Genomic DNA, 57,671 nt, shown 5'->3' with positions numbered 1-57,671 from the left:
CATGCCTCATGGCTCCTTCACCCTGAAGAATCCTATTGGTGCTGGAGCGATCAGATACTCTCCGGTATTGCTCACGGTAGTAAATATTATCCGCGCGGAGTTACCGCTATTTTGTGGCTGTATGAAGGCAAGGGCAACCGTCTGACTCTCCCTGAGCATATGAGTCAGGATCAGGAACAGCATGTCTGAGGATCATCTTCACCTGCCCAAAAGGAGGCTCCAATATGAGCAAGCTTATGGATATGCCAAAAGAGAGCGGCTATGCGGCTTGGCTGCATTACCGCCGCAATAGTAAGGTAGAAAAGCTGCCCGCTTGGTGCAGGGTCATCGTGGTCCCTGGGACAGATGAAGTGCTTCAATCGGCTGCGAGTGAGCTTCAGCACGGATTGACCTCTATGTTTGGACAGCAGCCGAAGATCAGCGCCGTTCCTGTGAATACGCCATTCATTGCGCTGGGTACGTTCCCAGAGCATCCTTTGGTCGCAGAACGATTCAGCGCAAAAGAACAGGCAGAAGTGAGCGCAGAAGGCTACCGAATTCGCGGGATAGAGATGCCAGATCCGGCATATTCAGCTTCGCACGGTAACGATGATATCAAGGGACAGTACGTTACAATCGCGGGGCAGACCTCCAAAGGCGTATTGTACGGAGTCTTTCATCTGCTGCGCTACCTGCAGGGAGGACTAGACGGGAAGTTGAAGCCCACCACCGAATCAGTGCACGTCCCCATTCTAGACCAATTATCCAACCCTGCTAATTCCATCCGCATGATCAATCACTGGGATAACATGGATGGTAGTATTGAACGCGGGTATGCGGGTGGCTCTATTTTCTATGATAATAATGCCTTTACTACAAATATGGAGCGCCTGCGAGACTATGCCCGTCTACTCGCTTCTGTAGGCATTCAAGCACTATCCATTAACAACGTGAATGTCCATCAGGTAGAGACCGAGCTGATTACAGATAAATTCCTACCGGATGTGGCTAAAGTAGCTGCGGTATTTCGCGCCTATGGCATACAGATCTACTTGAGCATTAACTATGCCAGTCCTATTCAGCTCGGTGGGTTAACCACCGCCGATCCCCTGGAACCAGCTGTAGCTGAATGGTGGCAGACCAAAGCCCAGGAAGTTTACGCCGCCGTTCCTGATCTGGGTGGTTTTGTGGTCAAAGCCGATTCCGAAAATCGGCCTGGACCGTTCAGCTACGGGCGCCATCACGCCGATGGAGCCAATATGCTGGCAGATGCGTTGCAGCCCTATGGCGGACGTGTGATTTGGCGCTGCTTTGTCTACAACTGCAAGCAGGACTGGCGCGATCGCAAGACGGATCGGGCCTGCGCAGCCTTTGACCATTTTAAACCGCTGGATGGATTATTTCGGGAAAATGTCATTTTACAGATCAAAAATGGTCCCATGGATTTTCAGGTGCGGGAGCCTGTCTCCCCCCTGTTCGGTGCGCTGGAATCCACTCAGATACTGCTGGAATTTCAAATTGCGCAAGAGTACACCGGGCAACAGAAACATCTATGTTACCTTGTTCCCCAATGGAAGGAAGTATTGGATTTTGACACCTACGCCCAAGGAAAAGGCTCCACCATCAAGCGTATCGTGAGTGGCGCTCTGCATTCTCCCAAGCATACCAACTATGGAATAGCCGCTGTATCCAATATTGGTGCAGACACCAATTGGACCGGACATTTGCTCGCCCAATCCAATCTTTATGGCTATGGTCGGCTGGCATGGGACCCGGATCTGTCCGCAGACGAAATCGCTGATGAGTGGGTTCGGCTGACGTTTGGCAGACAAGGGAATAGCGACGGCGGCACAGATTTAATTTCTACCCTTAAGCAGATGCTGCTCGATTCATGGAATGTCTACGAATCCTACACCGCCCCTCTCGGGGTCGGCTGGATGGTCAGTCCCGATCACCACTATGGGCCGGATGTAGACGGGTACGAATATTCCATGTGGGGCACCTACCATTTTGCTGATTGCAGGGGGATCGGGGTAGATCGCACGACCGCAACCGGAACGGGCTATGCAGGACAATATTTTTCTCCCAATACTGATATCTACGAATCTACGGACACCTGCCCGGATGAGCTGCTCTTATTCTTTCACCATGTTCCTTATACACACTTGCTCCACTCCGGCCAAACTGTCATACAGCACATTTATGATACCCATTTTGAAGGTGCAGAACGTGCGGCCCATCTCCGAGACACATGGGTTAGTCTACGAGGGCAACTGAATGCTGCCATGTATGAACAGGTGCTGGAGCGGCTGGAGCATCAGGCAGAGCATGCCAAAGAATGGCGGGATCGGATCAATACGTATTTCTACCGTAAAAGCGGCATTTCCGACCAGAAGGATCGCCCTATTTATTAAGTAAGCAACTATTAAACAAGCTGCCTCGGCAATACTTTCATACAGACTGGAACAAGGCTTTTATACGCTTAGGTTCACTTTCTCCTATACTGGCATTGGCTCGCACATCACTAAAAGGCATGCGTCTTACTCAGACCTATGCCTTATTTTTTTGTCTGAATACTTTTAAGCACACGGTTGCTTACGTAAAATGTCATATTTGTCCACCCTGAGTGTGCAATAAATTCTTCTTTTTATGCAACCGCTTGCTTTATACTATTTTTGTAGACGTTTACAAAATGTTGTCGAATTAGACTATGCTTTGGGGAGGATGATCGGTTTGACCTTGTATCGAAGTCTATGGAAAAAAGGGTGCCTGATGCTATTAAGCATTGTGCTATCTCTGACCGCCTTTATTGGCTCACCCTCCAATACGGCAAGCGCAGCGGTTGCTGATGATTTTCAGGCTTCTGTCATGGGGCCGCTGGCGAAAATTAATGACTGGGGTGCCTTCAAAAAGCAACTGCAAACGCTGAAAAGTAACGGTGTGTATGCTATTACCACCGACGTCTGGTGGGGCCATGTGGAGAGCGCAGGAGATAACCAGTTCGATTGGAGCTACTACAAGACCTATGCAGATGCCGTAAAAGAAGTGGGATTGAAGTGGGTTCCTATTATCTCTACGCATAAGTGTGGGGGAAATGTGGGGGATGATTGCAACATCCCGCTACCAAGCTGGCTGTCTAGCAAGGGCAGTGCAGATGAAATGCAGTTCAAGGACGAAAGCGGTTTTGCCAATAACGAAGCCCTCTCTCCATTATGGAGCGGGACTGGTAAACAATATGACGAGCTGTATTCCTCATTTGCTCAAACCTTTGCTAGCTACAAAAGCATCATTCCCAAAATTTATTTAAGCGGTGGGCCCTCTGGAGAATTGCGATATCCTTCATACTATCCGGCAGCGGGATGGAGTTATCCTGCACGGGGCAAATTCCAAGCCTACACTGAAACAGCCAAAAATGCGTTCCGCACGGCCATGAATGAAAAGTATGGATCAATGGACAAGATTAATGCAGCCTGGGGTACCAAGCTGAGCAGCCTTGGCCAAATCAATCCACCGACCGACGGGGACGGATTTTACACGAACGGCGGGTATACTTCCACGTATGGGAAGGATTTTCTGTCGTGGTACCAAAGCGTGCTTGAGAAGCATCTGGGCGTCATCGGAGCTGCTGCACACAAAAACTTCGATTCCGTGTTCGGTGTCCGTATCGGAGCCAAGATTTCCGGTCTGCACTGGCAGATGAACAATCCTGCCATGCCTCACAGCACAGAGCAAGCAGGTGGATATTATGATTACAACCGTCTCATCGAGAAGTTCAAAGATGCGGATCTGGATTTGACCTTTACTGCTCTGGAGATGAACGACAGTGGTACAGCACCAAATTATTCCTTGCCGTCCACATTAGTAGATACTGTCTCCTCGATCGCTAATGCCAAGGGTGTTCGCCTAAATGGTGAAAATGCACTCCCAACAGGCGGTAGCGGCTTTCAAAAAATCGAAGAAAAAATCACAAAGTTCGGTTATCACGGCTTTACACTTTTACGCCTCAACAATCTCGTCAACAACGACGGCTCACCAACCGGTGAGATGAGTGGATTCAAACAGTATATCGTAAACAAGGCCAAGCCCGGCGATAACGGTGGCGGTACAGGCAACAAGGTAACGGTATACTACAAAAAAGGCTTCAACTCACCTTACATTCACTACCGTCCGGCTGGCGGAAGCTGGACTGCTGCGCCTGGTGTGAAAATGCAGGATGCCGAGATTAGCGGCTATGCCAAAATTACCGTCGATATCGGGTCTGCCTCCCAATTGGAAGCCGCTTTTAATGACGGCAATAACAGCTGGGACAGCAACAACACCAAAAACTACTCCTTCAGCACGGGCACTTCTACTTACACGCCCGGTAACAGCGGCAATGCGGGAACGATCACATCAGGCGCTCCATCGGGCACGGTTCCCGGGGATGGCGGCGGTACAACTAATAAGGTAACGGTATACTACAAAAAAGGCTTTAACTCGCCTTACATTCACTACCGCCCGGCTGGCGGAAACTGGACTGCCGTACCCGGTGTGAAAATGCAGGATGCCGAGATTAGCGGCTATGCTAAAATTACCGTCGATATCGGGTCTGCCTCCCAACTGGAAGCCGCTTTTAATGACGGCAATAACAGCTGGGACAGCAATAACACGAAGAACTACCTTTTCAGCACGGGAACTTCTACCTACACGCCCGGCTCTAACGGAGCCGCAGGAACTATCCGAACGGGGGCACCTTCGGGGAGCATCCTCAGCGTAGGGACTTCCACCTACACAACCAACCTCAACGAAGTTGCAGGACCTATCCAAACAGTGGAACTTTCGGGTGCATCCTTAAACGTAGGCACTTCTACGTACGTACCCAACTCTAACGGAGTTGAAGTAACTATTCAAACGGAGGCGCCATCGGGCGCCTTCACTCCTTTAGATCTGGGTACCCTCTCCAAGCCCACTCCCCTCAACACAGACTGGAGCAAACAGAGCATTTATTTTATCATGACAGACCGATTTAGCAACGGAGATCCATCCAACGATAATTACGGTGGTTTCAATTCCAACAACAGCGATCAGCGCAAGTGGCATGGTGGCGATTTTCAAGGTATTATTAACCAACTCGACTACATTAAAAATATGGGGTTTACCGCCATCTGGATTACTCCGGTAACGATGCAAAAGAGCGAATACGCTTACCACGGCTATCATACGTATGATTTTTATGCGGTAGACGGGCATCTTGGTACCATGGACAAGTTCAAAGAGCTGGTTGGTAAGGCACACGACAAAAATATCGCTGTGATGCTGGACGTAGTTCCCAATCACACTGGCGATTTTCAACCTGGGAACGGCATCGCCAAGGCTCCTTTTGACAAAGCGGACTGGTATCATCACAATGGCGACATCACAGGAGCAGACTACAACTCAAACAATCAGTGGAAAATCGAAAACGGTGACGTTGCCGGATTGGACGACCTGAATCAGGACAACCCAGATACAGCGAATGAACTCAAAAACTGGATCAAATGGCTGCTGGACGAGTCGGGGGTCGACGGACTGCGGGTGGACACTGTGAAGCATGTACCCAAAGGGTTTTTGAAGGATTTTGACCAGGCCGCCAATACCTTCACTCTCGGTGAAATTTACAGTGGCGATCCTGCTTATGTGGGTGATTACACCCGGTATCTCGATGCCGCACTGGATTTTCCGATGTATTATACAATCAAGGATGTGTTTGGACACGATCAATCTATGAGGAAAATCAAGGAACGCTACTCAGATGATCGTCACTATCGCGATGCCCAGACCAACGGCGTATTTATCGACAATCATGATGTAAAACGTTTCCTGAATGACGCCTCTGGCAAGCCGGGTGCTAACTATGACAAATGGCCTCAGCTCAAGGCCGCCTTGGGCTTTACTTTGACCTCACGCGGGATTCCTATCATCTATCAAGGCACCGAGCAAGGCTTTAGTGGCGGAGATGATCCTGCCAACCGGGAAAACGTTGTGTTTAACGCCAATCATGATCTGTATCAGTACATCGCTAAGCTGAACCGTGTGCGCAACAGCCACCCTGCCCTGCAAAACGGGAGCCAAAAGGAAAAGTGGGTAGACGACTCCTTTTACAGCTTCCAGCGCTCTAAAAATGGAGACGAGGCCATCGTACTTATCAACAACTCCTGGAGCAGTCAAACCCGCACGATTGGCAACTTCGACAATCTGTCCAACGGCACTCGCCTGACCAACCAATTAAGCAACGACTCCATTCAGATTAACAACGGTTCGATCACCGTGACCCTCGCTCCAAAGGAAGTTAAAGTTTTCACCAAATGAGTTGCATCGATTATTCAATTGTGCTAAAATAAATGATAGAAGGATATACTAAAAAAGAGCAAGGATGCTGGTAACATCCCTACTCTTGGCAACAGCCGCTTTGAAGAGCGGTCGGCTGAACAGGGCTAGCTCTATTAGAAATAGACCGTTTTCCCTTGTCCAGGGCGGTCTATTTCTTTTTGTTTTGGTTCAACGCAATAACAATCGTAACGATTAATCCGATCAACGCTACTAATAGCGTGCCGAACATCATCATTAATGTCAGAGCATCCTTAACCTCCACAGGCATCACCTCCCTTCCGGGAGACTTAGCCGACCGCCCACCTAAGCCATTCTGTTGTTACTGGAATTATAGCACGCAAATCCGTCCTTTAGCGACAACATTTTACAGCTTCATTCAACCAACCTTATGCGGACTACCATCCTTGTTTTTCTGCTTGCACATTCTACTTTTTCTCTATATGAGTATAACTTCTCAACGCCAAAAAAAGACCCAGCACAAAAATGAAGCAAATACTGATGACCCCTCCAGGAACATACGTGAATGTTCTGCCCATTTGTCCATGGGGAGAAAACAATAACGGCACTGTCCATGGATAAAAGGTATTCCCCGGTGTATTAACCAAAACAAAATTTAAGCACATAACCGTACACATCCCAATAATGGCGGGTACAAATTTTTTCCAACGAATAGCGAAGAACGTGATGATCGGGATGAGCATAGCGTGCATAAGAATCATTTTAGCAAATACCCCAAGCTGATACATAACGATTTCAAAGGTTAGCGGTCTGATTGTAATAAACGTACCCAATACTGTAGATAGCACAAATGCCATCAGTAGGCTAACAGCGACGTACATATAAATAACGAGTAGTTTGCTGAAGTAAATACGAGTCCGGCGAATCGGGTTTGTAAACAGTGCAATATGGGTCTTCTCCTGATACTCTCTTGCATAGATATAGCAGGTCAAAATATAGTAGCTCATATAACCGGTCAGAAAATTAATAAGAATAACAACACTCATAAAGTAGTCATTCCAACCATCACGATCTATGGAATACTTGGAACTACCCGCGTAACTATAAAATTCTAAAACAATGGTTAATACTAAAATCATTACACTCAACCAAAGAATTTTAGTTCCTTTCAGCTTCAAGCACTCTGCTTTAAACAGGTCAAGCATAGTAACCCTCCTCTCAAAAACTCTCCATTTAGTCTTTTCTTTGATATGTCCATATGGATAAAGACAATCCAAGAAGAAAGATCACGGATAAGCTGAGCCATGCTATTGAAACATTGGTAGGTATAGTCGCATTTCTTTCATTAGGAGATAAGAGATAGGGTACAATCCAAGGGTACCATTCACTTTTATATATAAAATTCAAAAATATTGCAGTACAAACTACGAGTACAACCACCATGATGCTCTTCCAGCGTATAGCAAAAAAAGAGGCGATTGGGATTAACATCGCATGCATCACACACATTTTAGCAAACACTTGGATTTGGTATACCCAGATAGCCATCGTTAAAGGTCGCTCTGTAATGGACATGCCTAATAAGGTAGACAAAAACAGAACGAGAAATAAGGATACAATAATAAATCCATAAATAATGATCAATTTACTAAAATAAAATTTAACCCTGGTGACAGGCGTGGTAAACATAAATAGATGCGTGTTTTCCTGATACTCTCTTGCAAAAATATGACCGGTTAATATGTAGTAACTGATAAATCCGGCTGCAACATTGACGAAGAGAACTATGCCCTCGAAATAGTAAGTCCAACCCCGTTTATCAATTGAATATCTGTAAAAAATAGCGCTCGTCGCAAATTCCAACAGCACAACAGCCAGCAATATAATATAACTCAACAAGAAGGCTTTAGAGCCTTTAAGTTTGATAAGTTCTGCTCTAATCACGTCGCCCATCCTCTCCTGAAATGAGAGTCAGAAAGTACTCCTCTAGCGTCTGTTTTGAGGTGTGTATCTCATAGACTGAAAACTGATGATCTATTAATTGTTTATTTAACTTGGCTGTATTTTCGATCGGACTATGAATTCTTAGTTCTTGTGGGGATATCACATTAGATTGAAGCTGCTGTCCCATGTGCTCTTGCAGAAACGTTTGTACTGCTTTTGCATCGTGTACTTTTATGTCTGTGTATTGTTCAAATTCTTCCTCCAACTGACTCAAACGATCTTCTGTTAACAGCTTTCCATTATGTATAATCCCGATGTGTGTAGCTAACTGCTGAATTTCGCTCAAGATATGACTGGAAATAAGAATGGTTTTCCCATTCTCCTCACACAACCGCTTCAATAGCTGACGAATTTCCTTAATTCCAGATGGGTCCAGTCCGTTCGTCGGCTCATCCAATATGAGCAACTCAGGGTCATGAACAAGCGCCCTCGCAATCCCTAATCTTTGCTTCATTCCTAGGGAAAAATCCTTAAACTTTTTTTTCCCGGTATGCTCTAATCCTACCGTGGTTAGGGTACGTTCTATCCTTCCGTTGTCCTGTACCCCCATGTACATACAGCAAATTCTTAGATTGTCGCGTGCGCTCAAATTTTCGTATAAACCAGGCGTTTCGATAATTGTACCTATTTTCGAGAAAATAGAAGGATAGTTTTTCTCCAGCCGCTCGCCAAATAAAAAAACCTCCCCACTTGTAGGCTCAATTAGCCTCATTAGCATGCGGATAGTGGTTGTCTTACCAGCTCCATTTTCACCGAGGAAACCGTAGATACTGCCACGCTCCACATGTAAGGATATGTCGTCTACGGCTACAGACCCCCCAAACTGTTTGCGGAGCTTTTTCGTTTCGATAATATAATCCACTTTCAAACCTCCTAATCACTAAATAATACAAGTATACAAAATATAACCACTACTACGTGTAAGATTGCTTACACTGTACCATCTGTCCATAAAACAAAACAGGCACCTGACGAAGCGTACACTTCGTTGCAGGTGCCTTGTTTATATATAAACAACGTGGGGATTACTTAGGCCTCAGTAGCCACGTTGATATTGTTCAGGTATGGAAGGCTTCTCGCCGCGCAGCGTCACTGCTGCATGAATCGCCCAATATGGATCGCGCAGCAATCCGCGTCCCACAGCGACCAGATCGGCATCCTCGTTGCCGATAACGGACTGCGCCAAGGCTAGATCATCCAGTGCACCGACAGCGATCACCGGGATGTTCAGTGCTTCGCGGATTTGGCGTGCGAACGGCACTTGATAGCCCGGATAGTTGCCCGGCTTTCTGACGCCAGCAGGGCCTTCCCCGCCCGAGCTAACATGGATCACGTCTACGCCTGCCGCCTGATATGCACGGCTCAGCTCAATGGCATGATCCACATCGTACCCACCATCTACGTATTCCACTGCGCTGATGCGTAAGATTAACGGCATACCCGCAGGCATTTGCTTGCGTACAGCCTGAATAACCTCAACACCGAAACGGGATAGCTCCTGACCATACACGTCATCTCGCTTGTTCGTAACTGGCGAATGGAATTGGTGAATCAAGTAACCATGTGCCCCGTGAAGTTCAATCGTATCCACGCCCGCTTGAACTGCACGCCGGGTAGCGTCTGCGAATTTCTGCACCATGCCACGGACTTCCTCCGTCGTAAGCGCGCGTGGCTGTTTATAATTCGCATCCGGGTATGCAATGGCCGAAGGAGCAACTGGCTCAGCTGCATCCTCAGCTTTACGGCCCGCGTGAGCAATCTGGATGCCTACCTTGGACCCGTGCGCATGAATGCCATCAACCAGCTTCTTATAAGCTGGGACATGCTCGTCTGACCAAAGACCCAGATCATAATCTGTAATCCGTCCATCTGGTTCCACGTCTGTCATTTCTATAATAATCAGGCCCGTACCTCCAATAGCCCGACTCAGGTAATGAACATGATGCCAATCATTCGGAATCCCGTCCTTGGCTGTCACCGAGTATTGGCACATCGGGGGCATCACCACACGATTCTTTAATTCCAAATCTTTCAGTGTATACGGTGTAAACAACGAATTCGTCAAAACGTTCATCTCCTTTTTACCTTTACCACATCAATGAAAATGCGTTCCAAATTACACGGTCTATTATAAACATGATCGGCATAGTCCAAACGGAATAAAGAGATTCCCTCAAACGGGGGATCTCTCACATTTGCAACTTGCAGTCATTATGTATGTCGTACGTTGTAGATATATTGCACACAACCTATTATCCACAACTCAATAACTTTTTGCAAGTAAATATTTAATTATTATTAAATATTTTTTTATCCACGCCCTCTTCGCCTCCTAGCTATAACACAAAAAGACGCCCTTACGGACGCCTCTGCAGAACTAATCTTATTGTGCTGAACCTAATTGCACCCATGCCTTCTCAATCTCTGCAACCGCCTGATCCTTGTTCATGTTGCCGCTGATATATGCCTGCATCAGCTCGCCAAATTTTTGGTGGAACGTATCCAGCGAGTAGTTAACAGACAGATCACCGGACTTCGACGTTTTCAAAATGCTTTCCATTTCCTTAGGCATTTCCAGATCAGGAAGCGGTGCATCCTTAATTGGAGGAATCACCTTCGCTACCTGGGAGAACCAGTTCTTGCCGTATTCCGAAGTGTACAGCCAGTTGAAAAATTCAATCGTTTCCTTCGATACTTCGGAATCCTTGTTGATACGCAGCGCCTGATCTGCACCGGTAATGATGACCGATTGATCAGCTTTGTCACTCACCGGATATCCCATGATGCCAATTTTAAGATCAGGATTAATTTTCTTGATTGCTTCCTCATCCCACGCACCTTTACCCGTCATAAACGCAGCTTTTCCGGATGCAAAATCACTTACTTCCGCATTGCTGTCCCGTTCCAGTGGCTTATCTGTGCCATGTTTCACCGTCAAATCAATGAAGTTAAAGAAGTTGTTGTACAGCACTGGGTAGTCCTTGATTTTTGCTTTGCCTGCGATAAAATCGCTAACGAGTTGCTTCGGTTCCACGCCCGCATCCTGCGCAGCAGCATCTACATAGTGTTGGAAGATATGCTTCCATACCCACCACTCTTTATATGCATTGGCAAATGGAGTAATGCCCTTCGCCTCTAGCTTGGTGACCGCATCCTGCATTTCTGCAATCGTCTTCGGCGGGGAGGTTACCCCAGCCTTGGTAAGCAAATCCTTATTGTAAATCAGCGTAAACAGGTTCCCCTTCACCGGGAATCCCAGCACTTTACCGTCACTGGAACTCATATTCGCTCGAACCGCATCCGTCATGGCTGCTGCCAGTGGCTCATTGGTCAGATCGGCGCTATAATCCGCATACGTGTCGATGTCGCCTCCAGCCGTCGTTTGGAATACATCCGGTGTACTACCTGAGGCTATTTTCGACTTCAGAATCGTGTTGTAGTCTGCCTGCATGATCTCCAGATTGATCTTCACGTTAGGTTTGACCTTCTTATACTCCTCAATATACGCGTTAAAAGCATCGGTATACTCTGGTGAAGCTGTGAACATGTTTATTGTAACCGTTTTCAAATCTTCTTTGCCGCCAGCACTTTCTTTCGACGCATCCGTGCCGCCGCTGCTTCCACATCCGCTCAACAAACCGACCGTCAAAAGCAAACTGCCGGATAACGCCATCATCTTCTTTAACATGGATACTCCCCCATTTGTTTGTGATCAACGTCCATGCGCTCATTCTAAAAAATATACTCCAATTTAAAAAGGCAGATTAGTGAAGCGTTAAGGGTAAAAAAGTGGTTTATTGCAGGCTCACCCGATACTCAGACGGTGACACCTGATAATAATTACGAAAAGCCTTACTGAAATAATTTTTATCTTTGTAGCCAAGCATATCCGAGATTTCCTGTATTTTCAGGCTAGAATCACCCAGCAGCTCCTTCGCCTTGTCCATTCTAACCTTCTGCACATATTCGTGAATACCGTAACCAAACTGCTGCTTGAACAGCTTCATCAGGTATTCCCGACTCAAAAAATAGGTTTCGGCAAAAAACGAAATTTTGATATCCTCAAAATAATAACGGTCGATGTGCCTTTTGATGTCCGTTATGTCAAAGGGCTGGTTCCCCGCTTGAGCATGTTGGACCCCAGCAATGTAAAGCTCCAGCATCCGATTCAATCTCTGACCGTAGTGGACAAAGCTCGTAAAATCAGCAGACAAATCGCTTTCCCCCACTTGCTCCAGATCTTCCAAAGCTCCATCTTGATTCAACGCTGACGTAGACGCACCCAACTCAATCGCAGCTTCTCTCAGTAAAAAATGGAACTCCTTCATCATTCGATCCGCATCCTGTAAACGGAAAATAGGGCCTGATGCCAATTGTTTCAGCAGATCGTCCAGCAGTACCTTTGCCCGGTTCGCCTGACCTGTCTGAGCATCCTTTTGGATCGACAACAGTCGCTCCGTCCATGACATTTCCTCTAACGTACCCATTTGCCGTGGCACTGTATGAAGAATGGATTCCCCTTCCAGCTTTAACACATCCGTGCTGTGAATGAGCGTCTTGGCATCCATATAAGCAGACGCTAGCTCCAATACATCTGTGCAGAGCTTACCCAATCCGGCAACTACCACCATGCTGAACAGCCCATGCAGGTTGGCCACCGCCTTCTGTGTCACTTGTGCCAATAGTAAGGCCATATGTTCTTCTTGTCCTGGGGCCAGGGTACAGATCGAAACGACCTCACGCTCCCGTCGCGGATGGGAGAAGCTAAAACAACTCAACCGTTCATCTGACGTCTGAGCTAACACATTGGTCACGGCAAAATCCATCAGATCGGCATCGCCATGAAAACGCGTCCTGCGAATCTCATCCCTGTTCAGCAGCCGCAGCACGATCACCCCAAAGCGATTCCCCTTCTGATCCGCTCCGATCAATGGGAGCAACGCCGTATTGGCCTGCCTTTTAAAGCTACCGTCCAAAATGGACAAATATAGCTTCTCTTTCAGCTTCGGCAGTGACATATTCAGCGTAATGTTCTGGCTAATGAACTTGTTTTTGCTTTGCTCTCGGCTTTCCAGAATGTCCACTGCTTTGCGCAGTGCCTGGTTCAGATCCTGACGATTGATAGGTTTGAGCAGATAGTCCACCACCCGGGATTGTATCGCCTGCCGTGTAAATTCAAAGTCGTTGTAGCCGCTAATGACAATCGTCAGCAGATGGGGATATGCCTTTTCGATCGCACGAAGAAATTCGATACCGTTCAGCTCAGGCATTTTCATATCGACCATCACCACATCTATATGGTGCTGACCCAACAGCTCCAGTCCCAACCTTCCATTCGTCGCCTCATAAATATGTTCGATGCCCAGACGGTCCCAGTCCCCGATAATACGAATGGCTTCGCGCAACGGCTCTTCATCGTCAATAATCAATACGTTATACATGACTACTTCCTCCCCGGGGAATTTGCATTCTCATTTCCGTTCCCGTTTCATCCGTAAGTATGAATAATCCTGCCTGATCTCCGTACAAAAGCTTCAGCCGTGTGTTCAGATTTTTCAAACCAATATGCTCGCTCTCCCGTTCTTCCCATTTTTCATGGAATGAATCCAGCACCATTCTCAGCTTGTCCTCTGAAATTCCAGGTCCGTTGTCCCTGACTGCAATTGTGGCATTTGTAGAACTCGATTCGGCTGAAATGACGATCAGAATATCGCTTGATACTTTTTCCAACGCATGCTTGATAGCGTTTTCCACCAACGTCTGCACAGATAATCTCGGGATCGGCAACTCCATCAGCGTTTCCTCCCATACCACTTCGACCCGCAGTCTCGCCCCGAACCTTGCTTTTTGCAGTCCTATATACCGTTCAATGTGCTTGAGCTCTTCGCGGGCAACTACGATATCCTTGCCGTTGATGGAATACCGCAACGTTTGGGCCAATGCATCCACCATATCCGCCATGTCGAACATCTCCCGCTTTAATGCCTGTGTGGATATGGCTTGCAGGGCATTGTACAGAAAATGAGGATTAATTTCAGCCTCCAACGCCTTGAGTATGGCATTCTTTTCGACCAGCTTCATGCGATAGCGCTCATTAATAAGTTCTTCGGTTCTTTGGACCATTTCGTTAAAATGCAGCGACAAATATGCAATCTCGTCATGTCCCTTCACAGGAGCTGTTGCTCCAAAATCTCCGGTGCTAAACCGCTTCATCTGGGTGGACAGCTTATGTAAAGGTCGGGTAATGGCGTTCGAGGTCAGTGTCACTAATATAATAGACACACCTAAAAATAAAGCCCCGATGGCATAGCTCCAATTCCGTGTTGTCGTAGCTGCTTCATAAATCTGGCGGTATGGGATGGGCTTGATGAGCTGCCACCCATCTTTTTCACCAGCATCATAGACGACCAAATACTCCTGATTGCCACTGCTATCTGACCACGTTACTCGCCCGCTTCCTCCCTTGCCGATCTGTGCCAACACTCCGGAATCACGCATCCGCTCATATAGCGGAAAGCTATTCACATAAAAGGGAACCCCTTTAGGGCTCATTAGCATCAATTGGTCCCCTTTGCCCAGTGGGATGTTCTGCATGATTTCATCCACGGCGCTCGTATTGTAATAAAAGGACAGCACCGCCTGCGGGTGACGGGATGCAATCGACCTCAGCACTCGATGGTATGCCATAAAGCTGGCTTGTGGCGCCACATAGCCCATATCAGAACGGGACCCTACAAAGGATTGAAATGATTCGTTCGTGGTACTAGCCATCGCCTCTTTATACCAAGGAAGCTTGGGAATATCCGTGTTTATTCCTTTGCGCACCGTAATGTTGTACGTCTCCCTGGTAACCACATAGTATTGATGTCGGTCCGCCACGTACAGATAGATCGCTTCCAGATCATTACGTGAATAAAACATGCTGCGCAAGTAATCTTCAATGACCATTCGCGAAGCATAGTCCCGGTTCTCATTGGCAATCGCGTTCATGATATCGTTATAACGTAGCTGTGGAAGAGCCAACTGCTGCATTCCCTCCAAGTAATCCTCCAAATTCTGATTGACCAGCAGCAGATTATTGGTCGTGCTGGCGATGCTATGGTTAACCGACTCCTTTTCAATCATCTGATAGGAAATAATTGTAAGTGAGCCCACCACCAGAATAATCACCGAGGTAAAAAGAAGAATGAGTTTGTTCACTAATTTTTGCGTGATCCTCCTCCACATGGAGCGAAGAATCGTTCCTACGCGCTCTGACATCATGATAACCGCCCCTTTTGAAAGCGTACACATTTTTACCCTCAACTGTTTTCTTAAATCCATTGGTCCGGCCCTAGGGGCTATCCTATACTTTCATTATATCTTAAACAGCTTGGAGCGAAAGAGCGGAAAATGTTGAGAAAAAGAGGTGCGTTATGCTGAAAAAAAGGGGAACCTGGGGCGACAAGGGTAGTAAACTGGAATTCGGTTTATTCACACTGCCCGTAATCTTGTGCATTACGATTGCATTTTATATTCCGTTTTTGATGACGATACGCTATTCCCTGACCAAGTGGAACGGCATATCCAAACATCCGAAATTTGTAGGTTTGGATAACTTCAAGCAAATCCTGCTTGGGGACGCCAATTTTGCACATGCAGCCTGGTTTACCGTCAAGTATGCCATCCTGTACATTGTATTGGTGAATGTGCTGGCCATTTTGCTGGCGCTCGTTCTCGATATGAAGCTGAAAAGCTCGGCTTGGCTGCGGGCGGCCTTCTTTATCCCGTATATCCTCAGTCTCGTGATTGTCGGCTTTATATGGAAATTCATCTTCATGCAAGGCTTTGAGTCACTGGGACACAGTACAGGCTGGGGTATCTTCCAGCTGAGCTGGCTGGGTGAGGAAGGGCTCGCGTTTGTTTCCATTTTGGCGGTATCAATCTGGCAATCCATTGGCTTTTACATGGTCATTTATATTGCAGGCTTACAATCTGTGCCAGAGGATCTAAAAGAAGCTGCCATTGTTGATGGCGCGGGGCCGATTCGGAGATTTTTCAGTATTATTCTACCGATGCTCGCACCTTCCATTACGATCTCAGTCTTCATGGCACTGACCAACTCGATCAAAGTGTTTGACGTCATTTTATCTCTGACCGGCGGTGGACCGGGAGGTACGACATACAGCATTGCGTATGATATTTACCGGGACACATTCCAGAACAATCTGTATGGCTACGGAACAGCCAAAGCATTGATTTTATTCGTTGCAGTCCTGATCATTACGATTATTCAATTGTCTATTTTCAAACGCAGGGAGGTTGAAGCCTGATGCAACGCAGCCGTACGGGACGTATTTTGCTAGAAGCGGGCATGATTGTATTATCACTGTTATTTTTGTACCCGCTGTTTCTCGCCATTAACAATTCGTTCAAAAGCTTCGCTGAGGTCATGACCGACGTCATTGCGCTGCCCAAGCAGCTTTCGCTGGATAATTACGTATATGTATGGAAATTCATCGACTATCCACGCCTATTTCTCAATAACACCATTATTACCGTCGTCGGCCTGGCAGGTATCGTGCTGATATCTTCCATCGCGGCCTACAAGCTGGCAAGAACCAAAAGCAAATGGAGCTCCGTGATTTACATGCTGTGCATTATGCCGATGCTGATCCCGTTTCAGTCCATCATGCTCACTGTCTTGCGACTGGCGAAAGACTTAAATCTGGCAGACAGCACTTGGGGACTTGGCTTGCTGTATTGGGGCTTCGGCGCACCGCTGGCAGTGTTTATCTATCACGGCTTCGTGAAAGGTATTCCGGCTGAGATTGACGAAAGCGCCAAAATCGATGGAGCCTCGGGCTTCCGGCTTTTCTTTTCCGTGATTTTCCCCTTGCTGAAATCAGTCACCGCCACCATTGTCATTATCGACGTGATGTGGATTTGGAACGATTTTCTGCTTCCGCTTCTCATGGTCAACGGCTCACCCAGCACCAAAACGCTGACGCTGGCCGCCTACACCTTCGTTGGACAGTATACGTCAGACTGGCAATATGCCATGACCGCGATGGTAATGGCTGTGCTGCCTTCCATTATCGTATTTATTTTTCTGCAAAAATACATTGTCAAAGGCGTCGTCGCCGGAGCCGTCAAAGGCTGAGTCAAGTATTCGAAGCCAGATGCAAAAAAAAGAGGACTTGCGTGTTGTTCGCGCAAGTCCTCTTGTCTTCGTGATATCCATCATGGGCTTCTGTACAGTATTCATTAAGCCTTAAACTGGCCTAGCGCTTTCAGCATCTCTTCCATAGCAAGCTGTAGGTCAGCAGAGCAGGTATTTAGACGGTTAATCTCTTCCATCTGGTCAGAGGCTGCAACCGATACTTCCTGTGAGCCGCCGCTCGTCCTGCGGGCGATGACAATAATTTCAGTAGCAGAAGCGGTAACTTCCTGCACACCTGCTGACATTTGTTCTGCGGTTGCTGCCATGCTTTCGATCCGTTCCGCAATGTGAGTGCTTCTTTCTACGATATGTTCGAAGCTGTCATGTGTCTTGTTCATCATCCGCAGCCCGCTGTCCACATGCGTTACCACATGTCCAATCGCTTCTGCCGAGCGCTGTACATCTCCATCAATGTTTTGGATAAGCTGCGCCACTTGGCGGGAGGCTATTCCCGATTGATCTGCTAGCTTCCGCACCTCGGATGCTACAACCTCGAATCCTCGTCCCTGCTCACCTGCGCGAGCAGCTTCAATAGAAGCATTCAGCGCCAGCAGTCCCGTCTGTTCAGATATTCCCTGAATAACCTGCATGATTCCGGTGATTTCACCTGATTGACGGTGAAGCGCTTGAATCAGAGCCTCCGTATGCTGGATGGACGAATGCAGCTCCCCCATCTGTTCCACCGTGAGGCGCGCCGTTTCCGCTCCTGCCTCCGCCTGTTGCTTGGAGTAGATAGCAGCTTCCGCAATCTCTGAGGCATTTTCCGCGACATTCTGAATGCCCTGAGCCATCTCTTCCATCGCCGTCTGATTTTCCAACACGCTTCGGGTCTGCGCTCCGGCTCCGTCTGCAACCTGCCGGATGGTGTCTGCAATCCTATTGGCCTGCCTGGTCGATGCTTCAGCAATGACGGCAAGCCGCCCCGTTGAATCGGCTACCGCTCCACAAGCATGCATGCCCTCGGAAATCAAAATGCTCAAATTTTCTCGCATTTCATTATAGTTGACACTCAGCCGCCCAAGCTCATCTCCACTCCGGTCAAGCAGGACAGAAGTAAAATCTCCCTGACCTGCCTTGGCGAGCGCTTGGCCTACACGGCCCAGCCTGCGGTTTACCCTGCTCATGTACCAGAGAATCACGGCTAGCGACACCGCAATAGCAATTACAATTACAATCATAAACTGGCGGATAAACCCGCTAATGATCCCGTCAATGATCGATTGCGATGCACCTACATACAGAATGCCAATCACAGCACCGTCCGCACTGCGGATGGGTGTGTACGCAGCTTGATACGTTTTGCCAACTACTACCGCTTGACCATAATAGGGCTGACCCTGCTTTAAGACAACGGTAGCCACCTTCTCCCATACTTTCGTGCCTACAGCGCGTTTGCCCTCCAGCATGACATTCGTCGCTACCCGTTGCTCCCCTTGAAAGAAAGTCACTGTATCGCCTGTTGCCTCGCCAATTTCATCGACGATTTCCTCATTATTGTTAATCCGTTGGCTCCCCTTATATAATTGCCCGTCCTTGATCTTCCATGCCCCGCTATATTTGTAGTCCACCAGGCGGGTTGCCATATTCAAGTCATTTTTAGCCTTTTCGGTAGCAAAAGCCTCAATACCCTCCTGCATTCGGCTAGTAGCCACATAAGCGATCACGACAGACAACACTATCAAAATGCCGATCACCATACCACTAATTTTTGTGCCTATTCCTATTGTCCGCATGTATTGGATACGTCCTCTCTAATCTGACGCCATGCCGTCACAACTCTATACAACTTAAGCCGAATCTGTTCCATCATGGATACTTATTTTATCGTACAAATTACCTAAAATTTTAATTATTTATCGATTTGAAAATTAATACAGTTCTTATCAGGTGATCTTACCTTCCTTGACAATTCCTCTTAATAATGATTTACTAATTTTACTATTCGTAATTATTACGATTAAAGAAAGACAAAGAAAGCACGTCTGCTTTCCTATCTCGCATGATAACCACTACACCACATTCGACATTTCATGATACTTTCGAAGGGAAGAGTGATTACGTTGGCAAACGCTATGGAATTGGAAAAGAAAATACCGGTCACGGTACTAAGCGGGTACCTCGGCTCCGGCAAAACCACACTGCTGAACCATGTGCTGAATAACCGGGAAGGCTTGCGGGTAGCCGTCATTGTCAATGATATGAGTGAGGTAAACATTGATGCTGATCTCGTTCGTGACGGTGGAGGATTATCTCGTGTGGATGAGAAGCTGGTGGAAATGTCCAACGGTTGCATCTGCTGTACCCTGCGGGAAGATTTATTAAAAGAGGTAGAACGACTGGCACTCGACAAAAGGTTTGACTATATCCTTATCGAGTCCACGGGTATAGGTGAGCCCATTCCGGTAGCCCAGACCTTCAGTTATGTAGATGAGGAAAATGGAATTGATTTGACCAAGCTGACCCGACTGGATACTATGGTCACCGTCGTGAATGCACCGGAATTTTGGAAAGACTTCTACTCTAGGGACTCCCTCAGGGATCGCGGACAGGAAGTGGCAGAAGAGGATGCACGCGGCATCGTTGATCTGCTCATAGAACAGGTGGAATTTTGTGATGTGCTGATCATTAACAAATGCGATCTGGTATCCCCAGAGGAGCTGGAACGATTGGAAAAAGCGTTACGCGGCATTCAACCAAACGCCAAAATCATCCGTTCCGAGTACGGTAAGGTGGACCCAAAAGAGATTTTGAACACGCATCGCTTCGATTTTGAAACAGCTAGTCAGGCGGCAGGCTGGATACAGGAAATGAACAAAGAAGAGCACGTACCGGAGACAGAAGAATATGGCATTGCTTCGTTTGTGTACAAGCGCAAAATCCCATTTCATCCCGAACGTTTGTTGAAATGGCTGGCTCAATGGCCTGCTGAGGTTGTACGTTCCAAGGGATTGGTGTGGCTCGCCACGCAGAACCGCACTGCTTTTACATTCAGTCAGGCGGGTAGCTCCAAACAATTCGCACGCGCAGGACTGTGGGTATCTGCTTTGACTGAAGAAGAACGCGAATACTATCTTGGCGAAGATTTCGAAAAGACACCTGACTGGGACGAAAAGTATGGTGACCGGGTGACCAAACTCGTATTTATTGGTATCGATATGAACCGGGAAGAAATCGAGCGCACTCTGGATGAGACACTGCTGACCCCTGAAGAAATGGAGCAGGATTGGCGCAAGCTGCCTGACCCGTTTACGAAAAAAATATAATGAGGTTATAAAATAAAAGCGCCTTAAGTGAGGAATCCCCCCCCTCTTAGGCGCTCTTATATTATTTATGCTTAACCCATTGCGCGCTATCCACCGGCCAAAAAATCACATCCGCACGGCCAACGATATCTTTAATAGAAACAAAGCCAATAGCACGACTATCCCTACTATTATTGCGGTGGTCGCCCATCACAAAAATATAACCCTCAGGTACCTTGGAATCGGTTATGGTTCCATTTGGAAAATCAACATTGTTATATAGTTCTCCCTTGGCGTGCGCATTCTGAATAGCTCCCTGAATGTATGGCTCCTCTACTTTCTTACCGTTCACATAAAGATGATCGCCTTGATACTGAATCGTATCCCCAGCCACTCCAATAACACGCTTAATAAAGTCTTTTTGTTCCTTTTTCACATGGAATACAACAACCTCACTCGGCTTGGGATCACGAAAATCATAAATCATCTTGTTCACGACCACTCGTTCATCTGTCTTGAAATTCGGTTCCATGGACGCTCCCTCAACAATAAATGGCGCAAATAATAGCCAACGTATAATGAACACGAGCACAATGGCTACAATAATGGCTTTAAGCCAATCGATCATCTCATTTTTCACTCGTGGCTGCTTTTCCTGCAATTGTTCGACAGTTGAATCCGTCAAATGATTTCCACTCTCCATGCACTAAACCCACCCTTTCTCACAGTTTTCATTCCTATTATATGTATAATGTTTAAGTATAATCAAATTTTCCCAGTCTGGCAAAATTGCATTTTTAGTTGAAACAAAAGTGTGAACTTTTTTTCACAATATCAAAAAAACAGTAAAAAACTGTTGATGCAAACGTTAACATATATTACACTGTGCATATACTTCTTAGAGCGTTTTGGACTAATGGTAGATCAATCTGTCCCCCCAGGAGGTGTCCTGTTTTTAGTGGAAAGACAGCATGAGTCACTTTTATAGATGCTATCTTCTTTTAAAATATGAGCTCAAATAAGGAGGAAATTACATGTTTAAACGAAATGATCGTCCAAAAAACGGATTTAACGCTCTAAGGCTCGGTGTTTCTTTTGTTTTCGCTTCTTCTTGTCTTATTGGAACCGCTTACGCAGATACGTCATCCAACGACATCCCTTCTTCTGCACTCACAGAAAAGGCAGTTAGTACAACCGACGCAACAGCTGTCTCCACAACGTTAGCGGCAGGAGATTTGTATGTGTCGCCAAATGGTAACGTGTCCAATCCGGGTACAATATCCAGTCCTACCACGCTCGAAGCAGCACTTACACAAATTGCTCCTGGTAAAACTATTTATCTGCGCGGTGGTAACTACACTTACTCCTCAACGATTACAATTCAGCGTGAAAACAGCGGCAATAACGGCTCACTCAAAGGGTTGGTCGCTTACGGTAGTGAAAAGCCGGTACTTGATTTCTCTGCTCAAGCCTTTGGTTCAGCCAATCGTGGACTTCAACTTAACGGAGACTTTTGGCTAGTAAAGGGCCTTGAAGTAAAGGGTGCCGGAGATAATGGTATCTATATCGGCGGCAGCAATAACCGAATCGAAAACGTGGAAACCCACCACAACCGGGATACTGGACTCCAGCTTGGACGTTACTCGCCTAACGCTTCCACTAGTGAGTGGCCTTCGAACAATTTGATTTTGAATTCTTACTCTCACGATAACGCTGATCCCGATAATGGTGAGGATGCCGATGGCTTCGCGGCTAAATTAACTGTAGGATCAGGCAATGTGTTTGATAACTGCTTGGCTGCGTACAACGTAGACGATGGCTGGGATTTGTATAGCAAAACCGAAACGGGTCCCATCGGCGAAGTAACCATTTTGAACAGTGTGGCCCACCACAACGGGCAGACCTCAGATGGAACGTCTACCGCGAACAGCGACGGCAACGGATTTAAGCTGGGTGGAGACAAAATCAAAGTCAACCATATTGTGAAAAACAGCATTGCTTTCCAGAACAAAAAACACGGCTTCACCTACAATAGCAACCCCGGCAGCATTACGTTGACCAATAATACTTCGTGGGACAATGGACAAAGTAATTTTGCTTTTGACAAGGGTGATCACGTGTTCATAAACAATCTTTCCTTTGAGGGAAGCGCTAGTGACAAAACAAGCGGTACAGATCAGGACAACTCTAGCGTTTGGTGGAAAAACAAAAAATCGACAAATGCCAAAGGTCTGGTAGTCAGTGCAGACGACTTTGTTAGTCTCACGCCTTCTATCACTCGAAGTGCAGACGGTTCCATCCAGCTAGGTGATTTCCTTAAGCTGGCCAAAGGAAGCGATCTGATCGGCTCGGGAACACCGAGCGGCACTAATATAGGGGCACGCTAAACGCCCCTTCCAACTCAGGACGCCCTGGCCCATCTACCAACTTAGACAATTCTGCATAATATAGCGACCGGTGATTGTCCTCATAACCAGACAAAATATGAGGTGAACAGATCATGGAACGAAGAATCACACTGAAACATACACTCGCCTATGGAAGCGGTAACATGCTGGGAAGTGGCGCACTTGCTATTAGCGGTGCGTGGTTAATGTACTTTTATACAACCTTTTGCGGACTGTCTCCCGTTCAGGCCGCGGCCATTTTCTCTGTTGCCAGCATCATAGATGCGGTCAGCAATCCGGTCATGGGCTTTATCAGCGATAACTTTCACCGGACCCGCTTGGGCCGTAAATTCGGCAGACGTCGCTTTTTCATCATGATGGGTATCCCGCTGATGCTCGTGTATCCGATGCTTTGGGTAGATGGGTTGGGCTTCTGGTATTACCTGAGTACGTATGTGCTGTTTGAACTGGTGTATACCTCTGTCATGGTGCCGTATGAAGCACTAGCGTCGGAGATGACCCGGGACTTCGGCGCACGCTCCAGATTGACTGGATGGAAGGCCATGTTTGGCAAAATTGCCAATTTCGCTGCCGCTTTTATCCCTGGTCGCTTTATTGCCGAGTATGGCAAAGACTCTCCATTGCCTTTCTTTTATACTGGTCTCGTTTTTGCAGCTATTCTGCTGATTGCGATGGCATTCTTATACAAAAACTCCTGGGAACGTCCAAGTGAGGAACTGCAAAAGGAACTGGAAGGTGAAGCTCCGCTTTCCTTTATAGATTCGATGAAAAAGTTGTTTGTCGACATTTCCTCTACCTTCCGAGTCAAGACGTTCCGTCATCATCTCGGGATGTACCTGGGCGGCTTTTCAGCTGAGTGGCTGTTTACTTCTGCTTTTACGTACTTTATTGTCTTCTCCTTGTTCCAAAGCTCGGAGATGGTATCCAATTTGAACAGCTTTAACTCTGTCATTCAATTGATTTCTACCTATTTCTTCATCCAATTCTGCGTGCGTAAAGGGTTCCGTATGCCTTTCATCGCCGCACTCGTTGTCGTTTGCTTTAGCGTAGCTGGTTATGGCCTGCTCTATATAACGGGAGCCTCGAATACGATGGTATGGCTATATGTCATCACCCTGTTCATGGGGCTTGGTACTGGGGGCGTCTACTACATCCCTTGGAATCAATACACGTTCCTTGCCGATGTGGATGAAGCGTTGACCGGCCGTCGCCGGGAAGGTATTTATGCAGGTATGATGACTTTTGCCGGAAAAATGGTGCGGGCCGTTGTCGTCTTCATTCTTGGCTGGGTATTACAGCATTTTGGCTTTGTATCCGGGGCTGATAGTCAGCCAGTCGCTGCTCAGCACGCCATCTTTTATGTACTCGTGGTCGGTACCATCGTTCTCGCGATCATCGGTATGATTGCGTCTGTCGTGATGAAGCTGGATATTGACAGCCACAAGAAGCTAATCGCCGAAATTGACCGCCTCAAAAACGGTGGCTCCATGAAATCAGCCAAACCGGAAGCACGAAAGGTATTCGAGGAACTGACAGGTTTCCATTACGATCGGTGCTGGGGCAACAATAACGTGGGCTTCAAGAACAAACCTGTTGACCCTAAAACACACACTCCGTCTATGTAATAACAATAACAAATACAGATTAAACATTTACTAAAGAGGTGACTGTATCATGGCAAATCCAACATCACAACCAACCACCAGTCCTACAAAAACAGATTCTTGGGCAGTACGTATGAGCGATTCCGTTCTACAACGAAGTCCGGAATTTTATGAAAAATGGGAATATGACCACGGCGTCATTTACAGAGGTCTGGAATGGGTTGGCGAACTGACAGGCGATCCCAAGTATATGGAATATATAAAGAAACATATGGATCATTTTGTTGACGAAAATGGCGTTATTCAGCGCTATAAAGTAGATGAATACAATATTGACCATGTGAATAACGGCAAGCTGCTCTTCTCTCTGTATCGTGCTACAGGAGATGAACGATATAAAAAGGCAGCCTACCAATTACGCAGTCAGCTGGAAAAACACCCGCGCACAAGCGAAGGCGCATTCTGGCATAAGCAAATTTATCCGTATCAAATTTGGCTCGACGGCTTGTACATGGGTGCCCCGTTCTACGCTGAATTTATCCGTGAATTCGGAGATCCGTCAGAGTTTGACGATGTGACCCTGCAATTCAAGCTCTGCTATGAACATACACGTGATCCTAAAACAGGCCTGCTCTACCATGCCTGGGATGAGAAAGGTGAGCAGCATTGGTGCAACCCGGAAACAGGCTGCTCCAAAAATTTCTGGGGACGCTCGATGGGTTGGTTCGTTATGGCACTCGTTGACGTGCTGGACTATATTCCAGAGGATCATGCAGACCGTCCCGTCCTGATTGATATGCTGACGGAAACACTGGAAGCCCTGCTGAAAGTGCGTGATAAAGAAAGTGGAGTCTTTTATCAAGTGCTCAACCTGGGCCATGTGAAAGGCAACTATCTGGAAGCCTCTGCTTCCTGCATGATTCTCTATGCTATTGCCAAGGGCGTTCGCAAAGGCTATCTGCCAGAGCAATATCGTCAAGAGGCAGAAATTATCCGTAAGGGAATTATCGATGAATTTATCACGATTACTGAAGAAGGACTCGTGAATCTGAACAAAACGGTGCAAGTAAGCGGTTTGGGTGGTAAAGATCGTCGGGATGGCACCTTCGCTTACTATATCAGCGAGCCGATTATAACCAACGATCCCAAAGGTATCGGGGCTTTCATTCAGGCGATGGGTGAAGCAGAACGCATCTAAACACGCGAAGTATAAACCTTAATTGCAAAAAGGACGGTGGCCATCAGCCCCGTCCTTTTCTTACATATAAACATATCCTACTTCATAACCTTAAACTCATATCCCTGTTTCTTTAGGAATTCTATAATTTGCGGCAACGCTTTTGCGGTTTCTTCTTTACCATAGGTGTCATGCATGAGTATGATGGCTTTTTCACGACCTTTGACTGACCTTATAAACTGGTTGATTAGTGCCGGTGCCTTCTTGGATTTCCCCTCTGCATCCTTCGTTAATACATTCCAATCTACCTGATGATAGTCCTTTTGATGTAAAACTTTATCCAAAGCAGCCATCCCCTGTGGATCTCTGCTATTCCATGTCATGTGGCCCCCCGGAAACCGGATCATTCTTGTGGTGAACTCTGGCCCCAGAATACTTTTTAACACCTTATTGTTCCTCTCAATATCCTGCATAACATGGTCCGTGCTTACCCTCTTGTTAGGATATAAATACTTATAATTATGAGAGTACGTGTGGTTTCCTATCGCATGACCTTCTTTAACAATTCTTTTGATAATGTTCCTGGTATGTTCATTTTCATCGGCTTCTTTTCCTACGATAAAAAAGGTTGCCTTGACCTTCTGTTTTTTCAGAATGTCTAATATTTTAGGTGTTACCGTCACGGATGGACCATCATCAAAGGATAAGTAGGCCACTTTTTTACCATCGGCTCCATCGGGCATCTGCCCTAGCATTTGCTGTTTTAAATATTTTTCGACAAAGGCACCATCTTCTACTTCGGGGTCGCTTTTTGGAGAGACTGCTTTACCATTTGCTCCCCCATTTACTTTACCTTTTGATGAGTCCTTGGATACGGAATCTGTTTTTTTAGCAAGCTCCTGTGTTGGCGCATGCGTTTTGTTATCTGAGACCTTTATCGCAATGAAAGTAATACAGCCTGCCACAAATAATATAATAGCAAGTAAAATTAGTCTTTTTCTGTTCCTCTTCAAGCGGTGTTCTCTTGTCCTACTATGTGAATAGCCCTTTTCCATTAGCTTATGTACCTCCCACTAAAATAAGAAAAACCACCGGATCAGGGTTGATGTACACACCTTAGAATGGACATGGGAAAAACCCTTAGGTTTAGCCGATGAAAATTTAGGGATGCACTTCAACCAGAGGACAACCTACTCCTGGTGGCTTTCTTGTCTTGCATTTGCATAATTTATGAGTATCATTGCAGTTTATTACGATTGCTTCGTTAAGGCCTGAGCCAACAAGGACGCATAAGCTTTAGCACCACTAGGTTTTAAATGTACTCCGTCATGCTCGAAATATGAATTTTTACCAGAGCTAGCTGCATACCAGTCAATCATTGTAATTCGCGGGTCCTGGGACGCTGCTTCGGCAAGATGCTTGTTCACAATACTCTCCCACGGCCGAGGCACACGGGTATTCACGAGTATAATATGCTTCGTATCCTTCAGACTGGCCAGCAAATTCGCTAACTGATCCTTGGTGAAAGCGCCGTTCGTGCCCAGCTCAATAATAACTGTCTTACCCAGCTGTCCGTTCTGTCTTAGCTGCTCCAGTACGGCAGGCGCCTCCGCCATCTGACGGCCGATCCGTCCATCTACAACAGCTCCCGGGAAGGAATCCTGAATGTACGACTGTACATCCAACATGACAGAGTCTCCAATGGCGGTCACACTCGACCCATCACCTGTAATAGGCGTAGCTTCTTTGGGTTTGTCCGAAGGTTCCGACGGTTTCGTAACATTATCCGTAGTACCAGCATGGACCGCCGTGTTTTTAGACATCTGGGCTTGAGACGGGACTGGGGTCTGCACCTTGCTGCCCTCGGCCCCTTGCAGCTTGATGGCTTTGGGCTCCTTGGAAGCCACGGATACCGTTCCGTGAAGCGGCGGCATCGCCTTTGCCTTTGCGACTGGCTTCTCATCACTTGATGCTGCCTGAATCGTTGCGTCAGGAGACGCCACGTACAGGTGGACGGTACCCACGAGAATACCTGCAAAAAGCACAGCCGCTGTAGTTGTAGGCATCCATCTCCACCGCGCCTGTCTACGAACCGCTGAACGGATTTCTGTGATCCAGTGGCGGAATCCTCCATGGCGAATCGGCTCCTCGATATATTTAAATGAGAGAGACGCCAGCAATACGGTAGCTAGCAATTGTAAAATGATACGCATCACATGCACGCCATCGGTATCTACTTGAGGCGTCGTTAGCGTAATAACCGGAACATGCCACAGATACAGTCCGTAGGAACGGGCTCCAATCCAGCGTAGCGGCTTGATTCCAAGGAGACGACCAAGGTGGCTTACCGGATGTGCCAACGCTGCGACCACAATAGCAGTGACCAAAGCTATGCCCAGCAGGCCGCCCCGGTACAGAGATGGGTCATATTCATTCGAGGCCCACGCCCAGTGACAAAGCAGCAGCAAGCTTATTGCACCGATGCTGTCCAGAAGCATACGCGCCTTAGGAGAAGCTTGCTCTTTCAGTTTGCCGCTTGGCCATACCAAGGCCAGCGCCGCACCAATCAGCAAAGCAAATCCGCGCGTATCCGTGCCATAATACACCCGGCTCGGGTCGCTTCCTGGTACGTAAATCACTGCCATCAGGAGTGCAGATATTAACGCCAGACAAGTCACCCAGCCTGCGAGCACAATACGCTTGGGCATGAATTTTAGCCCAAGCGCCAGTAGTAAAGGCCACAAGATATAAAACTGCTCCTCCACCGCCAGCGACCACAGATGCCCAAGCGGAGAAGGTGGGCCGAAACTTTCAAAATACGAAACCTGATGGAAGATAAACCACCAATTGCTCATATACACCAATGCGGCAGGTACATCTCCGCGCAAGGCCGTTAGCCGCGACGGATCGAAAAGCAACGAGCACAGGACAATGACAGCCACAACCGTCAACATGGCAGGCAGCAACCTTCTGGCACGACGCAACCAGAAATCTTTCATTTTAAAACTATGATATGTATCCCACTGACTCACCAAAATATCTGTAATCAGATACCCCGACAAAGTAAAAAACACGCCTACACCCAACAAACCACCCGGCAACCAATCCGGATTCAGATGATACACAATGACTGCGATGACCGCCAGCGCTCTTAATCCATCCAAACCTGGCATATAACGACGTTGTGACGGCAATTGTTTAGACTTCATTTCAGCCGCCGTCCTTCTTGCAAATTCAAGCTCCCTGTCTGTTTCAATGCTCTTCTGCCCTTTCCCTCTCCTGCACATCGTCTGTGCGATGCCCTGTAGCCTTTTCATTCATTATATAAAACTTCATAATCGTAATGATTTCAATGAAGTTAAAATTAATGACAATGTTTTTATTATATCATTCCTTTCCACAGTTAGGTAACCACTGATAGATATACAAAAAAAGGCATCTCTTCCCTTAGGAAGAAAATGCCTTTTTATTAGTATTCTATGCTCTTAAAATTTGATGATACCTGAGGTATGAAGGAAGACCAACAACATCAGGATCGGTGCAACATACCGAAGACCGAATAACCACACGTTGAACCAGAAGGGTTTGATGTTCGCATGCTCAGCCGCAGTCTTCCAGTAATAACCTGTGAATATAACAATCAACAAACCGCCTAACGGTAAGAAGATGTTGGAAGCGGTGAAGTCTACGAAATCAAAGAATGATTTATCCCCCACTTTTAATTCCGGCACCAGGCCCATGGACAATGCAGAAGGGACGCCCAGCATCAAGCACAGGACCGATACGACGATAACAGAGCGAACCCGGCTCCAACGCATACGCTCCATGACATAGGCTACTGGAACTTCCAGCAAGGATACCATAGAGCCTAATGCAGCAACCGCCAGCAGTACAAAAAACAAACCGCCGAAGAATGCACCAAAAGGCATTGCCGAGAAAGCAGCCGGTAAAGCAATGAAAACCAGTGATGGTCCTTGAGCTGGGTTAATTCCGAAGGAGAAGGTTGTAGGGAAAATAATCATACCTGCGATAAACGCATAGATTAAATCTCCGCCACCAACTGCCAGCATGGCTCCACCCAGCGATTGACGGCGATCCACGTACGCACCGTACGTGATCATAATCCCCATCCCCAGTGAAAGTGAGAAGAAGGCATGTCCCAAAGCAACCAATGCAGACTCTATGCTTAGCTTAGAGAAGTCGGGATTCAGAAAGAAGGATACGCCCGCACCAGAGCCTGGCAGCATAAGAGCGTTAATCATCAACACGAGCAACAGGATGACCTTGGCAGGAATCAAAATTTTATTGAACTTTTCAATCCCGTTTGATACCCCAAGAGTAACCACGACTGCTGTAAATGCAAAAACAACTAACAGCCAAACCAACGGCGCATACCCGGAGGAAAAAGAAGCGAACTGTCCAGCAAAATCATTATTTGAAAACAGATTTCCGCTAAATGCCTCTACGGCATAATGCAGTGTCCAGCCTCCTACAATGGCATAGAACGATAAGATAACAAAAGGCACGATAACAAACATAATGCTCATCTTGCCCCAAATCGGGTGACCGCCTACTTTTACCATTGCAGAAGCAGCACTTCCTCGACCTGCACGACCAAGCGCAAGCTCTGCTAAAAGTACAGGCAAACCAACAAGCAACAGGCAGACAATAAACAATAAGAAAAATGCAGCTCCGCCATATTGTCCTGTAATATACGGAAATTTCCATATGTTACCTAGTCCTGCCGCACTCCCGATCGCCGCCAATATGAATCCAGCAGACGAGAAGCGTTCATTTTTATCAGACAGGCTATTCTGCCCCTTGCTCAAATTCATTATATCCCCCTCATTCTCTCTACTTACGCATAAACATGAGCATGCGCACATAAATAATTTTTACTCATTATAGCGTAAGTAGGATGTAAGGTCATGCATAATTTTTCACTATTACCGGATTTATTTTCATAATGTTCCGTATCTACAAAATACAACAGAAAACTACATATTTTCTTCAACATCCTTCTTTATTATGGTCTCTCCCATGCGATTAGATACTTTTTGATAAATATACGAAATCGCCAACAGTACAACACCAAAAGAGAAGTAGGCTACAATCGTGCTCCCCGTCGTTAACAGGTGCAGATCATACAACAGCAGCTTACCTGTCGACAGCAAGGTCAAGCCCAATCCAAATCTGCGAATGTAGACCACTCGCTTGAGGAAGCCGTATACAATATACAAAATGGCCAGCAGCAAATACACCAGACTGAACACAAGACCAGCATCCCCCAGGCGGAACTGAACTCCGAGAAAGGCGGTTATGATACCCAGCAAATATACACCCATAATGACCGGATACAACTCATTGCTTCTATAATGTCGGGTCATCAGTGCGTTCAGAAAATCCCTGCTGCTGAAGAATACCAGCACATTAAAGGCTGCGAGTACCACTAACGCCACATAATCAACAGCCGTATTTTGTGCATAATTTTCATGCAAGGTTGGAACCGTTACGGTGATCACCAGTGCCAGCGCGTAGCCTATGACGTACAACGCCAAGCTGTAGTATTTAATCACCCGATCATACAGCAACCTCACCTTAGGCAGGAAATAAGCCAACACCAGCGATACGCAGGTGTACAACAACACTTTGTACAAGGTGTAATGGACAAACCCGTCGGATACAACGATGTTATACCAATGCCCGGCTTCATACAAAAGGTAGAAATACACGTTCACCAAAGCTACATATTTAAATCCTTGCATGATATGCATTTCGTACAAACGATTGTTTTTGAAAGCATTCGGACGGCTAAATTGAATCGCATAGAAGACGGTAACGATCAACATTCCCAGTGTAATGAGCGTATATTTGAGTCCAAAATAGTCTGTCTCAAATCCTGACAACAGATATATAGGGAAATCGACGAAAAAGAATGCGCCCAGACACAGTAATAAAATGCCCCAGCCAGCTCGTTCCAATTCCTTCAACCGGTAACGGTGCCCATATAATGTAAGAAGAACCGCTTCGATCAACCAGCCCATGGATAACCATCTAACTCCAAACTGGAACGGCACCATAAGGATGGCAAAGGTCAACGAAGTCGCATAAAATAATATTTTGGTTTGTTTCTCCTCTGGAATATATCGACGGACCCATTGTCCCAGACCCCCGTACACCAAGCAAAAGACGAGAGCCAGCAAGCCTTTATAATCATCCAGGCCTGCATCGCCGAACAGAGAATACAGAACGGAACAGCTCACGACTGTATTCAGAGCCAAAAGGGAGAAATCCAGCCATGAGAGTTTTGATTTTAAACGGAACGGCACCCACAGCGTCATCCCGAGGTACATCGCAAATGTAATGACTGCATACAGCATGCTCGCTACGGCACTTTCCGATAACCACGCCAGCACAATCATCAAGGGCGTATTAAGTAAAAAGCTGATATATTGCACGACGACCCACCGTTTGCGGAAGGATACAAGCAGAATCAGCAAATTTAACAGGAACAAATAGCCCATGGCGATATACACGGCGTTCCCTTCCAGTCCGTTCGCTGCCATATAGGAAAAGAGCGGGAGATATCCCCCTACTAAACCAAAAGAGCATATCGTTCGGGATTCATACCTTAATGACAGTAGCACAGCGGTCACCGTAACGAGTACGGATAAGCCTATGCCTGTATACATTCCTATGATTTCTAACAAAAAGTAGCTGTAAAAAATCGATCCGTACAACACAGAAATACCGCCGCCCAAAATACCGAGCGCAAAGGTCTGCTTCTGCTTGCGGTACAGCCACTCCCCGCCGCCCAGCATCAACGCTCCTAGCAGAAAGAAGGCCACGCCCTTCATATTTCCTGTAAACCAGTTCGAGTATGAGTATTTAAAAGCGGCTCCCACACCCAATATAATGAGAAAAATCCCCAGCTTGTTGATCCAGTTCAAGCCTAGCTTCATTTCAAACTGATTTTGCTTCATGCGCTTCTGCATCGTTTCCTCGCTGATCTCTTCTTCTCCGAACTGCTGGAACTCGCTTGCCGTCTGCTGAAGCAATTGGCGCTCGGCCTCCTGAAACCGCTCGCGTTGTTCCATGATCCGGTCACGAATCTCCTCTGAGAACAGTCGTAATCTGGCGACGATCTCGTCCTGATCTTCTTTAAGCTCATGCGTAGTTTGCTGAATAAGCTGGTCCACCCGGTTTTTAGCCCCATATTCAAAGGCTGTCAGCCGATTTTCCCCTTCTGTAGTTCTGGAGGCAAAATAGGTCTCCAGCTTTTCACGCGAAATGCGGATCATATTCGCTTTTTCACTCAGCATTTGCTCCGTCAGCGCAGTGCGCAGCTTTCCATTTTCCTGCTCAATATGTCGTACTCGCTCTTCCAAGTGAATGCAGCGAGCCTGATAATCCTCGAACTTTTTTCGCAGAACCTCATTCTCCAGAATGATATCTGAGGCTTCATAGTCCGCGATTAATGTTTGATACTCCTTGAGCAGCTTGTTCTGTTCTTGGCGGATCGTATGTAAACGATCTTTAAAATCCTCCATGTTCTCCTCCATCGCTGTCCATTTTGGTAATCATTACATTTTACATGAAATTAAAAAGGCATTATAGAGACTATAGCCCATTTTGGACGTTAAATTGGGGCTTTTACTTATATATTCTTCCAGTTTCATGTTCGCAGATGAAGTAGAATGGATATACATATGAAATAAAGCCTACCTTTCCCCTTCGCAAACATGAAATCCAAATTGAAAGGAGATATACATGTATTCAATAAGTGGCACTATAGCTTTGATAGCAAGCATGTCTATGTTTTGGCTTTTATACTATTTAAGAGTCACCCATTCCTCAGGGTTTAATGATGCTTTTTACTTATTTCCACTTATCTTAATCTTTCTTTGTATTTATTTTTATTGGAAGGATCATGATGAAAAAAGTAAGTCATAAAAAGAAATAAAGTAGAGTGTATAGTTCAGATTTATCTAAGCGTTCTAGATTTCCACAAAAAAAGGAAGAACTCCGTAGGATTCTTCCTTTCACAAAATTAATACTTTTTCATGAAAGTCGTCACAGACTTTAGGGCTTTCTGCATGTCACTTAAAATTAGCTTTCTTATTTTTTGTAATGAGTGTAAATTTTAACGATTGTTATTCTTCCTTAACATAAGTACGTCATATGCAATAATTACTTTGGTTTTATCTGTAGCCTCCGGAACATTGTAAACCACTTCATTTTGACTGAAGTTTTTTTACAAATTCATCCTTCGTTTTGATTCTGTCAGGATGACTGAGAGGGGTAAAAGAAGTGATGACTATTGATAATCTCCAAAAGTTGATGTGCGCAACCTTTTGGATTATAATAATCATGTTTATATTTTTTGGATTTATTACATAAAATTATAAAGGATGATGACAATGAATAGGGCTGCGACAGGAACAATATTCTGTTTTATATCTGCTATATTGTATTCTTCTTATTATCTTTGTGCAGCAATTACAGGAGCCGGGCAGTTAAATCCTTTTTATGCTCCGTTTGGTTCTTTAAAAGTTTTTGCCGTAATGGCTTTGATTATTGGAGTAGCTTACTTAATTATAAGTGAATATGGATATTTGAAAAAAAAGAAGAAGGCCTAGGCCTTCTTCTTTTACATTATAACTTAATAATTTAAGTACTAGAGCCTTCTTTCTACTACTGTGACTACACCTTGTACTTTACCACCCGCAAGTTTAACAGGTGATTTAATGGTAACATTTTTGATACGCTCTAATACCGTGCCCACATAATTATAACCAACCAGGTCCCCTCTAACTACTTTATAAATAGGGGTGAATTGTAGTTTCGCTTGATATCCAGGCTGAACAGTTAGAGAACTATTATAAAGATGGGTTTCAGTAGTCGACCAGCCACCTCCTAGAACTTGAGTTACTGCGTCATTCCATTTAGCGGAAATGGTCATATTCGCACTCCACGAAAAACTTTTTGACCAACCTACCATTTGCGTTAATGTGGTAGTTTTACTTGAATTTTTAATATAGTCAGTTATATCGGTTTTCTGATCTACTTGTAATTGTTGAGGATAATATGCGGATTGAATTAATTTACGCTTAAAAACAAAGTCAAGACCAGTATCAGCCATTGGACTAATCCTATTTCCGCTATCATAAACTTGAGCTGTGACTGTCTGTGGCTGTTCTTGAGAAAGGAGCTTTTGATACTCATTTAACGAGATTTCTTCCAAACCACTCTCTGTAGTTATGTAGGCTTTAACTACTTCGGGCTGTGAAGTAGCTGACTCACTAACAGCAATATTAGAATTAGTTACCTCAGCATTTGCAACAGATACAACGGGAACAGAAAATAGAGCTAATGATAGAGCAAACAATGCAATACTTTTCTTTTTCAAATAAATACCTCCAATAATATTATTTTATAGAAACTTTTTTTTGCATAGAAACTTACAAAAAAAGCGACTAACAACGCTAATAAATATGTGAGTATGTAATGTTATGTAATCGAGCAAAAAGTAGAGTGGAGAAATTTGCATGTGAAATCATATCACCAAAAATATTGAATTATTATTATAATTTTTAATCAAAGGAAATATTTATAATAATAATTGTATCACAAAACTTCTATTTTCCTACCATAAAATTCAATAATCCCCTATAAATGAATCCCCTCTCCTAGATAGCTAACCTTCCAAAGCTTTTAACAAGATTGAATTGCCATTTCCTTTAGGTCAAAGGATAGATTTTAATGGTCATTGGTTGGTTTTTGAAATTAATATATGTATCAATTCTTACCTATACCTCAAAACTTATTACTTTTTAATGTATTTTTATTTAAAAAAATCCATTATATAGAATGATTTATTAATTAGTTGAGAGGAGGAATAGTTTTGCATAAGTCGAATCTATTTCATTTATTTAAACGGAACTAGGCATAAGACAAGAAAAACAATATAGCTGATGTGGCTCTGAAAGCATGAAGATGTTTAGTTGTATCATTTGGGTCAGCTTCTTGGTCTGAAACATACGGTTGTACTGATTTATCAGTTCATCCAAAAACATAGACTGCTCAAGCACACAGGCATATCCGAAATTATATTGTTCGTACAGATCATGCAATCGTTGCCGGGCATCTTCCAACTGTTGATTTAGCGTTTCATCTGTATTCATATCACATCCGCTCCTAATTAATCTCATTTTAGGTTGGAATATGGAAATATTAATTGCTATTTTTGCAATCAAAAATCAGCATAATATAACAAAAAAGACCAGCGTTTAGGCTGGTCAGTGGTAATGAAATTAGAACCTGAATCAAGCTGTACCAGTGTGTTCTTGCAGTTTGGCTTTGCCAAGAGTTGAGTCTTTAGCCTGAACCGGTAGTACCAATACCAGTAAAAAGCTAGTAGTTACCAAGAGCAAAGCCATCTTTTTGATCGATTTCTTTCCACACTTTTTGAAGTTTTCTTCCTGTTTCAAGGACAGCATTATCGTGCACAATTCGTTAGCCGCACTCCTGCTCCAATGGTTAAGAAACCTGCGTAGAAAGGAAAGAGAGTAAACCAATCATCAAAAAAATTAATCCAACGCCTAAGGGAACTTCTGCATGAATATCCCCATGCCAAGCAGGGCGAATATGCACAGTGGCTTGGTGTGTCACAAAGCCGTATATCGCAGCTCAAAAAGTTGTTGTAGCTTGATTACCCTGCCAAAAATCCGTATACTAACAAAAAAGCAAACGATATTATGCCTATGAAGAGCATCCAACTCGGAGGCGTTTACGCCAAGGACCATACGTTAGCGTAGGATATGGCGATATGTACCTAAGTAAACCGGACCCGCCCGTTACAGCGGAGCAAAGTGGATTGGAGAGTTATGACATCTGTCATGCTGTCTGGTCAATTTGGGTGGCACCGCGAGACCAAAGCGCTCCTCGTCCCATGTGGATGAGGGCGCTTTTTGTATTTTTATCCGAAAAGGAGTGCGGTGTCATGTTGGATATCAAATGGATCAGAGAGCATCAAGAACAGGTTCAGACAGCAGCAGACGGCAAAGGAATACAGGTATCGGTCGCAGAGCTGTTGACCCTGGATGATCGGAGAAAACAGCTACTTCAGGAAGTGGAACAGCTTCGGCAGAAGCGTAATCAATGTAGTCAGGATATTGGCGCGCTAATCCATGCCGGCCAGAGTGAACAGGCAGAAGTGGCAAAGCGGCAGGTCAAAGAAATTAACGGACGACTAGATCTTCTGGAAGCCCCGCAACAGGAAGTAGAGGAACAGTTTCAACAACTCTTGCTTCTGATGCCTAATATCGTATCGCCAGATACGCCACAGGGGAGATCGGATGAGGATAATGTAGAACTGGAGCAGGTCGGGCCGGTTCCGAACTTCGGATTTAAACCAAAGGATCATATGACGCTCGGTGAGCTTCATAAGCTAATCGACGTCCCTCGGGGTGTCAAAACAGCCGGTACCCGTAACTACTATCTGACGGGAGCAGGGGTTGCATTGCATCGAGCTGTGCAGCAACTTGCGGTGGATCTGCTGACTGAACGCGGATTCCAGTTGCTGGATGTTCCGCTGATGGTACGTGCAGAGGCCATGCGCAGCACTGGTTTCTTCCCGCTCGGACTGGATCAGACGTACCGCATCACAGGAGAGGATCAGTGGCTTGTAGGCACTTCGGAAGTGCCGCTGGTCTCGTATTACAGCGGTGAGATCGTGGATGTTACGGACCCGATTCGGCTGGCAGCCGTGTCCGTATGCTTCCGCAATGAGGTCGGCTCGGCCGGAAGGGATGTGCACGGACTGTATCGTGTGCACCAGTTTGCCAAGGTTGAGCAGGTCGTCATCTGCGAAGCCAGCCTGGACGCTTCGGAACAGATGTTTCAGGAGATTACGCGCAATGCGGAAGACCTGCTTCAACTGCTGGAGCTGCCCTACCGTAAGATGGCTGTCTGTACAGGCGACATGGCGCAAAAAACCTACAAGCAGGTGGACATTGAGACATGGATGCCCAGCCGCCAGGCTTACGGCGAGACACATTCGTCGTCCCAGCTGCTTGATTTCCAGGCGCGCCGTTCCAACATCCGGTACCGCAATGCGGACGGCAAGCTGAAATATTGTTACACGCTCAATAACACAGCGGTCGCTTCGCCCCGGATTCTGATCCCGTTGCTGGAGCATCACCAGCAAGAGGACGGTTCGATCCGTATTCCGGAGGCTTTACGCCCATATATGCCGCAAGGTATGGAATTTTTGCGTACTCCCTTGTTATGAAAACAGGAGCGCACTTTGAAAAGTAGTACCCAATGAGCAGGATTTCCCATTGTAATCATCGCAAAAAAGACGAAGGACAACTATCCTTCGTCTTTTTTGATGTCCCATTGTGTCATTGTGCTTCTGCTTCCCATGCGCTGGCAGGGCCAAAGAATTCATAGTGGATATCCGAAGCAGGGATATTCCACTCTTTCAACAGGCCGTATACCGATTGCATGAATCCCTCAGGGCCGCAAAAGTAATATTGTGCGTTACGTTCCGGTATCACGGATTGCAACCAGTCCAGATCCAAACGACCTTCCTTGTGAAAAGCCTGTGCCAGCCGATCCTGCTCCGTTGGTCTGCTGTAACACCAACGAACTGCAGCCTGTGCATCATGTGTGGCGACCAGCTTTTCTACCTCATTGCGCAGAGCATGGTTATCCCCGTTGACTGCTGCGTGGACAAAGGTGATAGGCCGATGCGGAGCAGATTTCACCAAGGAAGCCAGCATACTGACCATCGGGGTTAGCCCGACCCCGCCGCTGATCAGCACGACAGGTCTGCGATCTGCCCGATCCAGCGTAAAATCACCCGCCGGTGCAGATACCTGAAGCACATCGCCCTCTTGCACCTGCTCATGCAGATACACGGATACTTTACCTGCCGGACGGGACTCTACAGCATCCTCTCGCTTTACAGATATTCGGTAGTGAGGTTGGCCCGGTGCATCCGAAAGACTGTATTGACGAATGTGGGTATTATGTTCTCCCGGAATTTCCATTTTTAAGCTTATATATTGTCCGGGCTCGAATTCAGGCAACACCTGTCCATCCTGCGGCACCAGATAAAAGGACGTAATTTGGTCGCTTTCCTTAACCTTTTTCTGCACAACAAAGCTCTTAAAGTCTGACCAGCCTCCCTGCTGCTGTCCAGCCTCCTTGTACATTTCAGCTTCCACGTCTATAAATACATTAGCGATCACACCATAGGCCTCGGCCCATGCGGCAATGATCTCGTCTGTAGCCGCATCTCCCAGTACGTCCTTGATCGCAGCGAGCAGATATTTTCCGACGATAGGATAATGCTCGGGCTTAATTCCCAAACTGCGATGCTTATGTGCAATCTGGCGTACCACCGGAAGAATTTCCTCCAGACGGTCAATGTGCTGTGCAGCCGCGTATACAGCATTGGCCAGCGCTCCCTGTTGACGTCCTTGCTTCTGATTCGCGTGATTGAATATATTGAGAAGCTCGGGATGGGCCTCAAACATCATCTGGTAAAAACGCTTGGTGATTGTAGTTCCGTGTACCTCCAAAACAGGTACAGTCGATTTGATCGTTGCAATGGTTTGCTCACTTAGCATCTTTGTATCCCTCTTCTCTCCAAAATAAGATAACAAAGGGTATTTCAATATATGTCCCATTTGTAACCCTCAATTTAAAGCAAGTATACCCACATAAAGTAACCGTTTATGTGATTCCAGTCACTTTAAATTTAAAATAATGTGAACGTGTCAATGACAAAACGCACAATTACAAACGCTTCCCACATAACTGACGAGCTTTCCCCAAAGTTTCAAATATCTATATACCTATTTTGTATGCAGTGATCAGATTTGTCCTTTCTCGTAACAACAGTTTCACCATGCTAAAGACTTCAATTTATTCCACTTGTAAACGCTTCCAATTAGGGTAAAATCGAAAATGAGGTGCCGGACAAGCCATTCCGACCCATCCTATCCGTGTTAAAGGAGGCAGATGATATCGTGAAGTGGATCAACAGCAGCAAATGGTTAGCCGCATGGATTTGTATCCTATTCGCAGTGGCCAGTGCGGGTCTTCAACCCGATACAGCACACGCCAATACAACAGGCGTTACGCAAGCAACCTACGGGACCGAGGTGAACCAAGCGCTGAATGGTTTGGACGTCGCCAATGCTGAACTATCCCTGAGCGCAACAGCAAGCACAGCCATTACGAACGGAACGGATTGGAAAGACACCGCAGGTAACCCGATTCAGGCGAACAGCGGTAATATTCTAAAAGTAGGTTCTACTTATTATTGGTACGGCGAGCACGCCGAAAACTGGAAATTTGAAAAAGTGAACGTATATACCTCAACCGATTTGAAAAATTGGTCCTTCCGCAGCAGTATTCTCACCAAAGATTCCGCCCCTGAGCTGAATTCGAGCAAAATCGAGCGTCCCAAAGTCATCTACAACAAAACCACCGGAAAATATGTACTATGGGCGCACTATGAAAATGGCACGGACTACTCACTAGGTCGTGTAGCCGTCGCTACCAGCGATACACCCGACGGAAACTTTGCCTACCAAGGCAGCTTCCGCCCGCTGAATTACGAGTCTCGTGATATGACGGTGTTCACGGATACGGACGGTAGCGGCTACCTTATTACAGCTTCCCGTAAAAATGGCGGTGCCAACGATACGATGGCGATCTTCAAGCTGACAGCCGATTATACAGGCGTGCAGTCGTTCGTTGGCTGGATTTTTGAAAATGGCTATCGCGAAGCTCCTGCTGTTGTGAAAAAGAACAATACCTACTATCTGTTCACCTCGCAGGCATCTGGCTGGTATCCGAATCAGGGCGCTCACGCAACCGCCAGTTCCATGACTGGAAGCTGGTCTGCTCTGTCGCCCTTCGGTGATCCGGCGGCTTACGGCTCGCAAATCCATTCCATCGCCACGGTTACGGGTAGCGCAGGAACCAGCTACATCTATATGGGCGACCGCTGGAATCCGCTCAATCTGAGCGACCACAAATTCATCTGGTTGCCACTAACTCTGAATGACTCCAACAAAACAGCAACCCTGAACTGGTACAGTAGCTGGGATCTGGATGCTGCGACAGGCACAGTAATCCTGCCGTCCCTTGTGAATCACGCACAGGGCAAAACAGCGACTGCTAGCTCAGCCGCATCCAGTTCTCCAGCTTCACTAGCGAACGACGGCAACGCCCAAACCTCGTGGAAGGCTGCTTCTGCATCCTGGCCCGCTTGGTGGCAGGTCGATTTAGGCAGTACCAAGACCATCAGCGAAGTGGATATTTCATGGTTTATGTACAAAGGATCTGAAGCGTATTACAAATATAAAATTGAATACAGCACGGATGGAGTTAACTACTTCACGATTGATCGCACAGGTAATACCACGTATGGTTTTACCAGTGACAAAGTCAATTTTCAAGCTCGCTACGTGCGAATTAACCTTGTAAATGCAGTGCTATTCAATAATCCGAACAACTGGTATACCCCGACGGTGCATGAAGTAAGATTGCTTAGCAATTAACTTTCACACTTGGAATATTGCCTTAATCCTTAAAAAAATATCGCACAGCTCTTGCGCAATGTTGTACCCATTTGCAGGAGCTGTGCAATTTGTGTTGAACCGCTATGTTCGAGTACCTCTCTTAGACTCCTGAAGTGTCCCATGCCGGGCAATGATGGTGAGTCGCAGATAATCAGATATCAAGCGCTGCATGATATCCTTGATATATTGCAGTCGTGATAGTAGATGCCTTAACGCAATCTCCGATTTGTGCAACATAAGGTGCACAATCAATTAACTCATCTACTACGTTTCTTCTTGGACGTTGTCCAAGCGCACAAATGACTGAAGTACCTGGAACAAAATGTTCTTCACCATTTTGATCAGCGCAAGCAACACCTTCTTGTGTAACACTCAGCCCTTTAAATCCTAAATGAACCTGAATGTTATTCTTTTCGATTTCTTTTAGCATAATCGGACGATGTCTAATATTAGCATCCGGAGCCAGCTCCGTTCTCATCTCTACCAGATGAACCGTCTTACCTTCCTGGGCAAGGTGAATTGCTGCTTCACAGCCTGCCAGACCGCCTCCCAATACGACTACGCTATCGCTGACCCTATCCTTCTCCAGATAGTAGTTATTAACAATGACTACGTTATCACCATTCAATCCAGGAATTGGAGGAACAATTGCTGCGGAACCAGCTGCGATAATTAACGCATCAGCATTTTCTTTCTCTGCATACTCTTTAGTAACAGGTGTATTCAAACGGATCTCAACGCCAGCGTCTTTAGCCAGCTTTCCGAGAGTAACACCTAATTCATACATCTCATATTTAAAAGGAATCGCCTGCTCTCCCCTCAAAATACCGCCTATCTCGTCAGCCTTCTCACATAGAATAACTTTATGTCCGCGTTTGGCTGCAGTAAGAGCTGCATAAAGCCCGCCTGGGCCTCCACCGGCTACTAAAACCTTGCGTGGATTAGGGGAAGGGTAAATTTCTGTTCCATCCATCTCACGACCAATTAATGGGTTAACTGTACAGCGTCTTGTGGATGTTTCTGCACGTTCTGCCATACAGGTGAAGCATCTCAGACATTTAATAATGTCCTCGTCACGGTTGCTCATCACCTTTCTTGGAAGCTCTGGATCAGCAAGCAGTGCGCGAGCCATTTCAACAACATCCGCCTGACCGCTGGCAATGATTTCTTCCATTTGTGCCGGGTCATTTAATCCGCCGACCGTTGCAACCGGAACACTTACATGCTTCTTAATCTCTGCTGCAAGATAAACATTACTTCCATGAGGCAAGAACATCGAAGGGTGTGTGATACCAAATCCTGTCTGATAGGTTCCTGCAGATACATGAAGCAAGTCGACTCTTGATTCGATTAATTTAGCAATTTCTATACCTTCTGTCAGACCATAGCCGCCTTCAAATAACTCTGAGCCACTCATTCTAAACTCGATTGGGAAGCCAGAACCCACAGCTTTACGAACACAGTCAAGAACCTCCTGTGCAAAACGCACCCTGTTTTCCAAAGATCCGCCATACTTGTCTGTTCTGCGGTTGAAATAAGGAGAAAAAAACTGATTAATTAACCATCCATGTCCGCCATGAACCATAATCATTTCGTAACCTGCTCTCTTGGCCAGTCCAGCACATCTACCATAAGCTGCTACAATGTCAGCAATTAGTTCTTGCGTAAGTTCCTTTACTTCTCTGCCGTCTGGACGTACTCCTGGACTGGGTCCCCACTGAGCAAGTCCTTGTTTCTTATTTTTGTCAGTCAGATAAGTTCCTGCATACTGTCCAGAATGAGACAATTCCACACTGGCAATTGCCCCGTGACGGCGAATAGCGTCTGCAGTATAGGTAAAACTAGCAAGAGAATCTACTGTCCCCAGATCCAGATGGTACATATGGGAAGCTTCCGTCTCAGGATGAACCACGACTTCGCTGACCGTAACTGACGCAGCACCGCCTTTTGCTCTTAATTCATAAAAAGCTGTAGATTTCGGCCCAATAGTGCAGTCAGCTGTAATATCTGTACCTCCCATAGGAGAGCCAAACATTCTATTTCTGAAAGTCACATTTCCAATTGTAATTGGTTTACATAGATTGGGATATTTTCTTTGCATGATCTCATGCTCCTTATCTGTATTTATTGCTATGGGTTAATTGATAGCTTTCTGATTCATATCCACAGCCATCTTCTGATTTTTTCGGGTAGTGAACTTATATACAAATGTTAGAACAAGTCCGGTTATGCCAAGTACGGCCGCAATGACAAAGGCTCTCTGATAGCTACTGTCTGTGCTGTAAACATGACTCATAATCGATGGGCCAAAGTATCCTGCTGTTGCAAATCCAATAAACATAATTCCATAATTCACACTATTATTTCTCACACCAAACTGATCGGCAGTAAATCCAGGAAATACCCCCATCAGTGCACCAAAACATAAACCAATAACTGAAATACCAATATAGAATGTCAACACACTACCTTCGCCTGAAAAATAAAGCAATGTGAGCCCTATGACCGAAAAGACAGAAGAAAAAGCCAGGGTATTGATTCGACCGATTTTGTCCGAAATATAGCCTGCAACGATTCGTCCGCCCGTGTTAAACAATGCCAATACGGAAACAACTGTCGTAGCGGCTGCCGCAGACATACCAATCATTTTCTGAGCTATAGGAGAAGCTTGTGATGTACACATGAGTCCGGCAAAAGCACCACACATTAATAACAAGATCATGATATAAAACAGAGGGCTTGAGAGCATGCCTTTCCAGTCTTTGTCGTTCTGAATAGAACGGCCAACATTTACAGTCTTGGGTGTCCATCCTGCAGGAACAAAGTCAGATGGACATTTCTCAATGAAGAAAGAAGCAGCACATACAATAATAAGAAATGCTATACCGATGATAATGAATGCTGATGTCACACCAGACCTACTGATTAAACTATTGGCAATAGGAGGTATAATAACTGAGCTTATTCCATAAGCAGCCGTTGTTATACCGCCAACTAGTCCTCTTTTGTCAGGGAAAAACTTAATAGAGTTGCTAATTGTGCATCCGTAAACCATTCCCGTTCCTAGGCCGAGTACGATACCGTAAGCCAATACCAGGTAACCTACAGATGTTGCAAATCCTGATAAAATCATACCGCCTCCAAATAGCAAGCCCCCTACAAAGATCACTTTCTTGGGCCCGAATCGATCATTAATCCAGCCACCTGAAATCATCGTGATAGGACCTACCGAATTTGTAATCGTAAATGCAATAGCCAAATTCCCCGGTGTTAAACTAAGTCCTGTGACGCTGCTCAAATATTCTGCCATTGGGGCAGAAAATACACTCCACGCGTAAATTGATCCAATACACAGATTAATAAAACAGCTTGCAATCAGAATAATCCATCTCTTTTTTGTAAGTTCCACTGAGATCTTCTTCTCCCTCGTCGTTGTATTGTGAAATCATTCACATATTTCGAAATAATATTAACACGTGCTTTGCAATATATCAACAGGAACATGTATGTAGTTATATGTTCTATTAAATATGTTTTCAATAATATATCAATCTTATTGTGGACTCGCTAAATATGTTATACTTAACCAATAAACGACGAAAATGTTAGGAAGAGTGCCTTATGAGAACTTTAAAATATGCCATTCTGGGCTTGTTAAATAAAGAACCTATGACTGGTTATGATATAGGTAAAGAATTCAGTAAAGATTTAGGCGAATTTTGGACTGCAAAGCATAGTCAGATCTATCCAGAATTAAAAAAACTGCTTAATGAGGGACTTATCGTCTACGAGATCCAAATTAGCGGAGAAATTTTAGAAAAAAAATTGTATTCGATTACGGAGAAAGGCAAAGAAGATTTTTTACAATGGCTAAAAAAAGCAGAGCCTATTGAACCCACTCCCAAAGATGTGTTTAAGCTGAGAATGTATTTTTCTAATCATCTGGATATAACAACCCGATTATATTTGTTGGAACATCAGCTGCTTCAACATCAAGATAGGCTGGAACATTTACGCAAAAATAAAGAACGTTATGAAACTATTCCTCCTCTTGATAGTGATAATTTTGGCGATTATCTTGTATTAGATGGTGCTATTTTACGCGAAACTATAACCATACAATGGATAGAAAGTTTTATTGCTTATTGTAAAAAATAAAGCATCTCATTTTCCCTTAAACTTATTGTAAACACAAAAAAGCATAAGGATTCGAGAATATGTAGCTCGAACCCTTATGCTTATTTTTTTACTAATCAACGCATTCGATTCACTGTGGTAAACACAAATTTATCGTACCGATGCCGCGAGAACGAGTATTCAAATGGTATACCTGTATCCAGATAACCCACCTGCTCAATTTCCAAGATTGGATCATCCGCTGCGCAGTCCAAATGCTCACGATCCAGTTCCGTTGACTTGGATGCCCGGATGGTACGGTGTGAACCGACAATATTAAGTCCCAGCTCCTCCTTAATATGTTTGTACACCGAGCCGTACAGCACCTCCTCTGTAATACCGCTGATCAGCTTCGTGGGCATGTATGTGCGCTCGATAACGTAGGGCTCACCCTCCACGACACGCAGACGGATCACATGATATACAGGAGAATTGGCATCAATAAATAGATGGGTCGCTACCTCTTCGGATGGAAATTGAACGTCAAAGGCGACGATTTTATTTTTGATCTCTTTCCCGCGCAGTACGTTGGTTAACCCCAGCATTTCATTTACGACAACGTTAACAGGGCCATTGTGAACTGATTTGACGATAAAGGTTCCGTGTCCTCTTTTACGATTCAGCAACCCGTCCATCACCAAAGTGTCCAATGCCCGCTTAATCGTCATCCGACTTACACGAAACTCCTTTGCCAGTGAGATCTCATCGGGAATCGGATCATCACTGCTATAGGTCTTATTCATAATCCGCTCTTTGACCTCTTGTGCAATCCGCTCGTATTTGTTCATCTGTCTACCACCTGTACTAAAAATTGTTTTATGTCAGCATTTTACCAAAACATCGGTAGCGCTGGTTCCTTTTGTTCTGCAGGCGGGACGTTAAGGTATTACGGTATAAGTAAGTATACCGAACATTATACTTTCTCACCAGCGGCGTACAGCACAGTTCTTTGACGATGATGAAGAAAAAAAGGCGGTCCAGAGGACCACCTTAGAATCCGTTATTCTCGATCACCTGTTTGAACCAGTGCCCACTCTGTTTAACGGATCTCTTGCCACCGTCCTGAAGATCGACAGACACAAAACCATAGCGATTCTTATAAGCATTCGTCCAGGACCAATTGTCCATAAACGTCCATAAGTGATAGCCCTTCACATTGGAGCCTTCTGAGATCGCTCGTTGGACCCATTTGAGATGCTCACGGATAAAATCAATGCGATAGTCATCGCGGATCATGCCCTGTTCATCTCTGAACTTTTCTTCACCTTGAACGCCCATTCCGTTTTCCGAAATGAAGCATTCAATGTTGCCATAATTTTCTCTGACATTGGTCAGAATGTCGTAAATGCCTTTCTCATAAATCTCCCAGCCCCGCATTTCATTCATCTTGCGACCAGGCATGACGTAATAATCGAAGAAACGTTCCGGCACAAAAGGCGCATCCGGGTTCGGCAGACTTTCGCGAGCCTTGACTCTGCGTGGCTGATAATAGTTAATCCCCAGCAGGTCCACAGTGCCCTGGCGTATGATCTCCCGATCTCCGTCTTCCATGCTTGGTACATATCCCTCTTGGCGTAACAGCTCCACGAGCAAAGGATTGAATTCTCCCGTCACAGATGGGTCTAAAAAGGAACGATTAAAGAACGCATCGCATATTTCAGCAGCCTGCACGTCTGCCGGGTGCTGACTACGCGGATAAGTTGGCGTCAGGTTCAAAATAATTCCGATTTTGCCCTTATAACCGCCTTCTCTGTAAGCCTTAATGGCACTGGCGCTCGATAACAGGGTATGATATCCCACCTGTACGGCTTTACCGAAATCCACTTCATTCGGATAGTGGAAATCGTACAGATAGCCGCCTTCCACCGGGACAATCGGCTCGTTATGTGTAAACCATTTGGCTACACGATCCCCGAATAGCTCAAAGCAAGTGTTAGCATAATCCACGTAAGCCTCGACCGTCTCCCGGTTCACCCAGCCTCCACTTTCCTGTAAAGCCATCGGCAAATCAAAATGATACAAATTCACAAACGGCTCAATACCCGCCTGATGCAACTCTTCAATGACGGCATTATAGAATTGAACCGCCTGCTGGTTTATTGCACCTTTCCCTGCCGGAAACAGACGCGACCAGGAAATAGAGAACCGGAAAGAGTTGTGACCAAGCTCTTTCATGAGTGCAATATCTTCTTTGTAACGGGTATAGAAACGGGACGTTTCGCCAGGTCCAACCCCGTCATAAAAACGGTTCGGCTCCTGCTCAAACCAATAATCCCAAATGTTCGGTCCTTTGCCGTCTCCCTCCACGGTTCCTTCTGTTTGGGTAGCCGAAGCCGATGAGCCCCACCAGAAGTCGGATGGAAAACGGTATTGAATGGTTTGCTGCTCTGTATCTTTCATTTCGGTATGATTCACAGCTCTACTCCTCTCTCTTTTGCAATGAATAAGCTGCTAATCTAGCAGCTTATCCACATTACATTCCAACAGTTTGATCCTTACCAGCAATGGCTGCTTGGCTAAGCTCCTCTTCCTGCTCTTTACGAACGTTCATCCGGTCAATAATTTTCAGGAACGGGAACCAGATGACAAAGACGACAGCCATATTAAACAACTGCAGCACGCCACCCATCAGGGAGCCCGTAGCCATCATTCCACTAAAGAACAACGGCATCGTCCAAGGAACCTGTATTCCGTTTGGCGGCGGCACAATCCCAGTGGTCATGGCAAAGTAAGTAATCAGCGTAACGATCATTGGAGAAATAACCCATGGAACAAAAATAAGCGGATTCATCACAATCGGCAGACCGAATATGACGGGTTCGTTGACATTAAACAGACCCGGTCCAAGGGCCAGCTTACTGACCTGCTTCAATTGCTTACTCTTCAGGAAGATCAGAATCGAAAGCACGACAGCCAGTGTCATACCTGTACCACCGATACCTACGGTGTAAATATCCACAAACTGCTTGGTGATGATATGCGGCAGTTCTGCTCCTTTGGAGTACGCTTCATAGTTTTCAAGTGCCAGCGTATTCCAGATTGGGTCCATAACCGAGTTAATAATAATTTGACCATGAAGCCCAAAGAACCATAAAAGCTGAACAAAGAAAATAGCAATCAATGTAGGTATAATGCCACTGCCCAAATGCACCAGAGGTGCCTGTACAGCATGATAAATCAGATCATGCAGGTTATTATGAAGGGTCAGTGTAACTACAACATTAATGATCAAAAATATGCCCAATGTAATACATGCCGGAAGCAAAGCGGCAAATGATTTGGCAACTGCCGGCGGAACGCCTGGAGGCATTTTAATGACAAAATTTCGTTGCGTCACCTTTCGGTATATCTCTGCCGCAATAAAAGCGACGATCATACCAAGGAACATGCCTTTGGCACCAATCCGATCAACCGGAATGACACCAGCAATCGTGGCACCGCTTTCTTGTGTCAACACAAACGGGGTGAGCATCAAGAAACTAGCCAACGCAATCATGCCGCCAAATATGGGCTCGACCTTATAACTTCGAGATAGGTAATACCCAATCCCGACGATTACAAATAAGGTCATGATATTCAGTGTGGCATTAGGCGCAATGTTCAGCAGACTGCTAAAAGTCGCATAATTGCCGTCGCCCATCCACCCTTTTAGAAACGGCAGATTGATAATAACGACGATAATGGAGCCAAAAACCGTTAATGGAAATGACAGCATAAATGCATCACGCAGTACAGTAAGATAGCGGTTGTTGTTCAGTTTACCGGCAATAGGTATCAGTATCCGGCTTAATTTTTCAAACAAAGCCTATTCCTCCCCGCGAAGTGACTTGCATCAATAGGGTTGCAAGCTTTTCATGTCCCAAATTTCTCAAACTTACATGTTCCGTTATAAATTTCTGGATTTGAACAGTTCCAGCAATTCTAGAACCAGATCCTTCATGGTAACCGTGGACATCAGATGATCCTCGGCATGCATTAGAAGGAGCGAGAAAGGAGTTTGGGTACCTCCCGCTTCCTTCTTAACCATTTGAAAATGGATATCATGCGCAGCACGTAAATCCTGCTTGGCTTGTTTGAGCAGTTCGTCCGCACCTTCTACATTCTCATTTCGATATTCGGTCAGCGCCTGAATTACTTTACTGCGAGCGCTTCCACTATGAAGAATAAGTTGGAAACTAATTTGCTCTTCCGTCAGTTCAGCTATATTGACTTTATCCATTTTTGCGTTCCACCAGCTTCACTGCTTGCTCATAGGCTTTCTTACCGTCAACCATCCCGTATGCCATCATGTCAATCACTTCTACATGAATACCATATTGGGCTGCTTCCTTTTCCAGCTGTCCTTTAAGAAAACTCATTTGCGGGCCAATCAATACTGCGTCAGCCTTAGCCATATCTTCTGCCGCCTGATCTTGACCTACTGCCCAAATTTCAGCCTCGTCTCCAATGGACTTAGCATAATCCTGCATCTTAGTAACCAGCAAACTTGTAGACATACCTGAGCTGCACGCCAGCAAAATTTTCTTCATGATTGTTCCTTCCCTTCAAGGTCTGATTGGATGTTAAGTACTAGAAAACGTTTACAGCGTAATTATAAATCCAGTCTTTTGATTTGTCTATACATTTAATTTATATGTATAGACTTTTTTTAAAATGACACTGTTTCTTCACTTTTTTTCTTGAAAATGAACGTGATCTCTTATCTTTAATCTCTCAATAGTAATCGATTTTCACTATAAGAGGTTCTGCCAAATGATATGTTATTCGATTCTGTAAAATGCTAACATGAGCTTACGGAGTAACTTGATAGCCCCTCCGTAGCCAAAGAATAGCTGGGGTGAGAAGAGATGAGTAGAGATGAGAATAGCAAGTGTCATACTTGGAAGCAGGGCTTTCTCATGTGCCGAAAATTAGAAAAATTTAGAATATCAAGAAACATTCCTACATTTTTATCGTCTATATTATGGAAGACCTTACGTATGAGGGTAAGATTTTTCGAAGCCTGAAGTTAAAAAGTCAACTCACAAAGGAGCTTATGCATGTTAAAAAAGTTAGGATTAGCTGCATTGATTCTGGTTACTAGCCTCTCCGTTATTGGAACAGGCTGGGCCGCATCCAGCACAACAACCATTGAAGTTTCTAAAACTGCTCTGGATTACAACGTTGCTCGCCCGCTGAGCGATGGTGCTTTTCATGATGGCTTATTAGCCGCTGAAACATCTGCTGGAAACCTCGTGTATTACAATTCCAAAGGAGAGAAAGCTTTCTCACTTCCCGCCGAGCTTAAACCCATTGGTGATTTTCATGAGCAGCGAGCCGTAGTCAAAAATACAAAAACCAATCTCTATGGATACATTAACACCAAAGGGGCACTGGTCATCCCTTGCCAATATACCGAAGCCAATTTCTTTTCTGAAGGAAAAGCAAAGGTAACCATAGCAGACACCAAAGAAAATGCAATTATAGATCGAACGGGAAAAATCCTTTCTCATTTTAAAGAAAATGTGGAGTCAGAATATGTATTTACAGACGGTCTGGCCCTCGCCTACGCCCCTAACACCGGTAAGATCGGTTTTGTGAATGCCTCTGGTCAACTAGCGATTCCTTATAAATACAAATACAGTCGTGGTTTCTCGAATGGCTTGGCTATTGTTCAGAATAGCAAAGGGCTATACGGATATATCAATACAGTAGGGAAAGAAGTCATTCCTCCTCAATATAAATCTGGCGGAGACTTTTCGGAAGGATTGGCCCCGGTGCAAAATACCAAGGGGAAATGGGGATTCATCAATAAACAGGGAAAAGTCGTGATTCCCTTTAAATTTACAGATGCCCAGGATTTTAGTGAAGGCCTGGCGAGTGTGAAAAATGCAAAAAACGAAGTCGGATTTATTAATAAAAGTGGAGCACTGGTCATTAAATATCAACAAAAATATGATGTTACTACTCCGTTCAAAGAAGGCCTTGCTTTAGTCGGTAAACAAACACAATCATCCGTCTCAGACGGCAAATTCGGTTACATCAATCGTCAGGGACAACTGCTGACTAAACTTGAGTACAGAGTGGAATCCTCCTCCTTCTCCAATGGCTATGCTGTTGCTTTTATCAAGCCAGGCAAAGCGTTCATTGTATCTAAACATTCTGTTTCGAAATAAAAAAACGACCCTGGAGGCAGATCGAATGGATCTGCTTCCAGGGTCATTAGATTGCCGATATCTCGAATCCAATTAGTCGTGTGTGTAGAATTTCACTCCAGGCAAATCTGCTGCCACCCACGAGTAGTTAATAGTGTTACTGTTATAATTTTTTGTCCCCGCCTGAGCAACCTGTACCTCTTTCAAAATCGTAATCGATGAACCCTTCGGTCTGACAACGACTACATGACCATGACCATCCGCTTTTTTGATACCGATGGTAGGATACCCTAGATTTGCTCTTTTTTGAGCATCCTGAAAGGTTACAGAGTCCCAGCCCGGCGCCTTTTTATTCAGTAAAGCATCAGCCATTTGATTGGCTAAGCCACTTGGCAGGGAAGCCGACATCGCAGACATCACATCTTGTGCAAAAATATTACACTTCGTTCCACCTACTGGCGAATACTTTTTGTTCGTTTCTACCTTAAAACCGTCAATTACAGACGCGTAAGTACTTGCACTTCTAGCCATTGAAATTCCCCCTGAATATAAGCTGTAGAGGAAATGACGGAGTCGCTTGAACATCTGAATGGCTCCACATTCATTGATGTTGGCCTCAATTCCCTCTCAACTATTAGGGTGATTTCCGGCTTACTTTAACAACGTAATATGCAAAGAAATAATCCTAATTCACAAAAAAGTAATTAGTAGAAAAGTATATATAATACATCCATAAGATGGTATAATATCTCCCAGAATGGATTTATATTTTAGCATCGGATTGTCCCAATAAATATCCTTATAGATCGCTATCTAACGGAATACATAAAATGTTACGTTAAAGGGGTTGTTACACTTGGAACCTACAACCACGATACGCGCAGAACTGGAAAACTTCATGAAACAGAATGAGTTAAACATTACTCAATTCGGTCTGGTGGCAGGTATAAACCCGGGTACAGTAAGCGGGATCGTCACAGGCAACCGTACACTTTCCGTTCAACAATTAGATCGTATTACAGCCACGTTGGGTTACCCCAAAGGACATTTTTACAAGAATTATATTGAGGAATTTTTGAGTGCAACAACCCCTAACATACGTAGAGTCAGACCCCTTTTGTACAATTGTGCGGAGTTGAACATGTTGGATTGCATTGAGCAGGTTGTCAGCTTGCTCATGGAGAAGCTAACATACGGTGATGCCCTATTTACCATAGCTGAGGACTTTTTCCAACAAGGAAAGTTTGCAGCGTCCATCATCCTTTATGAGAGCGTAGCCGTTGGTGAGAAAAAGCAGCACTCCGAGCGACTAGCCCTTTGTCAGTACCGCATTTTTATGGCGAAGCAAGGGGACGATCATGTACGAAATCTCGAAGCTGCCAATCAGTTTGAGCCCTATGTTGAGCGGCTGAATGAGGTCGATCAGTTGGAGGCACTAAGAAATTTGGCGAATATATATCTTTCGTTGCGCCAATGGGATAAGCTAGATAAGTGGGCATCTGTAATGGACTATAAGGCTCAAATTCAGTATCGTTTGGCTTACCATCAGGAGCGAAAGAAAAAGAGAACTCCAAAGAGACCCAGCAGACCGCTATTTTACTACATAGCCTATTCGAATTTGCTCCATGCATGTGTTTGTGAAGCGAAAGGTGACTATGAGAGAACACTACAATATATTCGCACTTATGGAGATGTGAGTTGGGTAGTGGAGACGAGCGAGGATGCTCAACATTGGAAGCAACTGTTTCAAGAGTGGGCAGAGGCTAATTTTTATGTCATTAAGCTCTTGTCCGGGGATGGGAGCGTAATTTCGGATTATGTAACATATATTGAATCAAAAAAGGATGAAACTCTTATAGCCTTATGCAACATCTTTGAAGCTGCTAACCGATATCATATTAATGTAGATAATGTAATCCAACGCTTTAAATTAGAGATCACAGAGTATATTAAACAACACCCAGAAAGCGTATATGACCCACAAAATATATCTGATCAGCTCATTCGTTTACTATACGAATTGGCTCACTACTGTTTAAATAGAGCTATGTATTCTCACGGTTTTAAATACCTAATAGACTGCTTAAGAAAATCTGCTTCATTAAATAATGAAGTATTCTACATCAAATGTACGGGATTGTTTGAGCAATTTAAAGTTTATTCAACCAAACAAATATGTTTAGAATATCACAATTTAATCTCTGAAGTGCGGAAAGAAAGATTATTCTACTTTTAGAAATGCAAGTTGCTTTGAATTTGACACCTCAACCAAATGGCTACTACTACAATTGGAACTCTACTGTATAACCAGCTCTTCGAGCTGGTTCAGATTGTCGAGAAACCAAGATCATTTTAAGACCTTGGGTTTCTCTTTATGTTCTGGCATGTGTAACGTTGAGAAACGAGAGGATTACCACCGTCTCTCCAGGCGATCCAGGTGAATCGCCATCTTCTTCATGTTCTGCACGGCTGCCGTTATTCAAGGCCTGTTCCCTGAGATTGGGGAGTCCGCGCAAGGCAATAGCGAAACCCGTGAAGCTCTTTAGCATCCGCGAAGCTTTGCTCTATCGTAGGTATAAAAGAGGCTACCAAGAATTCTCGACAGCCTGACACCTTCCAATGAAAGCGCTATAAATAATTTTTTCCCTTTTTACTTAAGCTCATCTTTTGTTTTTATCGTTCTACCGGCAACTAATATATATTGAAGAGGATCTTTTACGGTAACAAATGAAATGCTTCGAGAAACTGAGCTGTCCTTTTCAATCTTTGGACGCTTCCTATCGGGAATATCTACGGAAGCTTGATCAGCATCCATGTTAAGCGTTTGATTAAAGACAAATACTTCGTGTAAATCCTCCTTACCTATGTGAAACACAATCTTGTCCTTTTTCCAGTTGATAAGCTCAAGCAGAGTACCTCACCACTGGGATATGCTTTACAAGAATCTATATCAGAAATTGTTATTCAGAGTTTCCCCTCATCCGATTTCCTCTGGGAATTTATGCATAATGCTCATATTAAGAAGCTTCATACTTGGATGTAAATCTTTTTCGATCTTTAACAATCTCGTTTTTATAAGCATCTTGATACGTTTTATACTCCTCTGTTTTGGCTAGTTCATTAGCAATGCTCTCTTCACTAAGCTTCTGGATACTATTTTTCGAAAAAAAATCTGTTTTTACCTCTATGTTAGAATTAGGTCCTGATACTAGTAAAGAACCATCCTGCTCTGCGGTCGCAGTAAACACATACACCTTTCCTTTTTGTGGTAGGGAATCATCTTCAAATAAGAAATATGTGCTCTTATCTTCACTCAATCCCCCGGACTTTTGAAGAGGAATGGAAACATCTTTCTTTAGATTACCTTTTATATTATCAAGCACTTTAATGGAATAATTCGTATAGGGACTTTTCAATTCTTTTGGTCCATCTTCCGTTTCTTTCGTTACAGGAAATTTATAATCAGTTCCAGTCATTTCTTCTACAAATCCTACAAATACATAATCTGCAAAACCTACAACCTCTTTAGGGTTATCTACATTTATATCAAATGAAGCATGTAAATAACTGGTCGGAACCTCGCCAGCCTTCGTTATATTCTTGTCTACATTACTATTGGAGCAACCGGAAGCCAGCATGGCAATCATTGCGAAAAGGGACAGGAACATAAATATTTTCTTCATGCTAGTTCTCATTGGTTGTACCTCCTTAATTAGTATCTTTTATAAGCAAGATCGTATGAAGCTTTATCATTAGCGCTGAGCATTGTTATGGACGTAACATACGCGTACATTACATCATTACTTGTATTATGTTCCAACCCAAGAGCATGAGCGATTAATCAATATAATCGGGTATACTACGCAAAATTAAAAAAGCCGAATGCCTTCAAGCAATCGACTGGGCGAAAACAAAAAAAGCAGTAGCTCAAAAAATTAATCTATCAGCTTAACTTTAAAACTTGCATTAGGACTTGCTGTATAAGGATTATCATCAGGCAAGGGCGAAAATGGATTAGTCAGCATGAATAAAATCATGACTTTTCCATTCTTCTTATTGTCTATAGATACAGTGATTTTTTTGTTCTCTCCTTTAGCGAGTTTATCATAAATATTTTGATTGCTATTTATATTTACTTGCTCCCAATCGACTAGCGATACAATATAAAAATCAATTGACTCCTCCGATAAGTTGCCGTACAGAACGTTGAATCTTAGATTATCATCCTCCGTTTGTAACAAGGCTTTATAAGCATCACCTTGCTTACCTACAAAAATACCATCTATACGCGCTTCTTTTAATTTTTCACTATTCACTTGTTGAGGCCGCTCCATAGGAATTTTATCCAAATTCTTAAACAAATTTACTCGAATATTATATGTTTGAGATAGAGAATCGGCCTTTGCTAATGTGTTGCTATCTGTCACAACTTCATCAGGATTTTTGAGAATGATAAAATTTGTCGCATGGAATCCGTCTGTGATACCTTCTATTTTCACAGGAATTGTCTCACTTTGATTTTTAGCTAAAGTAAAGCGAAAGTACCGCATATCATTATCATGTATTTTAAAGTTTCTTTGCTTTCCATTATCAAAGACAAGCAATATAAATACCCTGTCCTGATTAGTCTTGTTCGTAAATATAATATTTTTTTCAAAAATTTCATCTTTTATATCAAATGAACGCTCGGCTTCTATGGTAGAATTGCTATTGTAAAGACCTAAGGAATAGCCCTGCGCCCTCTTTTCATTGGGTACTATGTTCTGCTCGATACTTGAATTTGTATCGTTGCTACAGCCTACAAACAATATAAATAACAAAAATATACATAACTTTTTCAGTTTTATCCACATCCTATTTTTTGAAAAAGAAGACAGGAAATTGGTTCCTGCCTTTTTTTCTATATTTAAGAGTAATTAGCGATAACTACCAACCGTTATAATCTTCTCTAGTCTCTGGATACCAACTACTATAGCCTTTACTTTCAAATGAGTGATTAGAATAACCATAAGCATCATAGCTCGGCAAAATCATTGTACCTTGCCATGCTGTAGCAGCAGCAAGATTAGTATTCGATTGTGTGTCAGAAGCAGTCGCTAATATCCCTCCATTGTGATATAAACGAGTCACTACGCCAAGTTTACTAGCAACAAACGAAGATCTTGTTTCTCCTGTTGAAAATAGCTGTGCCTGAGGAACAGGAAATTTAAAAGCTTTTCCTAATTTTGTGCTGCATGTCCAATCAGGAGAAGCGGCCAAAGTAATCCCACTTCCGTCTGACAAAGGTGTAAAAGTTTTTTCCTGCACTTTAACTATAAAATTGTCTTCATTAGTGTAGGAATAACTTTTTACAGATTCTGAGTCTTTTTCCGATACTTCAGTGGCAAAGGCGGAAGCAGAAAACATAAATGTTAAAGCCAGCGTTCCCAATAAAACTCTCTTCTTCATAGTCTTTTTTCTCCTTTTTGTGAGCTTATTTATACAAAACTCCTTACAACTCATAGTGTAATTGAGTTTGCATACCAGAACAGATAGGATACCTAACAATTAAATATAAAAAGTTGTTTTTATTAGTAATAAATATATGTATAAAACACTATACAGTCTCACTTCATTATTTTTTATAAATCACTTTACCTTGACCATCTCGAATATCTACTTCAGTTGGTTTAAAACGTGTATCAGAACTATCACTTATGAAGATATATACTGTTTCTTTAACATCCATTTTTTTTGTCTGTGTACGCTGATTTGGAAAGGTAATAGATATAGTTTTGCCATACATAAGAATTTCCTCACTGTTAATAAAAAGCGCCAAATACGGAGAGCCTCTTTTT

At 44.7% G+C, this 57,671-nt stretch carries 44 protein-coding genes and 1 pseudogene (2 of these 45 running past the window's edge); 15 read left to right on the top strand and 30 right to left on the bottom strand.

Annotated elements, in window-relative coordinates; translation table 11 throughout:
- The 3 genes from NLX82_RS14245 to NLX82_RS14235 all read left to right on the top strand — a co-directional run.
- A protein-coding gene (locus NLX82_RS14245) for a glycoside hydrolase family 52 protein (protein WP_075154924.1) crosses the window boundary here: on the top strand, positions 1 to 189 show its 3' end. 2,010 nt of this gene lie to the left of the window's left edge; 189 of the gene's 2,199 nt are visible here — the last part of the coding sequence; its start codon lies beyond the left edge, outside the window; its stop codon occupies positions 187 to 189.
- Between the two features lie 35 nt (positions 190 to 224).
- On the top strand, positions 225 to 2,393 hold the full coding sequence (locus NLX82_RS14240; protein WP_023990941.1) for an alpha-glucuronidase family glycosyl hydrolase: 2,169 nt from the start codon (positions 225 to 227) through the stop codon (positions 2,391 to 2,393).
- Positions 2,394 to 2,712: 319 nt separating this feature from the next.
- Positions 2,713 to 6,306 (top strand): family 14 glycosylhydrolase, encoded by a 3,594-nt coding sequence (locus NLX82_RS14235; protein ID WP_254348355.1) that lies wholly within the window; start codon positions 2,713 to 2,715, stop codon positions 6,304 to 6,306.
- Positions 6,307 to 6,475: 169 nt separating this feature from the next.
- On the opposite strand, the gene NLX82_RS14230 is transcribed toward NLX82_RS14235, so the two are convergent.
- From NLX82_RS14230 to NLX82_RS14195, 8 genes are all read right to left on the bottom strand, one after another.
- Positions 6,476 to 6,589, bottom strand: coding sequence for a putative holin-like toxin (locus tag NLX82_RS14230; protein WP_010347020.1), 114 nt, complete (start codon positions 6,587 to 6,589; stop codon positions 6,476 to 6,478).
- A gap of 163 nt (positions 6,590 to 6,752) precedes the next feature.
- Positions 6,753 to 7,490, bottom strand: coding sequence for an ABC transporter permease (locus NLX82_RS14225; protein ID WP_076156608.1), 738 nt, complete (start codon positions 7,488 to 7,490; stop codon positions 6,753 to 6,755).
- A 28-nt stretch (positions 7,491 to 7,518) separates the two neighbouring features.
- Entirely contained in the window at positions 7,519 to 8,238 is a 720-nt protein-coding gene (locus NLX82_RS14220; protein ID WP_069081054.1) for an ABC transporter permease, read from the bottom strand.
- On the bottom strand, positions 8,222 to 9,151 hold the full coding sequence (locus tag NLX82_RS14215) for an ABC transporter ATP-binding protein (protein WP_254348353.1): 930 nt from the start codon (positions 9,149 to 9,151) through the stop codon (positions 8,222 to 8,224). Before NLX82_RS14215 ends, NLX82_RS14220 begins: the two co-directional genes overlap by 17 nt.
- 174 nt (positions 9,152 to 9,325) lie before the next feature.
- Positions 9,326 to 10,354 carry an NADH:flavin oxidoreductase/NADH oxidase gene (locus NLX82_RS14210; protein WP_141697524.1) on the bottom strand — a complete coding sequence of 343 codons (1,029 nt, stop codon included), beginning with the start codon at positions 10,352 to 10,354 and terminating at the stop codon, positions 9,326 to 9,328.
- Between the two features lie 318 nt (positions 10,355 to 10,672).
- The gene (locus tag NLX82_RS14205) at positions 10,673 to 11,977 is read right to left on the bottom strand and encodes an ABC transporter substrate-binding protein (RefSeq protein ID WP_028540854.1); all 1,305 of its coding nucleotides are present in this window, start codon (positions 11,975 to 11,977) and stop codon (positions 10,673 to 10,675) included.
- Between the two features lie 106 nt (positions 11,978 to 12,083).
- A complete protein-coding gene (locus tag NLX82_RS14200) occupies positions 12,084 to 13,730 on the bottom strand; it encodes a response regulator transcription factor (protein ID WP_076156619.1) in 1,647 nt (548 codons plus the stop codon).
- Positions 13,723 to 15,582 carry a cache domain-containing sensor histidine kinase gene (locus NLX82_RS14195; protein ID WP_023990949.1) on the bottom strand — a complete coding sequence of 620 codons (1,860 nt, stop codon included), beginning with the start codon at positions 15,580 to 15,582 and terminating at the stop codon, positions 13,723 to 13,725. Before NLX82_RS14195 ends, NLX82_RS14200 begins: the two co-directional genes overlap by 8 nt.
- 122 nt (positions 15,583 to 15,704) lie before the next feature.
- Between NLX82_RS14195 and NLX82_RS14190 the strand changes: the two genes are divergently transcribed.
- Together NLX82_RS14190 and NLX82_RS14185 are read left to right on the top strand one after the other, a co-directional pair.
- Positions 15,705 to 16,601, top strand: a complete 897-nt coding sequence (locus NLX82_RS14190; protein WP_013312582.1) for a carbohydrate ABC transporter permease — start codon at positions 15,705 to 15,707, stop codon at positions 16,599 to 16,601.
- Positions 16,601 to 17,431 (top strand): carbohydrate ABC transporter permease, encoded by an 831-nt coding sequence (locus NLX82_RS14185; protein ID WP_013312583.1) that lies wholly within the window; start codon positions 16,601 to 16,603, stop codon positions 17,429 to 17,431. The genes NLX82_RS14190 and NLX82_RS14185 overlap by 1 nt, the downstream gene beginning before the upstream one ends.
- A gap of 104 nt (positions 17,432 to 17,535) precedes the next feature.
- Here NLX82_RS14185 and NLX82_RS14180 read toward each other — a convergent pair whose 3' ends face one another.
- Positions 17,536 to 19,224: a methyl-accepting chemotaxis protein gene (locus tag NLX82_RS14180; RefSeq protein ID WP_076156622.1), complete on the bottom strand. Its 1,689-nt coding sequence runs from the start codon at positions 19,222 to 19,224 to the stop codon at positions 17,536 to 17,538.
- A 327-nt stretch (positions 19,225 to 19,551) separates the two neighbouring features.
- Between NLX82_RS14180 and NLX82_RS14175 the strand changes: the two genes are divergently transcribed.
- On the top strand, positions 19,552 to 20,754 hold the full coding sequence (locus NLX82_RS14175; RefSeq protein ID WP_081047510.1) for a GTP-binding protein: 1,203 nt from the start codon (positions 19,552 to 19,554) through the stop codon (positions 20,752 to 20,754).
- Positions 20,755 to 20,815: 61 nt separating this feature from the next.
- Here NLX82_RS14175 and lepB read toward each other — a convergent pair whose 3' ends face one another.
- Positions 20,816 to 21,436 carry a signal peptidase I gene (gene lepB / locus NLX82_RS14170; RefSeq protein WP_023990950.1) on the bottom strand — a complete coding sequence of 207 codons (621 nt, stop codon included), beginning with the start codon at positions 21,434 to 21,436 and terminating at the stop codon, positions 20,816 to 20,818.
- Positions 21,437 to 21,767: 331 nt separating this feature from the next.
- Here lepB and NLX82_RS14165 point away from each other — a divergent pair, with 331 nt between their 5' ends.
- The 3 genes from NLX82_RS14165 (at position 21,768) to NLX82_RS14155 (ending at position 25,943) form a co-directional block, all read left to right on the top strand.
- On the top strand, positions 21,768 to 23,120 hold the full coding sequence (locus NLX82_RS14165) for a right-handed parallel beta-helix repeat-containing protein (RefSeq protein ID WP_254348351.1): 1,353 nt from the start codon (positions 21,768 to 21,770) through the stop codon (positions 23,118 to 23,120).
- 113 nt (positions 23,121 to 23,233) lie between these two features.
- Positions 23,234 to 24,766, top strand: a complete 1,533-nt coding sequence (locus NLX82_RS14160; RefSeq protein ID WP_025719365.1) for an MFS transporter — start codon at positions 23,234 to 23,236, stop codon at positions 24,764 to 24,766.
- A 49-nt stretch (positions 24,767 to 24,815) separates the two neighbouring features.
- The gene (locus NLX82_RS14155) at positions 24,816 to 25,943 is read left to right on the top strand and encodes a glycoside hydrolase family 88/105 protein (RefSeq protein ID WP_023990952.1); all 1,128 of its coding nucleotides are present in this window, start codon (positions 24,816 to 24,818) and stop codon (positions 25,941 to 25,943) included.
- A gap of 77 nt (positions 25,944 to 26,020) precedes the next feature.
- Here the strand turns inward: NLX82_RS14155 and NLX82_RS14150 are convergent, their stop codons facing one another.
- The 4 genes from NLX82_RS14150 to NLX82_RS14135 all read right to left on the bottom strand — a co-directional run bounded on the left by NLX82_RS14150 (position 26,021) and on the right by NLX82_RS14135 (position 33,472).
- The gene (locus tag NLX82_RS14150) at positions 26,021 to 26,977 is read right to left on the bottom strand and encodes a polysaccharide deacetylase family protein (RefSeq protein ID WP_028540861.1); all 957 of its coding nucleotides are present in this window, start codon (positions 26,975 to 26,977) and stop codon (positions 26,021 to 26,023) included.
- Positions 26,978 to 27,172: 195 nt separating this feature from the next.
- Complete coding sequence (locus NLX82_RS14145) at positions 27,173 to 29,131, bottom strand: acyltransferase family protein (protein ID WP_254348350.1); 1,959 nt, start codon at positions 29,129 to 29,131, stop codon at positions 27,173 to 27,175.
- A 276-nt stretch (positions 29,132 to 29,407) separates the two neighbouring features.
- Entirely contained in the window at positions 29,408 to 30,757 is a 1,350-nt protein-coding gene (locus NLX82_RS14140; protein ID WP_013312591.1) for a sodium-dependent transporter, read from the bottom strand.
- A gap of 162 nt (positions 30,758 to 30,919) precedes the next feature.
- Positions 30,920 to 33,472 (bottom strand): DUF2339 domain-containing protein, encoded by a 2,553-nt coding sequence (locus NLX82_RS14135; protein WP_254348348.1) that lies wholly within the window; start codon positions 33,470 to 33,472, stop codon positions 30,920 to 30,922.
- Positions 33,473 to 34,342: 870 nt separating this feature from the next.
- Between NLX82_RS14135 and NLX82_RS14130 the strand changes: the two genes are divergently transcribed.
- Entirely contained in the window at positions 34,343 to 34,561 is a 219-nt protein-coding gene (locus NLX82_RS14130; RefSeq protein WP_053326394.1) for a hypothetical protein, read from the top strand.
- Positions 34,562 to 34,599: 38 nt separating this feature from the next.
- On the opposite strand, the gene NLX82_RS14125 is transcribed toward NLX82_RS14130, so the two are convergent.
- Positions 34,600 to 35,331: a hypothetical protein gene (locus tag NLX82_RS14125; RefSeq protein WP_053326395.1), complete on the bottom strand. Its 732-nt coding sequence runs from the start codon at positions 35,329 to 35,331 to the stop codon at positions 34,600 to 34,602.
- A gap of 523 nt (positions 35,332 to 35,854) precedes the next feature.
- Positions 35,855 to 36,106, bottom strand: coding sequence for an aspartyl-phosphate phosphatase Spo0E family protein (locus NLX82_RS14120; RefSeq protein WP_053326396.1), 252 nt, complete (start codon positions 36,104 to 36,106; stop codon positions 35,855 to 35,857).
- Between the two features lie 818 nt (positions 36,107 to 36,924).
- Between NLX82_RS14120 and serS the strand changes: the two genes are divergently transcribed.
- A complete protein-coding gene (gene serS, locus NLX82_RS14115) occupies positions 36,925 to 38,214 on the top strand; it encodes a serine--tRNA ligase (RefSeq protein WP_053326397.1) in 1,290 nt (429 codons plus the stop codon).
- A gap of 112 nt (positions 38,215 to 38,326) precedes the next feature.
- Here the strand turns inward: serS and hmpA are convergent, their stop codons facing one another.
- On the bottom strand, positions 38,327 to 39,559 hold the full coding sequence (gene hmpA, locus NLX82_RS14110) for an NO-inducible flavohemoprotein (protein WP_076156632.1): 1,233 nt from the start codon (positions 39,557 to 39,559) through the stop codon (positions 38,327 to 38,329).
- Between the two features lie 402 nt (positions 39,560 to 39,961).
- On the opposite strand from hmpA, the gene NLX82_RS14105 reads away from it, so the two are divergent.
- The gene (locus NLX82_RS14105) at positions 39,962 to 41,503 is read left to right on the top strand and encodes a family 43 glycosylhydrolase (RefSeq protein ID WP_254348346.1); all 1,542 of its coding nucleotides are present in this window, start codon (positions 39,962 to 39,964) and stop codon (positions 41,501 to 41,503) included.
- 172 nt (positions 41,504 to 41,675) lie between these two features.
- Here NLX82_RS14105 and NLX82_RS14100 read toward each other — a convergent pair whose 3' ends face one another.
- Positions 41,676 to 43,625 carry an oxidoreductase gene (locus NLX82_RS14100; protein WP_023990959.1) on the bottom strand — a complete coding sequence of 650 codons (1,950 nt, stop codon included), beginning with the start codon at positions 43,623 to 43,625 and terminating at the stop codon, positions 41,676 to 41,678.
- 36 nt (positions 43,626 to 43,661) lie between these two features.
- Entirely contained in the window at positions 43,662 to 44,933 is a 1,272-nt protein-coding gene (locus tag NLX82_RS14095; RefSeq protein ID WP_023990960.1) for an L-lactate MFS transporter, read from the bottom strand.
- A 212-nt stretch (positions 44,934 to 45,145) separates the two neighbouring features.
- Here NLX82_RS14095 and NLX82_RS14090 point away from each other — a divergent pair, with 212 nt between their 5' ends.
- Complete coding sequence (locus tag NLX82_RS14090) at positions 45,146 to 45,682, top strand: PadR family transcriptional regulator (protein ID WP_068939140.1); 537 nt, start codon at positions 45,146 to 45,148, stop codon at positions 45,680 to 45,682.
- Between the two features lie 95 nt (positions 45,683 to 45,777).
- On the opposite strand, the gene NLX82_RS14085 is transcribed toward NLX82_RS14090, so the two are convergent.
- The 5 genes from NLX82_RS14085 to NLX82_RS14065 form a co-directional block, all read right to left on the bottom strand.
- The gene (locus NLX82_RS14085; RefSeq protein ID WP_023990962.1) at positions 45,778 to 46,488 is read right to left on the bottom strand and encodes a GntR family transcriptional regulator; all 711 of its coding nucleotides are present in this window, start codon (positions 46,486 to 46,488) and stop codon (positions 45,778 to 45,780) included.
- Positions 46,489 to 46,690: 202 nt separating this feature from the next.
- The gene (locus NLX82_RS14080; RefSeq protein ID WP_254348595.1) at positions 46,691 to 48,100 is read right to left on the bottom strand and encodes a glycoside hydrolase family 1 protein; all 1,410 of its coding nucleotides are present in this window, start codon (positions 48,098 to 48,100) and stop codon (positions 46,691 to 46,693) included.
- A 73-nt stretch (positions 48,101 to 48,173) separates the two neighbouring features.
- The gene (celB, locus tag NLX82_RS14075; protein ID WP_023990964.1) at positions 48,174 to 49,502 is read right to left on the bottom strand and encodes a PTS cellobiose transporter subunit IIC; all 1,329 of its coding nucleotides are present in this window, start codon (positions 49,500 to 49,502) and stop codon (positions 48,174 to 48,176) included.
- A gap of 84 nt (positions 49,503 to 49,586) precedes the next feature.
- Entirely contained in the window at positions 49,587 to 49,919 is a 333-nt protein-coding gene (locus NLX82_RS14070; protein ID WP_013312602.1) for a PTS sugar transporter subunit IIA, read from the bottom strand.
- Positions 49,912 to 50,229, bottom strand: a complete 318-nt coding sequence (locus NLX82_RS14065; protein WP_013312603.1) for a PTS sugar transporter subunit IIB — start codon at positions 50,227 to 50,229, stop codon at positions 49,912 to 49,914. Before NLX82_RS14065 ends, NLX82_RS14070 begins: the two co-directional genes overlap by 8 nt.
- A gap of 510 nt (positions 50,230 to 50,739) precedes the next feature.
- Here NLX82_RS14065 and NLX82_RS14060 point away from each other — a divergent pair.
- On the top strand, positions 50,740 to 51,855 hold the full coding sequence (locus tag NLX82_RS14060; protein ID WP_068939142.1) for a WG repeat-containing protein: 1,116 nt from the start codon (positions 50,740 to 50,742) through the stop codon (positions 51,853 to 51,855).
- Positions 51,856 to 51,927: 72 nt separating this feature from the next.
- On the opposite strand, the gene NLX82_RS14055 is transcribed toward NLX82_RS14060, so the two are convergent.
- Positions 51,928 to 52,365, bottom strand: coding sequence for a hypothetical protein (locus NLX82_RS14055; RefSeq protein ID WP_023990966.1), 438 nt, complete (start codon positions 52,363 to 52,365; stop codon positions 51,928 to 51,930).
- A gap of 325 nt (positions 52,366 to 52,690) precedes the next feature.
- Between NLX82_RS14055 and NLX82_RS14050 the strand changes: the two genes are divergently transcribed.
- Positions 52,691 to 54,070 (top strand): tetratricopeptide repeat protein, encoded by a 1,380-nt coding sequence (locus NLX82_RS14050; RefSeq protein ID WP_139116777.1) that lies wholly within the window; start codon positions 52,691 to 52,693, stop codon positions 54,068 to 54,070.
- Between the two features lie 174 nt (positions 54,071 to 54,244).
- Here the strand turns inward: NLX82_RS14050 and NLX82_RS14045 are convergent.
- From NLX82_RS14045 to NLX82_RS14020, 5 genes and pseudogenes are all read right to left on the bottom strand, one after another.
- Positions 54,245 to 54,402: pseudogene (locus tag NLX82_RS14045) on the bottom strand (transposase); the annotation flags it as partial.
- A gap of 449 nt (positions 54,403 to 54,851) precedes the next feature.
- On the bottom strand, positions 54,852 to 55,529 hold the full coding sequence (locus NLX82_RS14040; RefSeq protein ID WP_053326403.1) for a hypothetical protein: 678 nt from the start codon (positions 55,527 to 55,529) through the stop codon (positions 54,852 to 54,854).
- Between the two features lie 240 nt (positions 55,530 to 55,769).
- On the bottom strand, positions 55,770 to 56,654 hold the full coding sequence (locus tag NLX82_RS14030; protein ID WP_139116778.1) for a hypothetical protein: 885 nt from the start codon (positions 56,652 to 56,654) through the stop codon (positions 55,770 to 55,772).
- Positions 56,655 to 56,760: 106 nt separating this feature from the next.
- Complete coding sequence (locus tag NLX82_RS14025) at positions 56,761 to 57,282, bottom strand: hypothetical protein (protein ID WP_053326405.1); 522 nt, start codon at positions 57,280 to 57,282, stop codon at positions 56,761 to 56,763.
- 166 nt (positions 57,283 to 57,448) lie between these two features.
- Positions 57,449 to 57,671: the final stretch of a hypothetical protein gene (locus tag NLX82_RS14020; RefSeq protein WP_053326406.1), read on the bottom strand. Its footprint extends 317 nt past the window's final position; 223 of the gene's 540 nt are visible here — the last part of the coding sequence; its start codon lies off the right edge, out of view — the gene reads right to left on this strand; it ends in the stop codon at positions 57,449 to 57,451.

The sequence above is a fragment of the Paenibacillus sp. A3M_27_13 genome, from assembly GCF_024213315.1.
Taxonomy (GTDB): domain Bacteria; phylum Bacillota; class Bacilli; order Paenibacillales; family Paenibacillaceae; genus Paenibacillus; species Paenibacillus polymyxa_B.
The sequence above is the reverse complement of the archived record's forward strand: the minus strand, read 5'-3'. Positions and strand labels throughout refer to the sequence as shown.

Bases quoted from the DNA above. Each gene is read 5' to 3' on its own strand.
- NLX82_RS14240 (WP_023990941.1), top strand. From the start codon at position 225: ATGAGCAAGCTTATGGATATGCCAAAAGAGAGCGGCTATGCGGCTTGG.
- NLX82_RS14225 (WP_076156608.1), bottom strand. From the start codon at position 7,490: ATGCTTGACCTGTTTAAAGCAGAGTGCTTGAAGCTGAAAGGAACTAAA.
- NLX82_RS14220 (WP_069081054.1), bottom strand. From the start codon at position 8,238: ATGGGCGACGTGATTAGAGCAGAACTTATCAAACTTAAAGGCTCTAAA.
- NLX82_RS14205 (WP_028540854.1), bottom strand. From the start codon at position 11,977: ATGTTAAAGAAGATGATGGCGTTATCCGGCAGTTTGCTTTTGACGGTC.
- NLX82_RS14200 (WP_076156619.1), bottom strand. From the start codon at position 13,730: ATGTATAACGTATTGATTATTGACGATGAAGAGCCGTTGCGCGAAGCC.
- NLX82_RS14195 (WP_023990949.1), bottom strand. From the start codon at position 15,582: ATGTGTACGCTTTCAAAAGGGGCGGTTATCATGATGTCAGAGCGCGTA.
- NLX82_RS14190 (WP_013312582.1), top strand. From the start codon at position 15,705: ATGCTGAAAAAAAGGGGAACCTGGGGCGACAAGGGTAGTAAACTGGAA.
- NLX82_RS14185 (WP_013312583.1), top strand. From the start codon at position 16,601: ATGCAACGCAGCCGTACGGGACGTATTTTGCTAGAAGCGGGCATGATT.
- NLX82_RS14180 (WP_076156622.1), bottom strand. From the start codon at position 19,224: ATGCGGACAATAGGAATAGGCACAAAAATTAGTGGTATGGTGATCGGC.
- lepB (WP_023990950.1), bottom strand. From the start codon at position 21,436: ATGGAGAGTGGAAATCATTTGACGGATTCAACTGTCGAACAATTGCAG.
- NLX82_RS14165 (WP_254348351.1), top strand. From the start codon at position 21,768: ATGTTTAAACGAAATGATCGTCCAAAAAACGGATTTAACGCTCTAAGG.
- NLX82_RS14160 (WP_025719365.1), top strand. From the start codon at position 23,234: ATGGAACGAAGAATCACACTGAAACATACACTCGCCTATGGAAGCGGT.
- NLX82_RS14155 (WP_023990952.1), top strand. From the start codon at position 24,816: ATGGCAAATCCAACATCACAACCAACCACCAGTCCTACAAAAACAGAT.
- NLX82_RS14150 (WP_028540861.1), bottom strand. From the start codon at position 26,977: ATGGAAAAGGGCTATTCACATAGTAGGACAAGAGAACACCGCTTGAAG.
- NLX82_RS14145 (WP_254348350.1), bottom strand. From the start codon at position 29,131: ATGAAGTCTAAACAATTGCCGTCACAACGTCGTTATATGCCAGGTTTG.
- NLX82_RS14140 (WP_013312591.1), bottom strand. From the start codon at position 30,757: ATGAATTTGAGCAAGGGGCAGAATAGCCTGTCTGATAAAAATGAACGC.
- NLX82_RS14135 (WP_254348348.1), bottom strand. From the start codon at position 33,472: ATGGAGGATTTTAAAGATCGTTTACATACGATCCGCCAAGAACAGAAC.
- NLX82_RS14130 (WP_053326394.1), top strand. From the start codon at position 34,343: ATGAATAGGGCTGCGACAGGAACAATATTCTGTTTTATATCTGCTATA.
- NLX82_RS14120 (WP_053326396.1), bottom strand. From the start codon at position 36,106: ATGAATACAGATGAAACGCTAAATCAACAGTTGGAAGATGCCCGGCAA.
- serS (WP_053326397.1), top strand. From the start codon at position 36,925: ATGTTGGATATCAAATGGATCAGAGAGCATCAAGAACAGGTTCAGACA.
- hmpA (WP_076156632.1), bottom strand. From the start codon at position 39,559: ATGCTAAGTGAGCAAACCATTGCAACGATCAAATCGACTGTACCTGTT.
- NLX82_RS14100 (WP_023990959.1), bottom strand. From the start codon at position 43,625: ATGCAAAGAAAATATCCCAATCTATGTAAACCAATTACAATTGGAAAT.
- NLX82_RS14090 (WP_068939140.1), top strand. From the start codon at position 45,146: ATGAGAACTTTAAAATATGCCATTCTGGGCTTGTTAAATAAAGAACCT.
- NLX82_RS14085 (WP_023990962.1), bottom strand. From the start codon at position 46,488: ATGAACAAATACGAGCGGATTGCACAAGAGGTCAAAGAGCGGATTATG.
- NLX82_RS14080 (WP_254348595.1), bottom strand. From the start codon at position 48,100: ATGAAAGATACAGAGCAGCAAACCATTCAATACCGTTTTCCATCCGAC.
- NLX82_RS14070 (WP_013312602.1), bottom strand. From the start codon at position 49,919: ATGGATAAAGTCAATATAGCTGAACTGACGGAAGAGCAAATTAGTTTC.
- NLX82_RS14065 (WP_013312603.1), bottom strand. From the start codon at position 50,229: ATGAAGAAAATTTTGCTGGCGTGCAGCTCAGGTATGTCTACAAGTTTG.
- NLX82_RS14060 (WP_068939142.1), top strand. From the start codon at position 50,740: ATGTTAAAAAAGTTAGGATTAGCTGCATTGATTCTGGTTACTAGCCTC.
- NLX82_RS14055 (WP_023990966.1), bottom strand. From the start codon at position 52,365: ATGGCTAGAAGTGCAAGTACTTACGCGTCTGTAATTGACGGTTTTAAG.
- NLX82_RS14040 (WP_053326403.1), bottom strand. From the start codon at position 55,529: ATGAGAACTAGCATGAAGAAAATATTTATGTTCCTGTCCCTTTTCGCA.
- NLX82_RS14025 (WP_053326405.1), bottom strand. From the start codon at position 57,282: ATGAAGAAGAGAGTTTTATTGGGAACGCTGGCTTTAACATTTATGTTT.